Source organism: Clostridium sp. D53t1_180928_C8 (assembly GCF_015667795.1).
Taxonomy (GTDB): domain Bacteria; phylum Bacillota; class Clostridia; order Clostridiales; family Clostridiaceae; genus Clostridium.
On sequence record NZ_JADPEL010000015.1, the window covers coordinates 1 to 57,671 of the forward strand.

Consider the following 57,671-nt stretch of genomic DNA (forward strand, 5'->3'; position numbering starts at 1 on the left):
TTAATAGAATTTAATTGTAGTGATTTTATAACAATACATATTATAATTAATAAGAAGGTAAGTAACTAATATATTTAAATGTGAATAAATATATATAAGTGCTATATTTAAGTACTCAACTATAAATTAAAAGGATATTTTTGAATAATGAAGTATAGAATGATTTGTATAGATATGGACGGAACCTTATTAGGAAAAAATAAAAAAATTTCACAGTTTAATAAAGATATAATAAAGAAAGCTCATGATAAAGGTGTAGAAATTGTTGTGACTACAGGGAGGTTATACAATAATGCAGCTTATTTTTCAAATATTTTAGGGGTTAGCTCTCCTGTTATAGCAGCTAATGGAGCAGTTGTTATTAATAAAAGAACAAACGAAATCATTTATGAACGTGAAATTCCAAAAGTAGATTGTATAAATATTTATGATATATTGACAAAATATAAATTGCCATTTAATTTTCATACAACTAATAAAATATATTGTAGCAATTGGATAAGTAGAATAGGAACAGAAATTTTAATGACTAAGCAAAAGTGTTTTGAACATTTGAATATAGAATATATTACTGTTAGATCTAGACATGAATGGATAAAAGTTTTTGAAAAGGAAAGTGGATCCATGGCAAAGTGTATAGCATTCAGTGCTAATACAAAAAAAGTTATAGAAACTAGAGCTGAGATTGAAAAATTAAGTAATGTTGTAACATTTGCATCAGGTGGGCATAGTTTAGAAATTAATTGCAAGGGAGTATCTAAAGGCAATGCAGTTAAGGTATTAGCAAAAAGGTTTGGGATAAACAAAGAGGAAGTTATATGCATTGGAGACAATGAAAATGATATCTCAATGATAGAATTTGCAGGGCTAGGAATAGCTATGGGCAATGCAATTGAGAGAGTAAAAGCTGCTGCAGATTATATTACAGATACAAATAAAAATAATGGAGTTGGAAAGGCTATAGAAAAGTTTATATTGAATATAGATAATATTATTTAATAATTCAAATGTTTTAGGAAACTAACTAAGGTTAGTTTCTTTTTTATGAAAAATGTTGACATAATATGGGGGTTATAATAGAAAAAAATTGAAGTATATGATATTATATGTATAAATTATATATAACTATGGCTTGAGGGATGTGGAGACAATGTATAAAATCTTAATTGTTGATGATGAGTTTAATGAGAGAAGAGGGATACAGGGGCTCATATGCAAATATCAATATCCATTAGAGGTAAGACAAGCTCCAAATGGAAAAATTGCGTTAGAGATAATGGAAAAAGAAGAATTTGATATTCTACTTACAGATATAAAAATGCCTTTCATGACGGGGATAGAGCTTATTGAACAGGTGAATAAACGGGGATGGCATCCTATTTGTATTATATATAGTGCATACGGTGAATTTGAGTATGCTCAAAATGCAATTCAGTTGGGAGTTCTTCAGTATCTTTTGAAACCGATTAAATTAGAAAAATTCCAAGAGGTTTTTCAGAAGGTTATTGAGATATGCAAGGAAAAAAGAACACAGAAGGTTAAAAATGAAGAGCTAAAGAAAACGTTAAAATCTATTGAGTGTGAAAAGTATGCACAAAAGATTATAAGATATTTGGAGCTAGAAGAAGGTGAAGAAAGCTTTGATAAGTTTAATGAAACAATACAGAATGAAGCTTTTTATCCAATTATAATATCCTTATATTCATCATCAATTTTTAAATATTGGGAGAATTATGAACAAGATATTTTAAATGTGGTTGGAGAGGAGTCTTTAATTATAAATAAAAGTGATACACAGTTTTTAATTTTAATACGAAATAGAACTTTAAATTCAAAACAAATGGAAGAAATATGTAAAACTTTTATTGAAATTTCCCAAAATAAATATCAGTCAGAAATTTATGTTGTAGCAGGACAATTCTGCAAAGATATAAAAGAATTAAAAGAAGAATACACAAAAATGATAAATCAGTTGGATTATCAGTTTTTTGTGTCTAAAAGTATGTATTTTATTAATAATGAAAACGGTATAATAAGAAAAAAAAGTGAAATGCTCTATTTATATTATGAAAGAATTCTAACATTTGCAAAATTAAAAGATTATCAGGGGATGAATGATGAATTCAAAAAGGCTTTCAAATATGTAGAAGAATCAGAAGGTTTTACTTCACTTTATATAAAATATAATTTTTCTGAAGTAATAAAAAAGTGTTGTGAAATTTTGAATAGTGAAGAACGTATGATGGAGATAGTTGAAGACATATATGGTGCAAACTCAATTTGCCAAGTAAAGACAGCTATATTTAACTTAATTGAGACTTTATCTAAAACTGGAAAAGATAAAAATAAAGAAAATAGGCTTATTGTATTAGTAAAAAGTATTGTTAATGAACGGTTTAGTGATTATAATCTAAATGTTTCGCAAATTGCGGAGGATATGAACATGTCAGCAGCATATCTAAGTACACTTTTTAAAGTAGAGACGAAGCAGAATCTAGCAAAGTATATTTCTCAATATAGATTAGAAAAAGCTAAAGAACTATTAAAAACTACAAATATGAAGATATCTGATATTTCGAAAAAGGTGGGATATATGAATCCATCATATTTTATTTTATTATTCAAAAATAACGTGGGTTGTAGCCCAGCAAAATACAGGGAGAAGTTTTTCAAAAATGAATAAAAAAATAAAATCTTTTCGGGAACAATTAAAAAGAGCATTTATTGTAGTTATTGTAATACCGGTTTTGAGTCTTGGTAGTTTTATGTTCTACTCATCTTTTAGATTTATTGAAAATCAAATATTATCGGAAAGTATGAATTTAATTAAACAAAGTTCGATAGATATGGAAAATCGTATTAAAGTTTGTGATGATTCATTACGTTATTTGGTTGCAAATTATGATTTAAGAGATTTTCTTTTAATTAATAGGGAGGATTACCTAGATTTAAGTAAGGCATCTAAAAATATAAGGGAATTACTTTACAATGTTCTTATGGTAAATAGATATTATAAGTCATTAACTATATATACTGACAAAGAGTTTTTTGTACTTACAGATTTTCTTAAAGATTCAAAGCAAGTGGAAAATGAGGAGTGGTATAAAAACATAGTAAAATCAGAAGGTAGTTATTGGTGGTATGAAGATGATAAGGTTTTTTTAGGAAAAACAATCATGGCAGCATATCCTCCAAGCCCAATTGGAGTTATTAAAGTAGAGCTGAAAAATGATGTATTTTTAGATAGTTTTCTTATTTTTAAAGATATACCTATAAAAATAGAGATCAAGGACAGTGAAGAGGTATTTTATGAATATATGGATTCAGGGTGGAATGGAAATCCAAGATTAAAAAAAGATGATAAGTTTGAAACTAATGGATGGAGCATTACATATCAGATTGATAAAAATTATTATGATAACTATATGAATATTAGCTTAGTAACGCCAATATTGGTTATATTTATGGTATTGATATTGTCTTGGTTTCTAATATATTATTATTCAAATAGGCTAGCTAAGGGGTTGTCCGTATTAGTTGAACAAATAGAAGAAGTTCAAAAAGGAAATCTAGATATTTCTATTAAGTTATCAGAGACTACAGAAATTAATATTTTGGCAACAAGTATACAAAACTTGTTAAATAAAATTAAGCAGTTGATAAGAGAAGTATATTCAAAGGAAATTGAACGGCAGAATTTAGAGTTAAATTTATTACAATCAAAAATGAATCCGCATTTTTTATATAATAATTTATCGGCAATTAATTGGATTGCACTGGAAAATGGACAAGAAAAAATTTATATTATAGCAACAGAGCTAGCTAATTTTTACAGGACTGCTTTAAATAGAGGAAAAAATATTGATAAGCTTTCAATAGAATTGGAGAATATTAAAGCATATATTAGACTTCAACTTATTTCTCATGAAAATTCATTCAATGTAAAATATCATATTGATGAAAGTGCGCTAAATAAAGAGGTACCGTTATTCATTTTGCAACCTCTAGTTGAAAATGCTATTGAACATGGAATCGATCAACTATGGGATGAAGCTGGAAAGATTGAAATAATAATTGAAAGGGATGAGGAATGGCTTCTTATGAAAGTACATGATAATGGAACAGCATTATACGAAAAAATAGGAACTGCTGAATTGCCTGAAGAAAAATTTGGATATGCAACTAGTAATGTACAGAAGCGGATTAGACTATTATATGGAGATGAAGGTGGATTAAAAATACTAGCAGATAAATCTGGAACAACTGCTATTGTAAGAGTTAGGATTGAAGATTTAAAAAAATTAATGTGATTTAAAAAATATAAGCCTTTAAACTGATAAATATTCTTCAGTTTAAAGGTTTATTTTATTTATAGAAAAATTTAAATTTAGAATATAAAAAAATTGTTATATTTCTATAAAGATTTGGATAGAAGATAATGAAAAATAAAAATAAAATATAAATATAGACACGCGCTAATAAAAATTATAGAAAATGTATTGAAAACGTATAGAGGTGTTAAAAGTAATAAAATTATTTTAGCCTTGTTCATTATTCTTTTTATTTTGGAAGATAATAATTTCGTATATTTAAATTAATTATATTATCCAAATAGAGAAGAAAAATGTTCATATAACTTAACATAATGTATAGAGATGAAAGGGGAAGGTATTATGAAAAAGAGAGTAATAAGTAGTTTAGTGAGCATGGTATTAGCAACAACAATGCTTGTTGGATGTGGAAATGGTAGTAATGGAGGAAGCTCACAAAAAGATAATAGTAAGGGAGGGGTTACAGTTACAATGACAGGGTGGTATACAGAAGAGAATATGGAACCTGTAATTAGTAAAGTAAATGAGATGCTAGAAGGTAAATATAATGTAGAGTATACGTATATCAATCTTGATGAATATAACAATGTATTAAGTACTCAGTTAGCAGCAGGAGAAGGGCCTGATATCATAACAGACGGAACAAATTTCCCAGCGAGAATAAAGGCAGGAAATCTGAAGGAAATTACAGGAAGTGATTATTTAGATGGAATAAATGAAGCAGGAATGGCTTTATCTACTTCTGAAGATGGAAAGGTATATGGTATTCCTTCATATGGATGGTTCTCTGGACTTTGGTATAACAAGGATATATTTGAAAAAAACAATATTACCGAATTACCTCAGACATTTGATGAACTTGTAGCTGTATGTGATAAGTTAAGTGCTGCAGGAGTACAACCTCTTGGATTTGGATTATCAGATGGAGATCAAGGTATGCATTCTTTAATGGGCTATATTGAAAATACATTCTATGAAACAAGTGAAGAGGGAAAAAATTTTGATGAAGAATTTTCTTATGGAGAGAAGAAGATGAATGGCACTCTAAATAAGTATGTCAAAGAGTGGAGTGTATTAATTGAAAAAGGATACATTACACCTGAAATGGTCGGTACTTCAAATGAGCAGGCATTAAGTAATTTTATTTCAGGAAAAACTGCAATGTTTAATGCAGGGCCTTGGTATTACACAAATATAAAAGAAGCAAATATGAATGTAGGAATGATGCCTCACCTTGGAAAAATGGCAGATGTACAGTATATGCTTGGTGGGCCAGCAGCAAATTTCGGTATTAATGCAAATACTAAGAATGAAGAAGGAGCAGATGCAGTTATGAAAGCTCTTGCTTCTGTAGAAGTACAGCAGGCATTCGCAGATGCAAATGAAGGAAGCTTTAGCTATAAAGAAGGTGTAAAGGTAGATATGCCGGAAGAATATGATATAGTAAAACCTATTCTAGAGGCTGGAAATGTAGCATGTAGCTGGGAGCGTTGGGGTGTAAATATGCCAGCTCAAACTCTAATTGATGAACTGTTATCTCAGCTTCAAGGACTTGTAACTGGTGATTTAACTGTAGATGATTTTATAAAGTCACTAGATAGCAGAGCAGATGCTATAAGATATAAGGAGTAATAAGATAAAGGAGAAGTCTGACTAGTATGTTAGGCTTCTCAATAAAAAGGAGGAGCTATGAATAGGAGATTAAAACTAAAGGGTAATATGCCGTATATTATTATGGTACTTCCCGCAGTGGTATTATTTGTCACATTTTTTATAATCCCATTGATTTTTACCGGACGATACAGTTTTTATAATTGGACTAACTATTCACCTAATATTCCATTTGTTGGATTAGATAATTATAAAGCTATTTTTGGAGATAAGACAATCTTTGTAGGGATTAAAAATTCATTGATTTATGCATTTTCAACAGTAATTCTTCAGAGCTTTATTGCTTTGCCTGTGGCAGTTTTACTGAATAAAAAGTTTAAAGGAAGAAACTTCTTCCGTGCATTATTTTTCTGCCCTGCAGTATTAAGTACATTAGTCGTAGGATATTTGTGGAAGTACTTACTTTCAGCAAGTGATTATGGATTTGTAAATCAGGTACTTGTAAACCTTGGATTTGAAAAAGTTAACTTTATGGGAAATGGTAAAATTGCCCTGATAGTTATTATATTGACGCAGGTATGGCAGTGGTTTGGATGGTCTATGGTTATTTATTTAGGAAATCTTCAAAGCATAAGTGATGATTTGTATGAAGCGGCATCCATTGACGGAGCAGGAACTTTAAAACAATTTTGGCATATTACAATTCCAGGATTGGCACCAGCAATAAAAATTAATTTAATTAATGGTACAATTGCAGGATTGAAAGTATTTGATATTGTAGTATCTATGACTGGGGGAGGTCCTGCACATAAGACTGATACAATTCTTACCTTGATGTTCTCTAAGTTTTCAGAAGGTAATTATGGATATGCATCAGCATTTGGTATTGTATTTTTAATTGTAAGTATGATTGTTGCATGTATCATGCTTGGGTTATTTGGAAAATGGGAAAGGAGGTTAGAATAATGAAAATGAAAAGAAAAAAAATGATAGCAAGCACTGCAAAATATGTTTTATTAAGTATTCTTGCAATAATAGTGGTTATTCCTATTTATTATTTGGTTGTTACGACTTTTAAGACATCAACAGAAGCTGCTCTATCACCTATGGCATTACCATCACGTATTGATTTTAGTTCTTATGTGAATGCATTTGAAAAGATGCAGTATCCAAGAGCCTTTAAAAATACAGTAATTATAACAGGATGTTCGGTGATTGGATTGATTTTATCTGCTTCTATGTGTGGATATGTATTGAATAGAAAAGGTAAATATAAGACGGTTCAAGGAATATTTCTTCTTATCCTTTCTGGTATGATGTTCCCTTATCAGATGTCAATTTTAGGATTATATAAGGTAATTCAGCAAATGAATCTTATGAATTCACTTCTTGGTGTAATTTTAATTAATATTGCAATTAATATACCATTTGCTACGTTCTTAATTAAGAGTTTCGTAAATACGATTCCAATTGAATTAGAAGAAGCAGCAAGGATTGATGGATGTGGTACTTTCCGTACATTTTGGACAATTATATTTCCGCTGATGAAGCCAACTATTGCTACAGTTGCAATTTTAAATACGCTTACAATTTGGAATGATTTTATGGGACCATTGTATTTCTTACAGTCTCGTGAGAATAATGTTATTCTTCAGGAAGTATATAGAAATATCGGTCAGTTCTCTACAGATTGGACTAGCCTATTCCCAATGATGGTTCTTGGTGTACTTCCATTACTTATTTTCTATCTATTCATGCAAAGATATATTATAGGTGGAGTTATGAACGGATCAGTGAAAGGATAAAAAAATGAAAGAGTTAATAAATGAAAAATTTATAATTAGATCAGATAAAGAAAATAAACTTATCTTTTTAGGCCATAAAGGTGATAGTACTGGTATGAACTGGATAGAAGGGAATGAAAAATGGGGAACTGTTTTTTATCCAGAAGGAATTAGTGTTTTAATAGAAAGAAAATTTTCAGAGGATGGAAATTTAAGAGAAGTATATAGTTTCACAAATACTACTGAATTTCCAATTAGTTTCAAAAGAACAGATATAGGAATTTATACAACCTTTAATGATAACTATGAGGATACTGATATTTGTATTGAAAAGAAATGTCATACACATATTTTCTGTGGTGAAAATGCTGCCTATATTATGGCTTTACAAATGGGAGGAAGAGCTCCACATTTGGGAATGAAAGTTATAAGAGGAAGTATTGTATCTTATAGTGTAGAGCGTGACTTGACTGAAGAAAGCAATGATAGGGGAGATTTTATTCTGCATCCAGATTTTCCGATTTTACAGCCAAGGGAAACTATAGAGATAGAGTGGGAGCTTTTCTGGTTTTTAGATAAAATTGACTTTAAAAGGAACCTTATGAAAACTTATGGATTTCCTGTAGTAAATTCACAGCAATTTACTTATTTTATGGGAGAAACAATAAAGTTTGATGTGTTATCATCGGGAGTATTTAAAAAGGAACAGATTGAAATTAAATACCAAGGTAGAGAAATTCCATTTCAATTAGAATGTGATGGTAATATAACAGTAGTTAAATGTAGATATTTAGTAAAAGAACCTGGAGAACTTAAGTTTGATATCAATTTTGCAGAAAGAAGGACACATGTAAATTTCCTAGGATGTAAACATTTATATCAAATGATAGAGGAAAGATGCCGTTTTATTGTGGAAAAGCAACAGTATCATAAGGAAGGAAGTGTTCTAGATGGAGCATACCTAATTTATGATAATGAAGAAAAAAAGCAGTATTATAGCCATTTAGATGATCATAATGGAGGGCGTGAGAGAATTTGCATGGGAATTCTTATTGCAAGATATTTGCAGAAAAATAAGAATGAAGCTTTTTTTGAAAGTCTTAAGAAGTATATAGCCTATATTTATAGAGAATTGTATGATTCTAAGACTGGGGTTGTATTTAATGATGTAAAACGAAATAAGGATTGGCATAGGTTATATAATTATCCATGGATGTCTGTATTCTATTTAGAATTATATCGTTTGTTTAAAGATAGAAAGTATTTAGAGGATTCTTTCAGTACAATGGAACGTTATTATAAAGAGGGTGGAGGAACCTTTTATGGAATTGCAATTCCAGCAATAGAGTTATTAGAGTACCTTAAGCTAGAAAATATGAAAGATGAAGCAGAAATATTTGAGAATGATTTTATAAAACATGCGCTTCATATTTTAGAGAATGGATTACATTATCCACCATTTGAAGTGCGTTATGAACAGAGTATAGTAGCTCCTGCTGTGAGCTGTCTTCTTCAGGCTTATGATATTACTAGAGATAAACGCTTTTTAGAAGAGGCTGAAAAGCAAATGGAGGTTCTAGAATTATTTAATGGAGAGCAACCAGATTATCATCAATATGAAGTTGCTATAAGACATTGGGATGGTAGATGGTTTGGGAAATATAGGAATTATGGAGATACATACCCACATTATTGGAGCTCATTAACTGGAATAGATTTTATTCAGTACAGTAATATTACGGGTAATGAAAAATATAAAGAAAAAGCAAAAGCTTCTTTTAGAGGATGTTTAAATCTGTTTGGAACAGATGGAAGTGCTTCTTGTGCAATGGTTTATCCAGAGATGGTTAATGGAAAAAAAGGACATTATTATGATCCATGGGCAAATGATCAGGATTGGGCACTTTATTTTGCATTAAGATATGAAGAAGCAACTATAAAAAAATAGAAATAAGGGAAAGGAAAAATATATGAGTAAGTTGATATTAAATGTTATTCACAGACCTGAGATGGTTCCAGAATATGCAGAGAAAGTAACAGGGCATGGTAAGGAAGAGGATATATCTAGAGAATCTTTATTAACAGAAAGTCTAGATATTTTTAAAACACAACAAGAGATTGCACATAAAAATGGATTAAAGACAACAATACAAATGACATATGCGAGTCTATTTAATGATGAAGCAGTGAACTTAGCGAAGGAACATCATGAAAAATATGGTGATGAAATTTCACTAACTCTATTAGGATTACCATGTGAGGAGTTTAGAAAAAAATACAATACAAAAGACTTCTGTATATGGATGTTTTCAATGGAGGATAAAAAAGCAATTGTAAAGGATGTATTTGAAAAGTTCTATGAGATATTTGGATTTTATCCAGAATCTACAGGAAGCTATTATATAGATGCGGAGCTTATGAATTATATTAAAGAAGAATATCCATCAGTAAAAGCAGCAGTAGCAACATGTTGGGAAGAAGGGCCAAAGGCATACAGAACTTGTAACAATTCTTGGTATACGTTGTTTGATGGTGGTCCTTGGAATCCATGGATTCCATCAAAGCAGAATACTCATGCTCCAGCAGCAAATAAAGCTGAAGATTGCGGCATTGTAGCAATACCTCATCTTTCAAGAGATTTAATGGCATGTTTTGATGGAAATGGATCAAACTTTGGAACACATCCTCAAAATGTGTTAAGGGGGATGATCTATCAAGATGGGGAATATCCATATTTGTATAATTTAATAGATCAATATAGAAGTTTAGAGAAATACAACAGAGGATATGCATATAACATGATGTTTGTAGGACCTGGCTGGATGAATAAGATGGGGCGTTGGGAATCCCCATATGAATTACTTCTAAAGAGCTACGAAGATGGAATGGCATACTATGGAAAGCTTAAAAAGGAAGGGAAGCTTGAAGATCTTACTATGAGTGAGTTTGCTGATTACTATAGGTCAATCCATTCGTATGAGCAGCCAGAATGTGCAATGTGGAAAGATATTTTATATGGTTCAGATAAGCAATATTTTTGGTATGCTGATCCATATATGAGAACTTGCCTTGATATGAATCAAGGAGGAGCAATAATTGATTTGCGTCCTTATGTAGCAAAACTTGAATGGCCAGTTGGAATTGGAACAAAACATATTCAGGATGCAAGTTATCCATTCATAATTCAAGCAAATTATAGAGCGGGATATTTTACACATTATGCAGGAGAAGGGACTATAAAGAGTTTGAAGGTAAGCTATAAAGGAGAGGAAGTAGACCTTTGCTTATGTAGAACAAAAGCACAATATAGTGAAGATGGAAAGAAACATATTGTTAAGCTAGATCCTGTAACTATAGAATTTTCAGATTTAAGTATTGAGGTAACGTCTACATTTATATTTGAGGAAGGAAGTTCTAAGATTGAAATTATTAGAGAGATAAACAATAGTAGTGATTCAGATGCGTATGTAGAGTTTAATGAGTATATGACTGCATGCTATGGTACAACTGAATATCCTGAAGATATGAGTAATATTACTCTTATGGTAAAAAGTGAAGAAAAAATTGAAGAGATAAAATATTCATATAAATGTAGAGAGGCAGAGCTTCAGTCGGTAGATGAAGTTTGTGCAATTATTCCTGAAATTGAAACTAAAGTAACAGTTACTCCGTATGGAAAAGATATAAAAGGATATTATAGAGAGGGATATGCATTTAGTCCTATGTTTACATTAGGTTTGAAGAAAGAGTTAAAGAAAGGACAGGTGATGAGAACATGGCTCAATCTACAAAAGGAAAATTAAATTATAGATGTCCATCTTGCTTTATGAGAGATTTAGATATCGACATGTTTTATGATAAGGAAAAGAAGGAATACTATTGCCTGAGATGTTGTTATACAGGAAGTGAAGAAGATGTAAAAGCAAAAAATCAGATGGCAAGATTTAGATATAGAAGTATGATGAAACGTTATACTAAGTTTGAGTAAAAGTATATTAATTTAAGTTTGTCTTTATGTGTTATGTTTTATAAAAATAAGATAGACAGAGCGCATAGGACAGGCTGAATTAATAATAAATGTATAAAAGTAGAGGTAGAGGAAATATGAGAAGAAAAACAAGAAAAATAATATCTTTTTTCATGCTTGCATGTATGACAGTCTTTATGATGGAACCTCAGAAAGTAGAAGCTTCTGAACTACCGTATGAAAAGTTAGACAAGTATGTTGATAAAGATGGACTAAAAGAGGTTTATGACACAATATTTGATGAAAATCTTATAAAGCAGGATGTTAAAACAGTACCTGAAAGTGAAGCTGCAAATCATCCAGTTGCTATGGTAAAATTGGAAAATGGAAAGGTAGCTTATTATGTTAATGGTGAACCATATTATCCATTAGCTATAGAGACAGGATGGTGGGATACTCGTGTTGATGATAATGGACAGATGAGTTCTAATCCTGCTAATGTAGGAGATAATTTTAAAGAAATTACAGATGCTGAATGGAATGCATACTTTTCTGATATGCGTAATATTGGTTTTAATACAGTTCAATTAATGACATATTGGCGTGATTGGGAGCCTGTACAAGGAGAATATGATTTTACATTTTTAAATCATGTAACAGATCTTGCAGCTGCAAATGGTTTAAAAACAGAATTAATAATTTTCTTCCATAGTCAGACAGATAATATTCCACGAGAAATGGATGATTTCTGGGGATATCATTTTGATGAACATAATATTGATGGGCGTGATTATGCATTGACTATGCAATGGGGAAATAATCTTACATCAGCAGCAGATATTAGAGCTGATAGAGATGAGCATGGTGGAAGTCATGCCGGAATTGAAAATTTTCTAGAATATTGGCATCCGGATGTATTTGAAGGAATTACAAATGCATTAGAAGCACTAGGAAGAAATTTTGCAAATTCATCTAATATTATAGGATATCAGATTGGAAATGAAGAAGGGTTTAATTTTTACGTAGATGGAGGTAATGATAAAAATCCATACTATAAAGAATTGAAGAAAATGTATCATGCCGATCCAAAAAATATTGGTAAAGATGATAATAAATTCAGGGCAGAGACAATTAATAACTTATGGAAATGTTTTAGTAATGCCCTTCATAAAGGAGACCCTTATAAACCAACTACTACAAATATTCAAAGTGGACATACAGAAAAGAATGATATTAGAGATACACAATATTCCAATGATGGAACAACTATGGACTTCTATAAGAGTGTAGATATGATTGGAACTATGTTTTACGGACAAGCCTGGAAGATTTATAACAATCTTGATAAGGTATACAATACTTATAAAACAGAAGAGGTAAAAGATACTTATGCAACAGGATTCCCAATTTTATTCCCAACAGAAATTAGTGCAACTATGAATGATGGAAGTGTTGCAAAGCAAATTACAGCTCAGACAATAGCTAGAGGTGGTCAAGGAATAGGTTTATATTGTTATGGAGAGTTATATAATAATTTTGAAGTAAATGGAACAAAGTATCCAAAACCAGTTCTTAGCACTGTTGAAACAATGCTTCATGTGTTAAAGAATAATGAAGATATTATTCATTCAGGAATACCTGTAACATCTGAAATGACATCAAATATTTTCATGAAAATTAAAAATATTAATAATGGTATGTCAAAACAAGGTGAGCCAACATTAAGCGTACTTGAAGGTAAAGATGCAAGAGCACTTGGTGTACTTCATTTCTATGGAAATGCTAATAATGGAAATTCATCAGAAGGAAATAGAGAGAGAACAGTAACTGTAACTCTTTCTGCAAAGGAAGCGGGAAATTATAAAGTAATATTAGGTAAGACAGATGGTACAGTTGATGTTAAGATTGTCAATGTTGAAAATGCAAATGGAGAAGTAGATTTTACAGTTAATACAACAGGATTAGACGTAGTTTATATTACAGCTGAAAAGACAAATGAAATAGAAGTAGAAGAACCTACTTTAGAATCAATTGAAATTATAGGAAAGCCAACAAAAACAACTTATAAATTGGGTGAAAGTTTTGATTCTACAGGAGTTAAGATTAGGGCCAAATATAGCAATGGAACAGCAGAGATGATTACAGGTAATGAGGGAGTTAAATTTACAGGGTTTAATACAGAGATGGTAGGCGAACAAACTATTACTGTTGAATATGAAGGAAAGCAAACAACTTTTAAAGTTACAGTAGAAGAAAGTCCTTTCTTAACAAATTTTGATTTGTTTGAAGGTTACTCACTTGAACTTCTTTTTGATGAGCACATAAATAATGGAAGAAGTGCTGCATTTAAAGCTGATGATAAAAATTTAGCTAAAATGAAGGAAGAAAAAGGGTGGATTCAATACAATTTTGGTAAAAAAGTTGAATTGAGTGGTATTGATATGTGGACAAATTATGGAGCAAGTCAAGGTATCAAGAAATTTAAAGTAGCTATTCCTGATGAAAATGGAGAATGGATATTTATTAAGGATGATAGTGGACAAAAAGATAAAGAATTTAATTTAGATTGGACAACAGAAAAAGAAGACTGTGAAAAACAAGGGGGTACATTTGAACCGGTTAATACAGAAAAGGTAAGAATTTATGTTCTTGATGTTGGTCATAAATGGGATGAGGATGTAACTGGAATCAAAAAGTTTGCAATGCGTGAAATTCAATTTGTAGCAAAAAACATAGACCTTACAGGAATTGAAATTAAGAATATGCCAACAAAAACAATTTATGAAGTTGGAGAAAATCTTGATTTAACAGGAATGGAAATAGTAGCTAAATACAGCAATAATACTGAGAAGGTTCTAAAAGCAGAAGATATTCAAGTAAATGGATTTAATAATGAAGTAGCAGGAACTCAAGAAATTACAGTTATTTATACAGAAAATGAAATCACGAAGACAGCACAATTTGAAGTTACTGTAAATGAGCCAGTTATAACAAAAATTGAAATTACTACACCTCCAACAAAGTTAGAATATAAGGTAGGAGAACCTCTTAATACTGAAGGTATGGTAGTAACTGCATATTATAGCAATAATTCGAAAAAAATAATTAATGAAGGATATGAAGTTACTGGGTACAATATAAATACTATTGGAGAGCAAAATATTACTGTAACATTTAAAGATAAAAGTGCAATATTTACTGTATCTGTAAAAGAATCAAATTTAGTAGAAGAGGCAGTTTTAACAGGAATTGAAGTAGTAGCGCCTATAAAAATAGAATACAAAATAGGCGAAAAGCTTAATCTTGAAGGAATGAAGGTTAAAGCAAGATACAGTGATGGAACAATAAAGGAAATTGCTTTAGATAGCCTTTTAATAAGTGATTTAGATTCTACAACAGTAGGAGAGAAAATAATTACTGTAAAATACGAAGGAAAAGTAGCAGAGTTTAAAGTTATAGTAAAATCAGAAGAAGGAAGTCAAAACAAGCCATCTGATAATAATAAACCTTCAGATAATAATGTAAGTACTAATACTAATGGAAAAGGTAATAATAGTTTACCAGCAACAGGTGGAAGTTCACCAGTGCTTATGGGATTATTAGGAACAATAACTTCTTTAGTAGGTGTATTCACGCTAAAAAGAAAAAATTAATTTTTTAGAATAATAAAGTTAAACCTCAGGAATGTATAATTAATATTTCTGGGGTTTAATTAGTATAAAGGAAGAAGAGTCTTTAACTTAATTCACTTTAAGTATTGGAAGTTTGTATTAAACATATATTTTTAGTAGGATAATTATAGTGAGAAGTTTTAAGAGTTAGCCATATATTAGATAGATATATAGTAATAAAACAAAAACAAATTCAAAGTTTAAATATGTTAAAATATGGATAGTTTTTCCTCTTAATATATGATTTACCTTGTTTTAGTAATATATTTAAAACTGATATGGGGAAGAGAATATGTGTGAATATTTGTATTTAATAGAATTGATAATAATAGTTTAAAGATTTATAACTATATTATGGTATAAGGATATAAAGGAGAGGATAATTATGAAAAAGTTATATAAACACTCTTTAAGTATACAGAGTAATCAAACTATGGTAGATATTACAGGTGTAATTAAAGATGATATTAAAGAAAGTGGTGTTAAGGATGGAATTGTAGTAGTATATTGTCCTCATACCACAGCTGGAATAACTATAAATGAAAATGCTGATCCAGATGTTATAAAAGATTTGATTTATGGATTTGAAAAAGCATATCCAAGTGAAGACGTTAACTATAGGCACTTTGAAGGAAACTCTCATGCTCATATGAAGTCATCAACTATTGGGGCTTCACAAACTCTTATATTAGATGATGGGAAGCTTATATTAGGTACATGGCAGGATGTATATTTTTGTGAATTTGATGGTCCTAGAAATAGAAGCTTTTATGTTAAGGTAATGGAGGGATAAAATAGAGGTGAGCTAAAAAAATTACAAAGTTCACTTAATTAGTAATTATTAAGAGTATTCGCAAATTCAGGGGATTTGGTAATAGTTTTTCTTTATGATAAGTGTATTGCTAATGATAGACTTTAAAAGGCAATGTAATATTAAATTTCAGTTAACATATATTAATAAGTCTATGTTATAATATAGGAATTAATAATATGGAAGGTGATTTGAATGAAGGATTATAAAACTTTCATGTTTAAATTAATTTGCTCCTTTCAAGGACTACAATAAAGTAAGCTAAACTTTGTCTGGAGCTAAAATAGTTTTTTAGCTGAAATTAGTATTCCTTGATTATAAATTCATAGTTTTATTATTTGAAATTAAGGAGTAAAGATATGAAAGAATTTATAAAAAAACAACAATTTAATTATATAAAGAGATGTTTAAATGATCTAAATAATGCCTTTAGAAATTGTGTAGATGCCAATGTAGTAGAAACTACTAAGTTATGTTGCCAAGATAAGATATTGTCACAATTTTATAGCTTATCACCAGAGCGAAGAGATGTTCTTAATATAGGAAGAATTAATGAACCATTACAGATTGAACCATTTTTAAAAGAGTTAGATAAATATGTTTATGGTATGAATAAATTAACAAAAGCTGATATTAATAAAGTTTTTAAAAAAGAGAAAAAACTTAAGTTGCCTGATTTGGAATCAGATGAAAAGTTAGTATATACTGGTTGGATTGATGAAGGTACTAAGAAATTATTTATTGTTTATAATTTGGATGGGAAGCTTTTAGGTATGGCTTGTAGATTACCTAAAACAACAAAAAAAAGTAGTAACATCTGTGCTATCTGTAATAGGATAGGCAGTGAAAGTGAAGTAGAATTTGTGTCTCCAATATGTAAACCACTTAGTGAAGAAGATTATAAATCATTAGGTTTTTATATTTGTTTAGATAGTAGGGTATGTAATCAAAGAATTGAATCAGTAGAGAAGCTAGAGCATATTTTAAAAGTTGTTAACAGAATAAAATAATACTATTAAGCAATAATATTAATATGGTATGTAGTACAGATGTACTGCATACCATATTTTTGTTGAAGTACATTTAATTTATATTATATACAGTATTTATAAATATTCACTTTAGTATTAGAGTTACCTTAGAGTGTTAATGATTGCTAGAAAACTTGTAATTAAATGGGAAAGAGGAGTAAAATAATAGTGTTGGTTAAAAAAATATATAATATAAAAGAAATGGAGACGGGGTATATGAGTAAGATTCAAAAAGTAGAAAATATGTGTGGAGGAAAAGGTCATGTAATAATTGAACACATATTAGGTGAAAAAGAATTGAATGGGAAATGTGGACTATATGCAAAGGTAACAATAGAACCAGGATGTACCTTAGGATATCATGAGCATAATGGAGAAAGTGAAACTTATTATATTTTAAGTGGAGAAGGAAATTATAATGATAATGGAATTATACGTCCTGTTAAAGCTGGAGATGTAACATTCACACCAAGTGGAAGTGGTCATGGATTAGATAATACAAAAGGTGAAGATTTAGTATTTATGGCTTTAATAATATTTGATTAATTTAATATTTTTAATATCCCAACTGATTTAATAATTGGTTGGGATTATTTTGTAAAATTAAAGAGTTTAAATTGGTTAAACTTAGAGTATTAGTATAAAGTTATTTGATTGAGGATAATCTAATCCAAGTAGAAATTTTATTAGGAGGAAATAAAAATGTGCACAGCATTAACTTTAAAAACAAAAGATGGATATAATCTATTTGGAAGAAATATGGATTTAGCATATTCATTTAATCAAGCAGTTACCTTATTACCTAGAAATTATGAATATATAGATAGAGTTACTGGAAATATGAAAAAAAATAAATATGCAATAATAGGTATGGCTAGTATTATAGATGATTATCCAGCATTTGCAGATGCAATGAATGAAAAAGGATTAGGGTGTGCAGGGCTTAACTTTCCTGGATATTTTCATGTAGAAGAAAAGGCTATTCAAGGTAAGAATAATTTAGCTCCATACGATTTAATTATGTGGATATTATCGAACTTTGAAACTGTAGATGAGGTTTTAGATGAAATTAGAAATGTAGAATTGGTTGCAGTTCCAATTAATGAGAAAACACCACTTCCAACACTGCATTGGATAGTAGCTGATACAAATGGAAAATCTATAGTCATAGAAAAAACAAAAGAAAGTTTAAAAGTTTATGAAAATCCAATTGGGGTTATGACTAATTCTCCGACATTTGATTGGCATTTAACTAATTTAAATGAATATATAAAAACTACGTCTATTCAGCCAGAGCCTGTAAAATGGGGAGATAAGGAGTTAAAACCATTAGGAGTAGGGCTAGGAACTAATGGATTACCAGGGGGATGTTCAGGAGTAGATAGGTTTGTAAGAATAGCATATTTAAAATCAAGGCTTTCAGAAACAGAAGATTTAATGACTGGAGTAAGTCAATTTTTCCATATGTTAAATAATGTAGCTATGCCAAGGGGAGCTGTTATATCTGATGGTTTAGATGATATAACATTGTATACTTCATGTATGTGTCAACAAAAAGGAATATATTATTATTCAACATATAATAATAATGGAATAAGTGCTATAGATATGAGTAAAGAAGATTTAGATGCTAAGGAAGTTAAGCAATTTGAATATTTAGATGAATTACATATTACATATCAAAATTAATGTCTACTTAATATATATTTTATATTTAACTTAAACATAGAAAAATAACCTTTATAAATAATATTATTTTAAAGGTTATTTTTTGTATAATATATATAGGTAATGGAGGGGAGATTAAATGTTTAATACTTTAAGTTGTATAGGTAAAAAGTTAAATGATGCAGATATAACATGGGGAGTTGGTGCGTCCATGCTGTTGAATAGGTTTGGGCTTATAGATAAACCTAATGATATAGATATTTTTGTAGGTATTAATGATATTGAAAAGGCTGATGAAATCCTTAAAAGTATTGGTGAAAAGAAAAAATGGGAAAAGACTACAACATACTCAACAAAATACTTTTATGAGTATGTAATAAATAAAGTTGATGTTGATGTCATGGCTGGTTTTGTAGTTAATCATAATAATGGAGCTTTTAGATATATATTTGACAAGAGCTCTATTTCAGAATATAAAGTTATCAATGGAGTTAAGATACCATTTACTTCTTTAGAAGATTGGTATGTTATTTATCAGTTAATTCCTAATAGAAAAGCAAAAGTAGAAATGATAGAGAAATACATTATATCAAACGGGATTAAAAAACCAATTTTATTAGAAAGAGCATTACAAGGATGTTTACCCATAGAGGTAAGGAGAAAAGTTGAGGATATATTAAAAATTTGATAAGTCCATTTTTAATAAAAGCATAGTTTCAATTATCAGGTTTTAATCTCAATAAGTTTAGAAGGGAAAATAATATGATAAATGGAATAAGATTTGAAATTTTAAATAAACCTGAAAAATATTTATTTGAAATTTTAAAAAGTATAAATTTAATTAAATATGAATGGCATATTGAAGATGATGAAGTATACTATAATGATACTTATGAAAATTTATTCAATAGTAATAAAATTAGTGGAAAAGAGCTTTATAAAAAAATTTCTAAAGAGAAATATTATATAATCAATATACATTTACTAGGATATAAGATTTATAATATTAGGAATAAAAAAATAGAATCATATGAGGATTTTTTAAAAAGTAAATATGAGATAATGTTGGTTATATATGATTCTGTTAATTGTGAAATTTATTTAAAAGATGAGCTTTTATTTACTAAAGTATATAAAAGTTTAGAAGAAAAAAAGTTTAATCCATTATATATAACAGAAAAAAATGTTAGAAACAAAATAAATATATTTTAAGGTATTATAAAAAGGTGTTAGTTCACTTTATAGTTACATCAATAATTGCAGGATGTGGGTTAATTTATATAGCATTTTAGAAATTAATTCAATAATATATAAACATCAACAATTTTAATATTATGCGAGATAAAAAGTTGGTAGTCTGAAGAAGTTTACTTTATTATAAATTACTCTGTTAAAGTACTTTTGATTTTTTAGTGAAAAAATTTACAAGTAAAAATGAATCGGTTGTTTAGATATATGTATATTTTTATATGGTATGTGGTATAGAGGTACTACATACCATATTTTTGTTGGAGTAATTAATTTATTGATTTTTCATTAGAATTAAGTTAAGAAGAATTTTCTGTGTAAAGTAATTCGTTAGTTGGGAAAAGATGTATAATAGATATGGAGTATATAAATATAGATAAAATAAATTAGAAAATTATTTTAAGAGTTTATCATTAAGGGGTAGTTTAATAAGCAGTAAGGAGATAAAATATGAGTTTAACTAGGTTTTTAAATAATAAAGAGGATAAGAGGTGTATAAGATTTCAAGAGGCTATAAAGAAAGTAACACCAAGCAGGAATGATTTTAAAGCATTTAACAATGAAACTAATCCATTTGATACCAAAATAGACTTAAAAGTAGAATATAAATTAAATAATAATATAGAAGCAGCACTAGTTGGAACGACATTTGACTATTTAGCTAGATTTAGAATTGCTCAAGTAGTAAGAAAAAATAATATAAAGGTAATGGAAGGTATAGTAGCTGAGAATTTTTTCGATATATTTAAAAATAAATTATCTAGAAGAAATTATGATAAGTTAATAGATAAATATAATGATGCAATAGAAAATATAAAAAGATATATAGAACTTAATATAGAGTTTGATGATCAAATTATTGAAAAGGTTTGTGTATTAGGAAAATTAGAGGGATGTTTTAGAGGGGGAAAATTACCTAAGAATATAAAATACCTATTTGATAAACCAACTGAAGAGGTGATAAATGAATTAATAGGGTTAATTCATTTGTTTGAATTAGAGTTTATTAGTAAAGTAGTGAAACCAAATAGTATAGTTATATATAATCCAAGCTTTGGTTTAACATCAGGTGTTATAGGAGGAGCTGATGCCGATATTTATATAGATGGAACAATATATGACTTTAAAACTACTAAGAGTATTGGATATAAGGAAAAGGATGCACAGCAAGTAGTAAGTTATTATATTTTAAATGAATTGGAAAAAAAGATGCATGGGGAACTGTTTGATAATTCTATTAGAAATAAAGTAGTAGATAAGATAGCCATATATTTAGCTAGAGTTGGAGAAATATACTATTTTGATATGAATAATATAGATTCAGAAGTTATTAATACTGTAGTTTCAGAAGTAGATAAAATATTATTTAATAATAGTAATAAGAATAATGTATTAGGTTATGGACGTAAAAGTAAATTAAGGCAAGGAATATTTGTCATCTGTGTAGTATTAGCATTATTTATTATATGTGGATTAGGTTATAAAATAGGAGAAGAGATAAAAGTAAATAATAATTTTGTTGAAAATAGTGAGAGTGGTAATAATGAAGAAAGTATTAAATCTGATTATGATATAGAGAAAGATTATTTAGAGAGGAAGAGTGCGGCTGAAGAAGTATTACCAAAAGGACAAGGATTTTTTAAATATTATAGTAGTTTAATAGAAACATTAAGATCGTATGATGCAACGAATATTGATAATGCAAAGATTATATATAAATTAAGTGATGAATTGTTAAATAATATGTATCAATCTTTTAAAGAAAATTGGACTACAGAAGCTTTTGATGAATTAAAATCAAGTCAGTTAATATGGGTAGATAGAAAAATGAAGATAGAGGAAGAACTTAAGAATGATGAGTTATTAAGATATCGAACTTTAATAAAGATGACATTAGATAAGTGTGAAGAGTGGACAGAATATTATAAGTAGAGAGTAGTTATTATTAAATAAGATTAATAAGTGGAGTTGTGAATATATTAGTTCTTTGGGTGAAAGATTTAAAAATATAAGATTAAATATGGGGTTAACACAGGAAGAATTAACAGAATAAAATAATACTATATTAAGAAATAAAGCCAGTAGAATTTTTAAAAGTTTTACTGGCTTTTTTGTGGTAAACTTCAATATACATACCAAGCTATAGGTTATATTTTTTTATAAGTTTTCTTTTTTATATTATAGATGTACTTAAAATTGTAATAAAAATCCTTTTAATAACTTTAACTGGAAATTAAATGCTAAAAATGGAAAATATAACTTGTTAAGCAAAAGGGTCAAAAGTTAAGATAAACACTTAAAAAATAAGTTAAATTTAAATAATTGAGAATATAGATTTTTACTTATATTGATATTAGTAGTAATATTTATAGAAAGACTGGTCTGGTAATAATTGTGCATAAATTTTTTAATTAATAAAAAAAATTAAGGAGTGTAACTAGTGGAAACTATTAGTATAAAGCTAAGTCGAGAGGTATATAAATGTGATGCAGAAAAAATGGCTAATTGGCTTAGCGATAAAGAAATATCAAGTAATTTAAATGAAGGCGTAAATGCCGGGGAAAATATAATTAATATTATAAATAGAATAGATATGCCTATATTAACTCATTTATTTAATAATAATTGTAGTTTTTTTACTATTAAAAACGCATATGAAACAATAGGTTTTTTAAGGTTAATACCGAAAAATGATGGAGTTGAGATAGTAATTGCAGTTGGAAAAAAAGATTTGTGGGGAAAAGGTATAGGGCATAAAGCTGTAGTGGAAGCCTTAAAAAAAGCTTTTTTTGATATGAGAACAGATAAAGTAGTTGCAAAAATAAAAAAGACAAATAAAAGATCAAGAAATTTATTTAAAGGGATTGGATTTATGGAAGTTAAAGAGTTAGAAAGAGAAATTGAATATAGAATAACTAAAGAAATTTTTTTTGAAATGGCTTCATAATGATATAAGTATTAAATTAATAAAATTAGTATTAATAAAAACAATAAGTTTAATAAAAAATTCTTTGGTGTGGAAAGATATAAAAAATAATGCTATTAGATAAGAGTGGCGAAAGCCACTTTTTTATTATATAAAAAATGAAATTTTATTAGGTATAGATTTTTAAATTTATATCTGAAAACTAATATAAATTGTATATATCATTAAAATGTGTAGAGAAAATCTACAGTTTTAATGTTATTAAGGAGGATGATTTTTCATGTTTAAGGTTGATGATTATATAATGTATGGTATTACAGGTGTATGTAAAGTTATAGATATAACTAATGAGAAAGTTGTAAATGGTGATAAAAGAGAATATTATGTGTTAAGCCCTATTCACCATGATAATACAATAATAAAAATTCCTTTAGATAATAATAAAATTCCAATGAGAAAGATAATTTCTAAGGGAGATGTAACTTCATTAATAAGTGATATGACTAATATGGAGACATTATGGATAGATGATGAAAAGAAAAGAAACAATCAATTTAAGATAATGCTTAAAAGTGGTAAATGTGAGGAGCTAATTAAATTAATATCTAATAAAAGGTATGCAAAATCAACTAGTAAAAAATTAAGTAAAGCAGACAAGGAGATTATAAAAGAAGCAGAAAGATTATTAAATGAAGAGTTTGCAATTATTTTAAATATTTCGCCTAATGAAGTGAATTCATATATATTAAGAGAAATATCTTAATAAAGTATTTTTATACTATGTTTTGTTTAAAGATTTAATGTGGATGTGATTTTTGAGAATTGCCCTACCAAATAAGAATAAATGATAAGATATTATTGTAAAACGTTTAAATATAAAGATTAGGTTATTCTATCATATTTAATAGTGATGAATTTTAAAGTTTATGTATCACCTCCACCAAAGAAATAAAAGGCTACAGTTTTATGTAGCTTTTTATTATACACAAATATGATAAAATTAAATAATAAACTAATTTTAATAATATTTGGAGGGAGAGATATTGAAAGAAGGACTATACGAACAAATAATAAACAAAGAAATACTAGAACAATTAAATAACTTAGAACAAGAAAAATTTATTATAGATAAAGATAAAATAGATAAAGCAGAAGCAAAAGCAATCCTTTCACAATACATATCACAAGTAATAAGAAAATCACTTAATTACATCAGAGATAAAGAAAAAGAAGATAGTGAAAAGCTAATAAAGCAAATAGAAGCTTGTAATGACATAATTATCATACTAAGTAAAGTGTCAAATGAAGAAGATATCAGAAAATATGAAATAGACAAAAATGGAGAAATGCTAACTGCTTTATATTCAAAAGTAAATAATAAAAGAGCAATAAATAACAAGAAAGCAACAAGACCAGTAACTCCATTATCACAAAGTTCACTATTCACAGGATCAGGACAAGAACCTAATATGTTAGGAGAATTAAATAAAGAAATAATATCTTGTGATTCTATAGATTTATTAGTTTCCTTTGTAAAGTGGAGTGGAATTCGATGTATCATTGAAAGCTTAAAGGAAGCTACAATAAATAATAATAAAAAACTAAGAATAATTACTACTTCATACATGGGTGCAACAGATGTTAAGGCTATTGATGAGTTAAGTAAATTACCTAATACAGAAATAAAAATTTCTTATGATACAGATAGAACAAGACTTCATGCAAAGGCTTATATGTTCAAAAGAGAAACAGGCTTTACAACTGCATATATAGGCTCTTCTAATATATCTAATGCAGCACTAACTTCAGGTTTAGAATGGAACCTAAAAATTACAGAACAGGATTCCTTTGATATTATAAAGAAATTTGAAGCTACTTTTGAAAGCTATTGGAATGACTCAGAATTTGTTTCTTACAATGGAACAGAAGAAGATAAAAGAAGATTACAAATATCATTAAGAAAAGAAAATAAAGATAGTAGTAATGACAATGATTTAAACTTTAGTTTTGATATAAGACCATATTCTTATCAAAAAGAAATATTAGAAAAGTTGCAAGTTGAAAGAAAAATATTTAATAAAAATAAAAATCTAGTTATTGCAGCAACTGGTGTAGGTAAAACGGTAATTTCTGCATTTGATTATAAAGATTTTTGCAAGGGAAATAGGGGGAAGGCAAATAGGTTATTATTTGTAGTTCACCGTGAAGAAATATTAAAGCAAGCAAGGGATACTTTTAGGGCAATATTAAAAAATAATAACTTTGGAGAATTAATGGTAGGGGGAAGAACTCCTGAAAGCTTAGATCATTTATTTGTTTCCATACAAAGTTTAAATAGTAAAGATTTATGTGAAATAACATCAGAGGATTACTATGATTTTATTATAGTTGATGAATTCCATCATGCAGCTGCACAATCATATCAAAGATTATTAAGCTACTATAAACCAAAAGTATTATTAGGATTAACTGCTACACCAGAAAGAGCAGATGATAAAGAGGTATTTAGTTATTTTGAAGATAGAATATCTGGAGAAATAAGATTGCCAGAAGCTATAGATAGAAAATTATTAAGTCCATTTCAATACTTTGCAGTATCAGATTCTGTAGACTTATCAAAGCTTAAATGGCAAAGGAAAGGCTATAATGTAAGTGAATTAGATAAGGTTTATACAGGAAATGATATAAGAGTTAATAATATAATAAGTAGTTTAAATAAATATATTACTGATATAAATGAAGTTGTAGGACTAGGCTTCTGTGTAAGTAAGGAGCATGCTAAATTTATGGCTTTAAGATTTAATGAAGCAGGAATTCCAGCAATAGCATTAACAGATGAAAGTAAAAAGGAAGATAGAAATACAGCCAAAGAAAGATTAGTTAATGGAGAAATAAAGTTTATCTTTGTTGTTGATATATATAATGAAGGTGTTGATATTCCAGAAATTAATACTATTTTGTTTTTAAGACCTACTGAAAGTTTAACAGTATTCCTTCAACAGTTAGGAAGAGGCTTAAGACTTAGTGAAGGAAAAGAATGTTTAACTGTACTTGATTATGTTGGGCAAGCACATGCAAACTATAATTTTGAAGAAAAGTTTAGAGCTTTAATTGGTAGAACTAATAAGTCTGTAAAAGAGTATATTGAAAATGGATTTTTAAGCTTACCTAAAGGGTGTTATGTTCAACTAGAAAAGGAATCAAAAGAATATATTTTAAGAAATATAAAGTCAGCAGCTAATACTAAGAATAATCTAATAAGTAAAATTAGAACATTTAAAGGTGATACAGACTTAGAATTAACCTTAGATAACTTTTTAACTTATCATAATTTATCTTTAACAGATTTCTATGGTAAGAGTAAAGATAGAAGCTTTGCAAGAATGTGTGTAATGGCAGAACAAAGAGAAGATTTTTATGATGAAAATGAAGATATAATAACAAAGAAGTTATGTAATTTATTATTTATAAATTCAAGAAGATTTATAGAATTTATGGTAAATACAATTAATAGTTATGATAATATTTCAGAGGTTGATTTTAATAACGAAGAACAATTAATGTTAAATATGATGTATTATATTTTCTATAATGATTCACCTAATAAAGTTGGATTAACATCTATAAATGAAGGTATTAATAAGTTACTTAAAAATAAAACTATGATGAAAGAAGTTTGTGGGATATTAAGCTACAATTATAAGCATATTGATTTTATAGATAAAAAAGTAGAGCTAGGATATAAGTGTCCTTTAGATTTACATTGTGATTATACAACAGATGTAATTATGGCTGCATTTGGATACTTTAATGAAGAAAAGAAACCAGCTTTTAGAGAAGGCGTAAAGTTCTTTGAAGATAAGAAAACTGATATATTCTTTATAACATTAAATAAAAGTGATAAAGATTTTTCACCTTCAACATTATATGAGGATTATGCTATAAACGAAAGGCTATTCCATTGGCAAACTCAAAGTAAGACATCAATAGAAAGTGCAGCAGGAAAAAGATACATTAATCATTTGAAAAATGGAAATAAGATAGTGCTTTTTGTTAGGGAGCATAAAACTAGAGGTGGACTTACATCACCATTTACTTACTTAGGAACTTGTGAATATAGAAGTCATACTGGAAATAAACCTATTAGTTTTGTATGGGAGCTTAATGAAGAAATTCCACCAAGTATGATTAATAAAGCAAATAAAACTATTATTATATAAGTTAATAGTTTTTTTTATAGCTTATAGAAGTTAAATAAAAGAGAATTTTAGGGGGAGAATATTGTCTTATTTTAGATATTTTATGATATTTGTTATAATTATTGAATTAATGATGAGTTATACTATAATAGGGTCAGCTTATATAGGATACAAACAAAAAAGGGTTAAATTTAGTGCTATTCCGTTATTAGCTATTTTTATGAGTGGAATACTTTTACTTGCCTTAGGTGTAGCAGTTTTTTTGTAGATAAATTAATTAAAATGCAAATAATAAAAGTAGTCAAAGGCTAGTAGAGGTTACAAAGTAATCTTTACTAGCTTTTTTACTTCAATTTCTTTTTTCATAATAGCCTCCATAAATATATAATTTAAGTTTATTTCCTACAGATATAATTGTATAATAAAAAATAAATAAGATGTTACTCACAAGATGTTAAGTACTTAATTAAAGGAATTAGATTGGGATGGATTAGTAAATAGGAAATGATATCCATAGGTTCCGACTAAAGTAGAGTATAGTTCATCTGAGAGAGGATAAAGTTTTATGCCTGTTCTTAGTGAAATCTCTGCATGGGGTCATGAACAGATAAATGATGATATTTAGCTTTTAATATTATTATATAAAATTATGATTAAGTTAAGAAGGTAAGAATAAATGAAAACAATAGAAGTAGTTGCAGCGATAATAAAAAAAGAAGAAAAAATATTCATAACTAGAAGAAGCTATGGTGAATTTAAAGACATGTGGGAGTTTCCAGGTGGAAAGATAGAAGCAGGAGAAACTAATGAAGAAGCATTAATACGTGAAATAAAAGAAGAGCTTGAGTTAGATATTAATAACTTAGAATTTCTAACAACAATAGAATATGATTATCCTACATTTCATTTGATAATGCATTGTTATACTTGTGAAATATATGGAGGAACATTAAACTTAAATGTTCATAATGATGCAAAGTGGGTTTCTATACAAGAATTAAGAGAAGAAAAGTGGATTCCAGCAGATATAGATGTAGTTAAAATGTTGATAGAAGCCACTATATAACAACTAATAAGCTTTAAAATTTTTTTATTGCATTTTGATTTTTAAATTATATTAGGTGAATATATAAATATGAAAGTAAATTTAAAAAACTTTGGTTATTTTTATAACCAGAGTTTTTTTTAGTCTATTATTAAATATTAAATATTAAATATTAAATATTAAATAATTTTTTTTGCACAAAAATAATATATAAATCATTTATAATACATAATTTGGTTTATAAAGGTAAAATTGTAATATATAATAAGTGTATAGAATTATATAAATAAATTTTAGATATGGAGTAATATTAACAATTGATATTATTATAGGTGATTTATATGGATAATTATGAAAAATTAGTTTGTTTTGATAGACAAAGAAATGAATTTACTCGTGAAATATTGGAGGAATATTTTAAAGAACTTTGTGAACATGAAAGTGAAATTAAAAAGGTAAAAGCCAATGTGTTTGATGAGTTAAATCATAAATATAATAAATATGAGTACAATGGAGTAGAGGAGAGATATGTCCAATTATCACTAGATGAAATTTATATTAAATGTGAAGGGGAAGGATATCTTGGAGCATTCATAGCTATACTTGGGAAAGAGTTTATAAATTTGTATTATAAAGAAAATGGAACAAATGATTTAAGTAATTTAATTACAATATTACAAATAATGGTTTCAGATGATTATATAATAGAAAGTAAGAATAAGAAAAGTGATTATGAAAAGCAAAAGTTAATATTAAAAAATATTACCCTTGGTAAGGTAAATGAGTTTACTTCTAACAATATAAAAAATTTATATATGTTAAAAAATAAAGGTATTGGGTTTAATTTTACTCTTTATAGTAGGAATAAAAAGAGATTATTAAAAGATTATATAATAGAGCTTATGAAAATTACTGAAGATACAAATATTAAAATAAAATTGAAAATTATAGTTGATATAATTAAGGGGTAGTATATGAAATATAGAGTCTTTAATAAATGTAATCAGTTTAATCATCAATTTGAAAAGGCAATGTTAAAAAATTAATAAAATGGGTTCAAGCATATATAAACGTAGTTAAAAAGCTAGTCTAAGTTGAAATATAATAATTGCTAACTTTTAATTAAAAATAAAATATTTAATTATGCTTCCCATATATGATAAAATACTAAAAATGAATAAAAAATATGGGGGACATAATGATAAATATAAGAGAGAACTGGAATCAAAAACAAACACAAGAAAAAGTGTTGTATATTATGGAAATTATATGTTCAATAAGTATAATAATACTAGTCAGTATGCAGATTTTCAATATCTGGGAAAATGCAATATATGTTTTTGAACCATTATTAGGGATATTAATGCTAATTCAAGCTATTCAGAATTGGAAGAAAAACAAAGTACTTTCTTTAGTTGCTTTAGGGGCTGCTATGTTTATTTTCTTAGTCGCAGTTTTTGTTTTTCCAATTAAATAAAATGTAGTTTATATAGTAGGTTTAATTAATAATATAGTAAGTAAGAGTTTAGTAGAAATCTCTATTAAGCTCTTATTTAGTTTAGTATAATATTGGTAAGTGGGGTGAGATTATGAAAAGAAATAGAGTTATATACTTAATATTAATAGTAATAACAATAATCTTAGGATTATTATCACGAAAAGTTTCAGGGTTACCAGAGATAGCATCAGCATATTCAGGTGATGTATTATGGGCGATGATGGTATTTTTTATTATTGCATTTATATTCAATAATAAATCGACAATATTCATTATTTCTTGGGCAATAATTTTCTCCTATAGTATAGAAATAAGTCAGTTATACCATGCACCATGGATAGAGACTATAAGAAATACAACCTTAGGAGCATTAGTATTAGGGTTTGGATTTTTATGGAGTGATTTAGTTTGTTATACAGTTGGAGTTATAACTGGAGCAATTATAGATAGATTAATAAATTATAAGAAAATATAACTTTAAATATAGGATAAGTATATATACTTATCCTATATTTTTTTATTATTTATCTAATAATAAGCTTCTAAGTTTTATATAATCACAAATTTCATAAGTAGGATTTAAATCAGTTTTATTTTCTAATTTATTTGGGTTATGACAACAAGTATCTATATTATAATTAATGTCGCCTTTTATATAAGAATTTAAATTATCTCAAATAATAAGAAATTTGTCTAATTATATTAAATTAAATATTGACTATAATAAATTACAGTGATAGTATAGTTTTGGAAATAAATGCTAGTAGTTGTTGATTAATAACTATTAATAAGTATATTATTCATCATATATTTAACCGGACATTTTATATATGCTGGATAATTGTGTAACTGATAGTGAGTTGATGTCAGTTGCTATTTTTTTGATTAAAATTATAAGGGGATGGTCAAGATTAAAACAAAAAATCAAAATTATTTAAAGGTAATTAGTAGAATAGTATGTTTATTTCTTATTATGTCGTTAATTAAATTCAACTCTGTAGCGACTATGGCAAATGCAGAAACTTTAAACCCTATAAATAGGATTGTTGAGGAAGTAAAAAAGACAGCAGTTTATGAAGAAAAAAAGATAACATTAAAGCTTCAGAAAGAGGTTCTAGATTCCAAGATAAGAGAAAAAATTGACTTTGAAATATTAATAGATGCTTCGGGTTCAATGCGGGATAGTGGAAGTATTTATAAAACACAAGAAGTCATAAAAGATTTTATAAATAGCTTAAATCCGAACTATGACAGAATTAGTATAACTACCTTCAGAGGGCCTGGATACTATAATTATAATAATCCTGAAAATTATCCAAAATATATAAAGACAATTTATGAAATGAATAATAATTTTACTGAAGCCAAAGAAGCTATAGATAATATGGAGTTTGGTGGATTTACACCACTGTTAGATGGCTTATCTAAAGCTAAATCAAACTTAGATAGCTCTGGCTTAGATGCTGATAGAAAGGTTCTAATAATTCTAGGAGATGGACATCCTAATATAGGTCCTGAAAGAGATTATTATTATAGTAATATACCTGGGGATTATTATGGCAGATATTCTGATTATTATCCAGGAGATGTTATAAAAAAACAAAGAAATAAATTAGAAGAAAAATGGAATAATGGTGAAATAGATAATGATTCATATTTTTCTGAAGATGATGTTTTATCAAAACAGGAAAATTTATATCCTGGAGCTAGTAAAAGAAACTTTGATAATAATCAGGCACTTAAGGAGCTTAAAGGAACTATCTATGATAATTCAAAGGCAGAATTTTATGATTTAAGATATCTTATAATGGATAAAGTAGATGAGATAAAGAATGCTGGTTATGAAATATTTTCAGTGTTTTTAAATAATGAAGAGCCAGGAATAAGTGGATATCAGAAGTTTTTAGCAGCTACAAATGAAGCAGAAAAGTTGTTTAGAGAGATTGCTATTGATGATGATCACTATTTTTACTCTGAAAATGTAGGGGATCTTTCAAAAATTTTTAAAGATGTAAAAACAACTATAAATACTTTTGACTATTTTGTAACTGATAATATAGAAGATGGTTTTGAACTTATGCCAGAGACATTTGAAGCTTCACAAAATGATGTTATCCCAAAGGTGAATGGAAGCAATATAACTTGGGATATTAGTGGAGTACCGTATAAAGAATTAGAAGTTTCTTATCATATAAAGAGAGAGATTCCAGTTTGTAATTTAAAAGTAAGATATGTTGATGAAGGTAATGGAGATGATATTATCGAACCTGTTATAAGTGCTGAACCTTTAGGTAAAGAATATACAACTGAAAAAAGGGTATTAACAGGATATGAATATGTAAATGTATCTGGTAATGAAAAAGGCACTTATTCTTTAGAACCTACTGAGATAATTTATTATTATCGTAAACTATCGGATTCAGGTAATACTGATGAGGTAAAAGTTCTTTCTTCAATTGGAGGACGTATATGGAATGACTTAAATAAAGATGGGAAACAAGATGATAATGAGAAGGGATTGAAAGACGTAAAAGTAAACCTAACAGACAGTGAAGGAAATATAGTTAGTATTAATACTGATGATAGTGGTAACTATATATTTAATAAGTTAACTTTAGGGGAATATACAATTTCTATAGATAAAAATACTTTACCAAGTAATATGGAAGAAACATTTGAAAAAGATAATTCTAAAGATAATAAGGTTAATGTAGAGTTAGAAGGTGAAAAAGCCTACAATGATATTGATTTTGGATATTATAGTCCAAGCGTTATAGGAGAAACTATATCAATTGACAAAAATAAAAACAATATTAGTGTAGCTAATAATTCACTAGAATCAGTAAAAAAAGTTGAAAAAACTACAAAAGCTAAATTACCTAAGACAGGCTCTAATAGACCTTATGGACAAGGGGTCTTAGGATTATTATCTTTAGTTTTAGGAGTATATATTTATAAAAGAAAATAAGTATGATATTTTTATACGAAGTTTTAAGAAATATAATAAAGAGCTACAGCAATGTAGCTTTTTATTATATTCAAATAGAAGCATTGTCTATGTATAAATTTGCACAATAAATATATATATTGAAATTCAAAATAAAAGTTAGTATAATTTGCTAGTATAAAATATTATCTGGGGGGATAAATAGTGAGAAAAGGTTTAATTTTATTATTATCAACAGTATTAACTTTAGGGATTACAGGATGTAGTAGCAATAGTACAAAAACTATTGATAACAAAATTCCTTATCCAAAAAACTATGATATTTTAGAGTCGGGGGCATCTTCTTATAATAATATTGGAGATAATGAAAAAAGTACATACTTTACAAGCGTTGATTATTATAACTTAAAGTCAAACGATACTTTGACAATTTTAGAAAAATTTAAAACATACCAACAAACTAAAGAATATAGCTGTGGTCCATCAGCAGCTCTAATGGTATTAAATCATTTTGGTGAAACAAGTTATGAAGAGTTACAAATTGCAGATATGATGGATTGCCATAAGGATCTAAATGGAAATAATACTGAAGATAAAGGTGTTGCAAATGAAAGAGGAGAATATGGTACATCAACAGATAGAATGGTACAGTTCTTTGAAGCAATTAATTGGGATGTAACATCAAGCTTAACAGAAGGTACTTTAGATGGCGGATATACTTTTCAGGATCCAATAGAATTTAGAGATTGGGTTATAGATAACTTAAAGAATAACACACCTATTATGGTTGAATGGATAGATTGGTCAGGACATTGGCAAGATATTATAGGATATGACACTATGGGAACTGACAACTTTGGAGATGATGTTATAATCTTCGCAGATTCATATGATACATCAGACCATAATCAAGATGGATATTATATTTATCCAGCAGAAAGATTCTTCTACATGTGGGTAGATAATAGTGTTTTACCAGAAGACCAAAGCGTTCAACAATGGCTTATAGCAAAACCTAAACAATAGGAGAATAAATAATAAAGAGTTAAACCACCTTAGTGATTTAACTCTTTTTATAATTAAATCAAAGTTTAAGTTAAGTTTTTTTGGGGATTTTAAACTACAAGTTTAATGATTAAATTTTTTCTATCCGTTAGAATAAATATATAAAGTTTAATAATTAACTTGATTTGATTGGAGGATGGAATTATGGAACAAATGCTAGTGACAAAAGGTCTAAATGAATTAAAACTATTAGATAGTCGTATAAATAGAAAAATCGAAGAGGGTGAATTTATAGCGGCTACAAAGGTATCAGTTCTAAATGTAAATGGAAAGATAACTAAGGAAGCATATAAAGCAAATGCAAAAGCAGATTATCAATCTATAGTAGATTTAATTAAAAGAAGAAATAACATAAAATCAGCTATAATCCAATCAAATGCAGTTACAAAAGTAGATATTGCAGGTAAGATAATGACAGTAGCGGAAGCTATAGATAAGAAAAGCTCTATAGAGTATGAAATTGCATTACTTGAAAAATTAACAATGCAGTATAAAACATCTTCAGATATAATAATAAAAGAAAATGAGAAGGTTGATTATAGTATAGAACAATTACTAAATACAGCTTATGGTAAAGAAGGGAAAGAAAAAATAACTCAAGCAAGCTATGATGCAATTGCTGAGCCTTATCGTAAGGCTAATGAATATGGATTAGTAGATGCTTTGGATGGAGAAAAGCTTATAAAAGAAATGAAGGATAAAATAGAAAGCTTTTTATCAGAAGTTGACACAGCTCTTCAAATTTCTAATAGTACAACCATTATAAATATAGAGTAAAGCAATATTGCAATTGTACGTAAATTCTAAATTAAGCCCCCTCCATAAAGGGTTATTATGGAACAATTGAAAACCAGATTTATTATGATGATATTTTAATATAGGATATAGATAATAAATGTTTAATTTTCAATGGTTAATTATCAATTATAAAGAATCAACTCTCTTTTGGATAAATTCTTAAGGTTTAGGATATAATTTTCGATAAAATCCATGAAATAGGTTTTGACAGGATGGCTTATTACTGCTGAATTTTACCCATGGCTGTACAGTTGCAATTTTTATTAATAAAAAGTGTTGAGAAATTTTTACATATAAGTTAGTATAGATATACTGAATATTAAAATAGTTGGAGGTAGATAATATGGAATTACCGGTTATTGATATGAAAGCTACAGGTGCCAATATTGCTAGGATCAGGAAATTAAGAGGTTTATCAGTGAAAGATTTACAGGGATATTTCGGATTTGATGGACCGCAAGCTATATATAAATGGCAATGGGGTCAGTGCCTTCCATCTATTGATAATTTATTTGCATTAAGTAGAGTATTTAATATATCTATAGAAGAAATCTTAGTTGAAAAAGATACAACTAAGATTTCTTTTTTTGTTATAAAAAATATAAATTTATTTTAACTTATAAGCAAGGAATTCACCAGCTTGCCCTATTTTCTCAAATGTTAATAACTTACATACCTTTTCAGAAAGTCTTCCAAATTTTCTATACAATAAGTTAAATGCCAAATAAGGCATAACTTGTTTCTTACTTTTAGGTATTCTTTTAATTATATTTTTAAAGCTATAAATTTTATTATAAATATCAATATATCCATTATACAATTCATCAGCAGTCATATTTTTAGGCTCAAAAACTACATTAGCTGTATTATAATTTGATAAATTAAAGTCAGTAATTCTACCAGCTTTAAGCATATCATCATAAAGCTTAGTACCAGGATAAGGTGTTAAAATATGAGATGTAACAGTTTCAATTTTATTATCAACTATCCACTTTAAGGTAGCATCAAAAGTTTCCTTAGTATCACCATCTAATCCAAAAACAAAACTAGCATTGATCATAATACCTCTTTTATGAATTTCTGATACTAACTTTTCAAATTGAGTAACATTATTTTGTTTTTTATGAACATTGCTTAAAGACTGATTATTTATACTTTCAAATCCAATAAATAAGCTTTCACATCCAGCTCTAGCCATAAGATCTAAAAGCTCTGGCATATTAGCAATATTAGCAGTTACAGCAGCATTCCATTTAATTTTTAATGGTTCAATAGCTAATAAAAATTCTTTAGTCCATTTAGGGTTTCCAATAAAATTATCATCTATAAACATAATATGTTTTTTACCAATAGTTTTAATATCTTTAACAACATCTTCTATAGGTCTATTAACATAAAAATTACTATAAGAATTACAGCTATTATAGCAGAAATCACATTTAAAAGGACAACCTCTACTTGTACTAACTATATTACTATATAAATAATCCTTTTTATTTATTAAATGATAAGCAGGAGATACTATTTTACTTCCAGTAATTTTAGTATTACAGTAATATATCTTTTTTAGGTTTTTATTTTCTAAATCGCTTATAATATCAGGCCAAGTTGTTTCTGCCATTCCTACGCTAATTACATCAAAATAATCTAAATAACCTTCAGGAACAGCAGTTATATGTATTCCACCTACAACTACAGTAATATTTTTTGCACGGAATATTTTAGCAACTTCTATAGCTCTTGGAAGCACATCAACAGTAACAGTTATTCCTACAATATCAACATCTTCATTAAAATTTATATCTCTTATATTTTCATTTTCAATAATTATAGTATGATCCTTATTTAGTATATTAGCTATTGTAAGCAATCCTAAAGAAGGGGACATTCTAATTTTTAGGTCAGTATCCATAGGGCGTTTATTCATTTTTAGTTGAATCAGCTTAACAATCATAATATTTAAATCCTTTCATGTGGATATATATACTTAATAAGTAGATTTTATTATTTAATTTATTGAAAGTCAATAAATTATTATTTAAATACAGCAATTATTTATTGTTTATACCGTTAAAAACTAAAACTTATTTATATAAAAGTTTTAAGAAAAATATAACGTGAAAATTGTAAGATATATAAAAGGATACTTTTTTAATATATAAATTGTAAAAATATTACAATTTATAGAGAAATGTATTATAATATAATTAATATATACATAGTTAATTCATTAAAAAATTGTAGATTAAGAAACTATGATAAGAAAAATAAAGAATATACAAAATGGTATGAGGATTAGGGGAGAAAAAAGATGAAGGTTATTAGTGTATGTAATCACAAAGGAGGATGTGCTAAAACTACAACGGTAGTAAATATAGCAGCAGAATTAATTAATTCAGGTTATAAGGTCTTGATGATAGATAATGATTATCAAGCAAATTTAACAACAAGTGTAGGATTTAAGACAGATAAAGAGTCACTAGTTAATTGTCTTAGAGGAAAGAAATCTTTAAGAAAAACAATAAAAAATTGTGCGATATTAGAGGGGTTAGATATTATTCCGAATAATTCAGAAATAGGTAATGCTGATTTAGCTTTAATAAAAATAAAAAATAGCAAAAGAATACTAAGCAAAATGATAGAAGATGAAAATTTAAAGGACGATTATGATTTTATATTAATAGATTGTCCACCAAGTCAGTCTATTACAACAATTAATGCTTTAGTTGCTAGTGATAGCGTAATAATACCTATGGAACCATCTTTATTTAATATGCAAGGACTTAAAAACTTATCAAAGACAATAAAGATGATTCAAAAAACCTTTAATAAGAAATTAAAGGTTGAAGGAATATTATTAACAAGAGTAGATTCAAGAACAAAGCTAAGCGAATCATTTAGAAAAGAGATAAAAGAATTTTATTCATATAAGGTTTTTGATACAGAAATTCATCAAAGTAGCATAATAGTGAAAAGTCAAACAAATGGATTACCAGTATCTTTATATGATCCAAGATGTAAAAGTACAAAGGAATATAGAAGCGTGACAGATGAAATCTTAAATACATCAATTACTAAGAAAATTACTAGTATAGCAACTATAAAAAGCAAGAAAAATATTAATAGCGAAATACCTAAAGTAGGTTAAATGTTAACACTATACTAGGGCAACAGAAATGTTGCTCTTTTTTTATTTATATATATTAGTTGATAAGATTATTTATGTAAATATTAATATTTTTTTATTTTAAAGAATAAAGTTTATAGAGAAATAATCTTTTTATAGATAATTAATGTGAGGATATATGAATTATGATGTTATTGTAATAGGTTCAGGAATATCAGGTCTTACGGCAGCTTCTTTGTTAGCAAAACGAAACTTAAAAGTATGTGTAGTAGAAGCTCAATATAAGCCAGGAGGTTCTTGTGGAATATTCAAAAGAAAAGATGTGGTATTTGAGCAAGGAGCAGCAATGATATATGGATTTAATGAAAGGGGATTTAGTCCACATAGATTTGTTTTTAATGCATTAGAAGAGCCGATAGATATAATAAAACATGATGAACTTTATGCTATTAACTTTGGAGAGCATAGAATAGTCTTTTATCAAGATATATATATGTTTGTAGAAGAGTTAGCAAAAGTATTTCCAAAGGAAAAAGAAAATTTTAAAAAATTTTATGCAGATTTATCAAAACAATATATGAAAATAATTGCAGAACATCCAAACTTCATATCACCAGATGCAATGAAAAAGGAACAAGGATTGCAATCTTTTTTAAGACATCCAATTGAGTATATAAGATTCTTAGGGTATATGAATAAAAATACTGAAAGTATATTAAGAAAGTACTTTAAAAATGAAGATGTATTTGATTTATTTGATAAATTAACATCTACATATTGCTATACAAATGTTAAGGAAACGCCTGCAATACTTTCTTCAGTAATGTTTGTAGACAATCATTTTGGAGGAAGCTACTACCCTGCTGGTTCAACATTAAACTTAGTTGGAAAGCTAGAAAAAGTAATAGAAGAAAATAATGGCGATATGCTTTATAACACTGAAGTAGAAAGAATAATAGTAGAAGATAATAAAGCAACTAAGGTTAAATTAGATAATGGCACTACATTAAGTGCTAAATATATAGTTAATTCAGGGACTGTGTGGAATTTATATAATAAGTTATTAAAAAATAGTATAAGGGAAGAAAGTAAGGAGTGGGCAAATTCACTAGAACCATCATATCCATCTGTAGTTTTATTTGCACTTGTAAAAGAGGAAGCAATTCCTAAAGGCACATTACCAATTGAAATGTTAATTGGTGATAAAACTAAGTTAGATGAGGATGAAATAACTGTTTACATTTTAAGTATAGATGATAAAACTCTTTGTAAAGATGGCTATCATACTATTATGGCAATAGGTCCTACTTTCAAGGAATGGCCAAAGGGATTTAAGAATGACTATAATACTGAAAAATATAGAGAGATGAAAGCTGTAGAGGAAAATAGAGTATTAGAGGTTTTAGAAAAAAGATTTCCAGGATTTAAAGAAAACATATGTCATGTAGAAATTAGTACTCCTACTACTTTAAATAGATATGTATTAAAAGAAGGAGGAAGTGTGGCGGGGCCTAAACAAAAGCTTGGTCAACATATGTTAAAAAGATTAAAGACTAAGAGTGAGATAAATAATCTTTTTAATTGTGGAGAATCAACGGTTATGGGAACTGGAACACCTGCAGTTACTATATCAGGAATAAGTGCTGCTAATCTTATACTTAGAGAATTAGGACTAGAAGAGTTTGAGTATAAGGATGATATGAAAAATTACGTAAATATAGTTAATAAGCCATTTAAATATGAAGAAATAAAAATAGGTAAAAATGAAGAGGAAGATACATTGGCTAAATTAGCATTAAAGTGTCAATTTTGTGATAAGCCATCATGTGAAAGAGTATGTAAATATAATATTCCTATAAGAGATATAAATAGGAGAGTTGCAGCAGGTAATTTTTATGGAGCTAAGAAGCTTATAAAGGATAATAATCCTTGCTTAAATTGTGAAAGTATTGAATGTGAAAATAATTGTATTAGAAAAGCCTTTGCTAAGTCAGTAAGTATAAAGGAAATAAATACAAGGCTTTAGGAGATATATTATGTATATACTTCAAATTGAAAATTTATATAAAAAATATAATGATTTTGAAGCAATAAAGGGTATAAATTTATCAATAGATACAGGCGAAATATATGGACTATTAGGACCTAATGGTGCAGGTAAAAGTACCTTAATAAAGATTATATCTGGCCTTGAAAAAATGACATCAGGAAAAATACTATTTGAAGAAAAAGAAACAAATATAAATAAATATAAAAGAAATATTGGGCTATTGCCACAAGATATTGCTATATATCATGATTTTACAGCAAGAGAAAATGTATCATTTTTTTGCTCCTTATATGGATATAAGGGGAAGGAGCTAAGGGAAAGAGTTAATAAAGCACTAGAATTTGTTGGACTTTTAGATGTTGAAAATAAAAAATCTAGTGAATTTTCAGGAGGAATGAAAAGAAGATTAAATATGGCTTGTGCAATAGCACATAGTCCCAAATTAATAATAATGGATGAGCCAACTGTTGGAATAGATCCTCAATCAAGAAATCATATTTTAGAATCAGTAAAAAAGTTAAATGAAGAGGGAGCTACTATAATCTATACATCTCACTACATGGAAGAAATAGAAGAGTTGTGCAATAACATTTCTATTATGGATGGTGGAAAAATAATAGCAAGAGGCACTAAAGAATATTTAAAATCAAGTATAGTTAGTCAAAATATATGTACTATACATCTGAAAAAAGAGGTTCATGATATAAAAAAGCAAATAATTAAAATTGATGGAATTCAAAAGGTAGAAACACATGATAAAGAAATTAAATGTTGCTATTCTCAAGAAGTATATATACTTCAAAACATTATAAATACAATATCTAATAATAGTGGAATTATAGAAAGTATAGAAAGTGAAATGCCTACATTAGAAAAGGTGTTTTTAACATTAACAGGAAAGCAATTAAGGGATTGATGTAACTGAGGTTAAATATGATATTAATTAGTTTAATTAAAAAAGAAGTCTTACATTTTTTTAGAAATAAATCTAATGTAGCTACAATGTTTATATTCCCAATAGTTCTTATAGTTGTGATGGGATTTTCATTAAATGGTCTTATGAATGTTGATCATAATATATTTGAAAATGAAAAAGTATATTTTAAAGTTAATAATATAAATAAAGATAATAGATACTTACAAGTGTTTAATAGTTTTAAAGAAAACTGTGAAAGTAATATGAAAATAGAATTTGAAGAAGTATTAGATGATAATGAAGCTGAAAGTAATGTAAATAGCTTTCAAGGTCTTGCTTTTATAAATATATATGAAGATAAATATGACTTTTATAGAAATAAAGATAAGGAAAGTACAGCTCAAAAAATATTTAAAAGTGTTTTTAATCAATATCTAGATAGATATGCTTTGATAGATAGTGTGGTAAGTGAAAATCCTAATATTTTAAATGATATAGTAAAAGAAGTAAGTAACACAATAGTAAAGGAAGAGGGGATAAGTAGTAATGGAATAAATTCATTTACTTATTATACATTTGCAGAGCTTGTATTAATTATATTGTATATATCTCAAATAACTAGTGTATCAGCTTATAATGAAAGAGTTGAAAATACACTATCTAGACTAAAAATATCTAAAGTAAATAATTTTAGTATCATATTATCAAAGATAACTTTAGGGATAACAGTAGGTATAATTCAAATAATTATAGTTTATTTTGTTAGCAACGTTTTTCTAAATATTAATTGGGGAGAAAATCTAGTAATAATGTTAATGGTTTTAATATCTTTAATAATTTTTAGTTCTATTTTAGGAGTTACTATTAGTTTTATTTTTAAAGATAATAAAGCAGCATCAAGTGTAATCAATACCTTATTAATAGTTTTAGGTTTTTTAGGTGGAGCATATGTTCCAATATCTCTAATAAGGGCAAATGAAGTGACTAATATGCTATGTCAGATTACTCCAACTTATTGGGCAAATATATCATTATTAAGTTTAAGCTCTGGAATTACAACTAATTACTCAACAGTATCAATAGTTTTATCCTTAGAATTATCTTTAATATTATTAGTTATATGTATTGTTAGCAGTAACATGAGAGTTGGTGATAATATTGTTTAGAGTGATGATGAATACTACAAAATTATTACTTAAGAAAAGGAGTTTCATTGTTATGGGAATAATAGCTCCTGCAATTGTAATTGTATTTTTTAGCTTTGCTTTTGGCAAGGATATGAATTATAAGGTTGGAATAATTGATAAAGATAATAGCTATATTTCAAAAGAGATAATAGATGTTATAAATGCTATAGAAGATGTAGACATAACAGATATAAGTAAAGATAATTATGAAATTTTACTTGCATCTCATCAGATACAGATAGCAATTATAATTGAAGATAATTTCAGTGATAATTTATTAAATTTAGAAGAGAGTAAAATTACTATAAAATCAATTTCTAATAGTGATGTTAAGGAAACCTTAGTATCTATTATAAAATCAAAAGTAAATAATTTAAGTTTAATAGCTAAAGTAAGTAATAAAAATATAGATACCTTTAAAGAAAAAAATGAAGCTTATAAAAATAATTTACTTGAATATAACCTAAGTGAAGTTGAAGAAAGTAAGCCTGTTATAGAAAACTCTATAGGAATAGTTATAATGATGATATTAATAAGTGGGGCTGCTATAGCTAATTTTTTAATTGAAGATGAAGAACATAATACTAAATCAAGGGTTTTAGTTAGTGGTATAAAGCAACATAAGTATTATATGGCTTTGCTTATAGTATTTTATTTAGTATCTTCTATAAGTAGCCTTATATATTATGTTCTTTGCAAGTTATTAAATTTGGATTTTGGTATGAATAATACTAATAACTTTTTATTAGTTATGCTATTACTTAATTTAGTAGCTATATCTTTGAATTTATGTATTGTTAGTTTTAGTAGGAATAGATATATTGCTAGCACTATTAATATATTAATAGTTATACCAACTTGTATGATATCAGGAGTATTTTGGGATTTTGAAATTATGCCCGGTTACTTGCAAAAAATAGGAAGCTTAATGCCTCAGAGATGGATATATAAATGTATAGAAAATTTACAGGTATATGGTAGTTTAAGCTCAATATATCAATATGTTTTTTATATGATAGCTATATCTGTATTATTATTTAGTTTTAGTTTATCTATGTTTAGAATAAGAAAAGTATAAAAAGTGAGAATAAAAATATTAAAAATAGTTGAAATTAAATCTATGGAATAATTAAATAGTGAAAAGGAAAGTTTAGTTATGGCTAGATTTACATGGAAACAAATATTAAATAAAAATCGTATTAGAGATTATAAAGGTACTAAAAGGAATTTAGATTGCAGAGATGAATTTGAAAATGATTATGATAGAATTTTATTTAGTGCATCATTTAGAAGACTTCAAGATAAAGCACAGGTATTTCCTTTAGAAAAGTTAGACTTTGTTAGAACAAGATTAACTCATTCATTAGAAGTATCTTCAATTGCAAAATCTCTTGCTATAAGCATTGGATATAAATTAATTGACATTACAGCAAAATCTGATGATAAAGTAACTGCTGTAATGGTAGAAGAAATGAGCAATGTTTTAGCATGTGCAGGACTTATACATGATTTGGGGAATCCTCCGTTTGGTCATTTTGGAGAAGTTGCTATTAGAGAGTGGTTTGAAGAAAAATTATCTAAAAATGATGATAATACTTATACTTTTAGTTATGATAAATACACATTTAACTTAGATAAACAAGAAGCTTTAGATTTATTAAATTTTGAAGGTAATGCACAAGGTTTAAGAATTTTGACAAAGCTTCATTTTGTTATTGATAGATTTGGGATGAATTTAACAACTGGAGTATTGAGTTCAGTTATAAAATATCCTATTTCATCAATTGAATTAGAAAAAAGTAAATTAAATAAAATGGGATATTATAAATCAGAAAGTGCAGTTTTTAAAGAAATTGCAGATGAAACTAACATATGGGGTAGTAGAAATCCATTGGTATATATTTTAGAAGCAGCTGATGATATAGCATATCTATTAGGAGATTTAGAAGATTCTTTTAATAAAAATATAATATCTCATGATGTTTTTAAAGCAAAGTATGAAGATTTCATTAAAGAAGAAGGTTATGAAGAGAAAACTTTAGAGGAAAGCTTATCGTTTTATTTATCAAAAAATTATGATATAGCAAAAGAGGAGTATGGGTATGAGGATCCAGGAGAATATGCTTTAAAATCATTTGTAATAAAGCTAAATAGATATTTAAAAGATTCAGTTATAGAGGAGTTTCTTGATTCTTATGATGAAATAATGGATGGAGTTTATCAAGGTGATTTAATAGGAAATTCAAAGGCTAAAAATATATCTATGTTTTTGAGAAATATATCTAAAGAGTATGTTTATACTAATGAAAGAATAGTTGCTAATGAAATTGTAGGGTATAATATAATTCATAGCTTACTAGATATATTTATACCTGCTACTTTAAATAAAGATGTTAAACCTTATAAGGGGTATGATGGCAAGTTGTATTCTTTAATTTCTAAGAATTATAGATTTGTTTGTGAAAATAATATAGATCAAAGAGAATGTAGTGAAGAATATTCAAGATTATTATTAGTAACAGATTTTATCTGTGGTATGACAGATTCTTATGCAGCTTATCTTTATCAAGAAATTAGGGGGATGAAAGTATAAAAAGTAATACTCAATTATCATATAATAAAAGATATTAATTTATAAAAAACTTACAGAAAGTTATATTGTGTACTTTTTGTAAGTTTTTGTTTTAAAATAAAAAAATAAACTTATATTCTATAAATTTGAATAAAATAAAATTTAACTTAATTAATACAATAAAATTAAATTTTACAATAGATATCTATATAAGTAATTGATTTATATGTACATGCATGATATAGTATTGTTAGCTAATTTTAGACAAAATATATTATAAAATTCAAAAAATAACAGTAAATCTGAAATAATATTTTAAAAATATTAAAATAATGCTGAAATTTTATGAAAGTTTTATAAGTATAATAATTTAGGAGCAAATAAGAGTAAGATTAAAGTGTAATTAAAAATATAAATTTAGGTATTATTAAGTTTATAACAGTTGTTAAATATATTAAAGGTACTCTTATCAATAGGATAGGAGTATTTTTTTAGTAAAAAATAATATTTACATAATTAAAAATAAATACATTATTAATTATGTAAATGTTTAAATAGATTTATTATTAATTTCTTATATTCCAAGGGGGTGAAAGTAATGATTGTAAATAGGAGGGAATTAAAGTACCCAATAGGAGAAATAGACTATTATAGAGTAAATAAATTATTCAATGAAATATTAACTCCTGACAAAAACAATGGGAAATATGGATATAAAATTAGAAGTCTATATTTTGACAGTATAAATAATGATGACTATTATGCAAAAGTTGGTGGGGAAGAAGTAAGAAAAAAAATTAGATTGAGAATATATGATACTAAATCAACTAAAGTAAAGCTTGAAATAAAAAGAAAGCTAAATATAAGTCAAATAAAAGAAACTACAACTATAAGCAAAGAAGATGCTATAAGCTTGATAAATAAGGACTATAGTGTTCTTTTAAAATATGATGAAATAGCACATTCTGCTTATAATATTATGACCATGGGTCAGTATCAGCCTGTAGTTTTAATTGATTATAATAGAAGAGCTTATATACATACAGAAAACAATATAAGAGTTACATTAGATAGTGATATAAGATCTAATGAATTTGATTTTAATATGTTTAGTGATGATGTAACAATGGTACCAGCTTTTGATTATTATAATGCATTGTTGGAAGTTAAATTTGATGGTGAATTATTTTGCTGGATTTCTCAAGCTTTGGTTGGTTTAGATACAACTAATTATTCAATTAGTAAATATTGTAGTGGAAGAAGATTTTATGAAAATTATATATTATAAGGTGGTTTATTAAAATGAAAGAAATATTATATGAATATTTATTATCACAGAATGGAAGTACAACTGTATTTGATGCATTAGAAATGATGGGGATAGCCCTATTACTATCAATGGTAATATTTTGGACTTACAAAATTACTTTTAGTGGAGTTATGTATAACAGAAAATTTAATGTATCTTTAATTATGTTAACACTTGTTACAACTATGGTTATGATTGTAATTGGTAGTGATATAGCATTATCACTAGGTATGGTTGGAGCATTATCTATAGTTCGTTTTAGAACAGCAATTAAGGATCCAAGAGATACAGGATATATATTCTGGTGTATAGCCATTGGTATTAGTGTTGGTAGTGGAAATTATATGATATCAATTATTGGATCATTATTTTTATTTGTTGTATTATCTATTTTTAGTTTTAGTGGTTTTGGAAAAGAAGAAAGATATATTCTTATAGTTAGGGGACTTAGAGAAAAGGAAGAAGATATTATGAGATGTGTATTTAATTCTTTTAAGGGAAGTCAATTAAGAGCTAAGAATTCAATTGGAAACAATATAGAAATAATTTATCAAATAAAAATTAAAAATAGTGATGATAAAAACATAGTTGATGATTTATATAAAATAGAAGGTGTAAATACAGTTAATATTGTTGCTCAAAATGGAGAAACAATAGGTTAGGTGATTTTATGAAAAAAGATATCTTAAGGGGATTCATGGCCTTAGTATTTATTTTTCTAACGTTAATATCTTGTGCTCTTTTAAAAGAATTTAAAGGAGACGTTAAAGAGTTAGATGGGGATAATGGAAACAATGAATCTAATAAATTTTATGGATATAATTTAGAAAATACTACATTTAACTTACCTGTAGTTATAATAAATACAAATGGGAACTCAGTAAAAAGACAAGAAGATATAACTGCTGATATGCAAGTATATGATAGTAATAACAATACTTTAAATGAAGAGCCTAGCTTAGAAAGTAGGATTAACATAAGCATAAGAGGTAATAGTACATCTAAATATCCTAAAAAACAATATAGCTTAGAGTTTATAAATAGTAAAGGTGAAGAAAAGAGTAAAAAGATATTAGATATGGAAAAGGGATCTGATTGGATATTAAATGGACCTTTTTCTGATAAATCCTTAATGAGAAATTATATAGCTTATAAAACAGCTAGAAATATAATGGAATATGCTCCTGATGTAAGATTCTGTGAAGTTTTTGTAATTGATGATGGCAGCAAGACTATTAAAGAGGAACATTATAAGGGTGTATATCTAATGATAGAAAAAATAAAGAGAGATGAAAATAGAGTAGAAATTACTAAATCTCAAGATAATATGAACGAGACAAGCTTTATTGTCTCTAAGGATAGAGTAAAAGAAAGTGATATAGGATTAAATAGTTATGGGGTTCAAACTTATATTGATTTTTATGGATTAAATATAGAATATCCTAAAAAACAACTTACTGAAGGAAAGTATGAATATATAAATAAATATATTAGTGAATTTGAAAGAATATTATATTCAGATAAATTTAATGATCCAATAGATGGATATAGGAAGTATATAGATGTAGATTCTTTTGTAGATTACTACATTATAAATGAATTTTTCAAAAATACAGATGCAGGTTTATTAAGTACATATTTCTATAAAGATTATGCAGGAAAATTAAAAGCAGGTCCAATATGGGATTTTAATAAATCATTAGGTAATCATAATGAGGAGATAGGGATACCATACGACTATACATCATTTTTCATGATTAATCGACCATGGTTTGATAGATTAATGGAAGATAAAAGTTTTAGTGAGCAGGTTGTAAATAGGTTTAAGTATCTACGAACAACATATTTAAGTGATAATTACTTAATGGAAATGATTGATGAAGCATTGACTCTTTTAGGAGATGCACCAAAGCGTAATTTTTATAAATGGTCAATAGAAATGTGTAATCAGGCTGAAGTATTTGAAGATAATGGAGATATAACACAATCTTATTCATTGAATATAGAACCTTATAGAGAATTTTTAGAAAAAAATCAAAAATTATTAAAAAGTACTGAATATAGATCAAAATCATATGAAGAAGAGATATTAATGATGAAAGAATTTATAATTAATAGAGGAAAATGGATGGATGATAATATAGACAGTCTTAGCAAATGGGCGAGCTAATAGGAGATAAAAATGAAAAAGTTTTTAATAATTTCTACAATAATATTTATATTTCTTACTAGTCATATAAGTGAATTTATATCAGATAAATTACGAAGCACTGACTCTTATTTTACTAAAGTTATAGATAAAGATATATATATAACTAAAAATGATAAATGGGAGAAGTTATATATAAAAGGTATTAATCTTACATCAACAAGACCTGGTGCTTACGAAAGTGAGAATAAAGTAACATATGAAGAATATTTGAGTTGGATATCATTAATAAGTGATATGGGAGTAAATTGTATAAGAGTACCTAATTTGATGGGACATGATTTCTATAAAGCATTAGAAGAATTTAATAGAGATAAGGAAGAGCCAATTTACTTAATGCAAGGTATATATTTTGATGAAACTTATTTACAAGATGGCTATGACCCTCAAAGTAGTAATTTAAAATCAATATTTAAGGATAATATAAAGTTAATAGTTGATTCGATACATGGGAATCCATATAACTATGATAAACCTGATATATTACAAAACTATACTACAAGTGTTTCAGAATATGTACTTGGGTATACAGTTGGAATAGAGTTTGCAGAAGATGATTTAATATATACAGAAATTATGAATGAAAATAAAAGTTATAATGGTGAGTATATTTATACAGACAATGATTCTTCATCATTTGAATCATATTTAGCACAAATGGGAGATTATCTAGCTAATTATGAAATGAAAACTTATGAAAATCAAAGATTAATAAGCTTTATAGGATCATCATCATATCATATAGTTAGTAGTAGAGAAAATCCTAATGAAGATAATGTTATATCAAACTTATCAACAGATAAGTATTCAGCTAAAAAGTATATTGATATAGAAAATATAAAATATAAAAATAATTTAAAAACAGGAATAGTAGTTTCTTATAATATATTTCCATCATATTCTGAGATAAAAGAATATCAAGGAGATTTAAAATATTATTTTGAGAAAATAAATGATTATCATACTATTCCAGTTTTAATAAGTGAATTAGGAATACCTTCATCTAGAGTAGCTAATAGTTTTAATGAAGGAAATGAATATGTAAATGAAGAAGAGCAAGGAAAATTATTAGTACAAGCTTATAAAGATATTAAAGCTTCTAGTTGTGCAGGTGGGTTTATCTTTGAATTCCAAGATAGTTGGAATAGATCTTCTTGGAATACTAGAGATAGTAAAATATTAGATAGGTCAGCTTATTGGAGTGATGCACAAACATATGCACAAAGTTTTGGTGTTATGGCTTTTGATCCAGGAGAAGCTAAAAGTATTTCTTATCCGGATGAAAGTATTGATGAGTGGAGCAGTAATGATGTTATAAGTGAAGATGAAAATATAACTTTATCTATGAAAAGTGATGAGAAATATTTATACTTTATGATTAAATCATTAAATGACTTTGATTTTGAAAAAAATGAAGTATATATAGATTTAGATGTAACACCAAAGTCAGGTGTTGAAAAAAGCTCACAATTTAATTTAACATTTGAAAAACCTATAGATTTTATTATAGAGATTAATGAAAAGGAAAACTCTAGGGTGTATGTTCATGAGTATTATAATGAATTTACATTTAACAAGAATAAAAAGCTAAATAAAATAAGGCCAGATTTAATAAATCATAAGTATGATATGGATGAATTTTCTAAAATATTTATGGAGGTAAGCCCTAAAACTTATGTGGAGAGCCTAAATAGCTTTATAGATGAAATCAACTATGAAACAGGAAAATTAGTATATGGAAATGCAAATCCGAGCAGTGAAGATTTTAACTCAGTTTCAGATTTTTATATAGGAGATAATTATATTGAAATTAGAATACCATGGGCTTTATTAAATTTTATGGATCCTTCTACAAAGCAAATAAAAGACGATTTCTATAAAGAGTTTAATATTAAGCCATTACAGATAAAAGATCTAAATGTGGGATGTACTATAAAAGAGAATGGATTAATAATAAAAAGATTAAAAAGTGAAGAATATGATTTAGAGAGTTGGATTATACCAAAGTACCATGAGAGATTAAAAGAGTCATATTATATTTTGAAGGAAGAGTTAAATAAAGAATAGGAAAGGTAATATATAATGCAAAATGTAGCGAAGATATATATAATTTTAAGCTTCTTCATATATATAATTTTATCAGCTATAGTGTATATGATAATAATAGATAAAATAGATATTATTTATAATAAAAAGGTTAAAAAACTAGATACTACTTTTAAGAAAGTAGTTTTGCAACAGTTAAATTGTATTAAGGAAGATAAGGGAATTTCTAAAATTGATATTCAATATGTATTGAATAAGTTAAAAAAGAAGCATTATATAAACTCATTTATTAATGCAATAACTGAGTTTAATAAGGATAGAGAAAATCATAATTTTACTAGGATATATAGTAGCAACTTTGAAGATTTTATAGAGGCATTTTTAAAAAAGAATAAGAAAAAAGATGAAACAATAAAAGCTTTTTGCGCAGTTGTATTAGGTGAATTTAAACTAAGTAATTATGAAGTTAATACTTTCTTAATAGAATGCTTAAATACTAACTCAATATATTTAAGAGTAGCTTCTCTTGAAGCTATTTCTAAAATAGGTAATGAAAAAAACTTTATTCAAGCAATTAAATATATTTCAGATAAGAACTATTACATACATAATAAAGTATTCATTGATATATTAAATCAATTTGAGGGAAATACATACCTATTAAATAAAGAATTACTTAATAATTTTAATGTTTTTAATAACAATTTAAAAAAGAATATAATAGAACATTATAAAAATAATAAAGTTGAATTTGTTAAAGAAAATTTAATAGATATATTAAAGGGGAAAAATGCTGAAAAGGAAATTAGAATAAGCATTATTAAGTATTTTTCATCCGTAATCCATAAATATGCTCAGGATGTAATTATTGAGATTCTAAGGAGAGGTGACTGGGAATATAGGGCTGTATGTGCAACGGCATTAGCTAGTTATAAAAATGAAGATAGTGTGAATGCATTATTAGTAAGTGTCACTGATAAAAACTGGTATGTAAGATATAATTCAGCAATTTCTTTATTACAGTTTGGTGATGATGTAATAGATTTGGTTTTTTTAAAAGAAGACAAGTACTCTAGAGATATTATTTTTTATGCTATGTTTATGAAAAATAAAATAAGTTATGAAGAGTATCTAGAAAAATCTAGAGATTTAGAGGGAATTTATAATGTTTAAGTTAGTTATTGAATATTTAAATATATTTTTTATGTACTATATATTTATATACTCAGTTATATTTTTTATATCTACTATTTCGTCAGTTTTGGAGCTTTACGATAGTAGGAGAAAGAAAAAGTTTTTAAATGAGATATCAATAAAGAGTCGTGAAAATTATATACCGATTTCCATTTTAGTTCCAGCCTATAATGAAGAGGAAACTATAGTTGATTGTATAAAATCATTATCATATTTAGATTATTCTGAATATGAAATAATTGTAATAGATGATGGATCAAAAGATAGTACTTCAAAGGTTGTTATTGAGAAATTTAATCTAAAAAAAATAGCAAGGCCAATTCGAAGAGTTGTTCAATGTGAAAAAGAGGAAAGTGTTTATGAGGGATATACATTTAACAATAAAAAAATAACACTTGTTAAAAAGAAAAATGGCGGAAAAGCAGATGCTCTTAATATGGGAATAAATATATCTAAATATCCATTATTTGTTTCACTTGATGCAGATTCAATACTTCAGAGAGATTCTTTAAGCAATATAGTAAGACCATTTATGGAAGATTATACAACTGTTGCTGTTGGGGGAAATATAAAAGTCGCTAATCAAGTTATATTAGATAAAGGAGAGGTTGTAAAAACATTTTCACCTAAAAAATTACTAGTAATATTCCAGCTTATAGAATATTATAGAGTCTTTTTAACAACAAGAGTTTGGTTTAATAGATTTAATGGGAATTTAATTATTTCTGGAGCATTTGGATTATTTAAAAAAAGTTCCGTACTTAATATTGGAGGATATGATACTAATACTGTAGGAGAAGATATGGATCTTGTAGTAAAGCTTCATTCGTTCTATAGAAAAAATAAGCTTCCATATAAAATTAAATATGCATATGATGCAATTTGTTGGTCTCAAGTACCAGAGAAATTTAAGGATTTTAAGAATCAAAGAAGACGTTGGCATATAGGTCTCATGACTAGTTTGATAAATCACAAATATATATTATTAAATCCTAAATATGGACTTGTAGGGGTATTTTCTTTCTTATATTTCTTAATATATGAATTATTATCATGCATATTAGATATAGTAGGAATAGTTATAGTGATTTTATCATATTTTACGGGAATATTAAGTATAGATTTTCTATTTGTATTTTTTATGTTTTATATTGCCTATGGGGTAGTAATATCATTTACGTCTATAATGTTAGAAAACTATGTGTTTAATCATATACCAAGTAGATGGACTATTTTAAAGTTAATACTTTTATCTTTAATAGAGTGTTTTGGATATAGACAAATTTGTTCTTGGTGTAGATTAACTGGAATTATAGGTTATAGAAAGAGAAAGCATGAATGGAATAAAATAAGCAGAAGAAAGCAAAATAAAGTTTACAATTAAAATAGGGCTTTAATAGGCGGAATTAGTCTATTAAAGCCTTAAATTATTTAGAAGTAAGGTAGCTAATATTATGCATAGTGGATTTATTATATAGGAGTAGCAAATTTGGCTGGGATATTAATAATAATTTAGGTAAAATAGAACTAGAAATAATTGATTTATAAATAAAGGTTAAAATAAAAGTAGGAAGTAATAATTAAAAAAAGAAGATAAAAAATAAAAGGTGAAAATAGTTATATTTTTAGAAAACAAATTACTATAAAAACCCCAAAAGAAAACGTTATAATAATATTATAATATAAAGTTTAAGGGGGATATGAGGATGGCAAATAAGATAGTATTAAATGAAACATCTTATCATGGAGCAGGTGCAATAAAGGAAATAATTACAGAGGTTAAAGGGAGAAATTTGAAAAAGGCCTTTTTATGTTCTGATCCAGATCTAATAAAATTTGGAGTAACAGAAAAAGTAATTAATGTATTAGAAGAAGCTAGTCTTTCATATGAAGTATATTCTGATATAAAGCCAAATCCAACAATAGAAAATGTACAAAGTGGAGTAGAGGCATTTAAAGCATCAGGCGCAGATTACATAATTGCAGTTGGTGGAGGTTCATCTATAGATACAGCAAAAGCTGTAGGTATAATAATAAAAAATCCGGAATTTGAAGATGTTAGAAGCTTAGAGGGATTATCAGAAACTAAAAATAAATGTGTACCAATAATTGCAGTACCAACAACTGCAGGTACTGCAGCAGAGGTTACTATAAACTATGTTATAACAGATATTGAGAAAAATAGGAAGTTTGTATGTGTAGATGCAAATGATATACCAGTAGTTGCAATAGTGGACCCAGAAATGACAGCAAGTATGCCAAGAGGACTTACAGCTGCAACTGGAATGGATGCATTAACTCATGCAATAGAAGGATTCATAACTGGTGGGGCATGGGAAATGTCTGATATGTTCCATTTAAAAGCTATAGAATTAATTTCTAATAATTTAAGAGGTGCAGTAGAAAACACTAAAGAAGGAAGAGAAGGAATGGCTCTTGGACAATATATAGCTGGTATGGGATTCTCTAACGTAGGACTAGGAATAGTTCACTCAATGGCTCATACTTTAGGAGCTCTATATGATACACCACATGGAATAGCAAATGCAATAATTTTACCAACTGTAATGGAATATAATGCAGATGTAACAGGAGATAAGTATAAGTATATAGCGATAGCTATGGGCGTTAAAGGTGTAGAAGATATGAATGAAAGTGAATATAGAAAAGCTGCAATAGATGCAGTTAAGAAGCTTTCATCAGATATAGGAATTCCAAAGGATTTAACAGAAATAGTTAAAGAAGAAGATATTCCTTTCTTATCTCAATCAGCATATGAAGATGCTTGTAGACCAGGAAATCCAAAAGAAACATCAGTTGAGGATATTGCTGAATTATTCAAATCATTAGTGTGCGTAAAAGTTAATAATTAATTTTAAAAAATAAATTCCTTTTCATTTTTAGAATGAGTAAATTAAAAAGTAGCTTCAAATCCACAATAATTAAAGTTAAACTTTTTAAACCACCACTTATAAAGAAGCAATCTCGAAAATATTTTTAGGAGATTGCTTCTTTAATTATATTACTTAAGTTTTAAATGCTTTTTGATAAAAATGTCTTTATGTATTGTTTAGGAGTTATTCCTTTATATTTTTTGAAAGTTTTAATGAAGTAGCTTACATCATTAAATCCACAATCAAGAGCAACGTCAGTAATACATATATCTTTAGTTAACATAAGCTCACAGGCAACGTCAATTCTATAATAATTTAAATATTCAATAGGGGTTTTATTAGTCATTTGATGAAAAAATCTACAGAAATACTTTGGAGTCATTCCAACAGATTTTGATAAATCTTCAAGGGTAAGAGGTTCAGAAAACTTTTCTTCTAATAAAGTTAATACTGTTTTTAATTGCTGTAAAGAGGTGTTAGTTCTCTTTGTAGATGAGCTTTTAGTTTTATATAATCCACTTCTTAAAATCATGCCTAATAAAGCATATAATGAGCCTTGTACAATAAGTTCAAAGCCAGGTTCTTTTGAATTTATTGCTTCAAATAAGTAATTGCACCAAATATCAATATGTTCGTTATGTCCAGAAATAATAGCATCAATTATTTTATTATGATTAATAATATCACTTAATAGTTTTGTACAGGTAATATTCTTCTTTAATAATAAATTCATATCAAATACTATACATTCATAAACGCAATTAACAGGAGTTCCGCCATGAACTACACCATCATGAATAAATAAAATATCTCCAGCCTTAGATAATATTTTTTCATCATCTAATATTAATGAAAATTCACCTTCTAAAACTCTTATAATTTCACATTGAGTATGCCAGTGCAAGTCCATATTATATCTAGGATGATCTTGAGTAACATGATAAAACTCGATTGGAAAATCAAAGGTTCCATGTTCCTTTTCTTCTTTAAAATCAAAGTATTTCATAAAATTACCTCCAATTGTAATAAAAGTGAATATTGTTATATTTTTAATCTATTATAGCACAAGAAAAAGGTTTACAAAAGAAATATAATAAACTCATAGAAGTTAACAAAAAAAGAAATAAAAATTTAAGAAGATAATATTGATAAGATAGATGGGAGAGGATTTATATGGCAAAGAGTAGATTAATAGGTGGTTATCCAGTTATAGGTATAAGACCAACAATTGATGCAAGAAAAGGAGTTTTAGATGTTAGAGGTTCATTAGAAGAACAAACAATGAATATGGCTAAATCAGCAGCAAAGCTATTTGAAGAAAATTTAAAATATTCTAATGGCGAGAGTGTAAAGGTTGTCATTGCTGATTCGACAATTGGAAGAGTTCCAGAGTCAGCTGCTTGTGAAGAAAAGTTTAAAAGAGAAGGCGTTGATATAACTCTTACAGTAACTCCATGTTGGTGTTATGGATCAGAAACTATGGATATGAATCCAATGACTATTAAAGGAGTATGGGGATTCAATGGAACTGAAAGACCAGGAGCTGTTTATTTAGCTTCAGTTTTAGCAACTCATGCACAAAAAGGTTTACCTGCATTCGGTATTTATGGACATGATGTTCAAGATGCAGATGCAACTGAAATACCAGAAGATGTTAAAGAAAAATTATTAAGATTTGGTAGAGCAGCAGTAGCAGCAGCTTCTATGAGAGGAAAATCTTACTTACAAATTGGTTCTATATGTATGGGTATTGGAGGATCTATAATTGATTCATCATTTATAGAAGAATACTTAGGAATGAGAGTAGAATCAGTTGATGAAACAGAAATAATAAGAAGAATGTCTGAAGGCATATATGATCCAGAAGAATATGAAAGAGCTCTTAAATGGACTAAGGAAAAATGTACAGAAGGATTTGATACTAATCCAGATCATGTTCAAAAATCTAGAGAGCAAAAAGATGAAGATTGGGAATTCGTTGTTAAGATGATGTGCATCATTAAGGATTTAATGAATGGTAATAAAAACTTACCAGCTGGATGCGAAGAAGAAAAATTAGGTCATAATGCAATTGCAGCAGGTTTCCAAGGTCAAAGACAATGGACAGACTTTTATCCAAACTGTGATTTCCCAGAAGCATTACTTAATACATCTTTTGACTGGGATGGAGCTAGAGAACCTTATGTTTTAGCTACTGAAAATGATGTATTAAATGGTATAAGTATGTTATTTGGTAAATTATTAACTAATACAGCTCAAATATTCTCAGATGTTCGTACTTACTGGAGTCCAGAAGCAGTTAAGAAGGCTACAGGATATGAATTAGAAGGTATAGCTAAAGAATCTGATGGATTTATACATTTAATAAATTCAGGAGCATCTTGCTTAGATGGTTCAGGACAAGCTAAAGATGAAAATGGAAATGGAGTAATTAAACCTTGGTATGATGTAACAGAGGAAGACAGAGAAGCAATCTTAAAAGCAACTACTTGGAATCCAGCTAATAATGGATACTTCAAAGGTGGCGGATATTCTTCAAGATTCTTAACAGAAGCAGAAATGCCAGTTACAATGTGTAGAATTAACCTTGTTAAAGGGGTAGGACCTGTACTTCAATTAGTTGAAGGATATACTGTAAATCTTCCTCATGAAGTATCAGATAAGCTATGGAAGAGAACTGACTATACTTGGCCTTGTACTTGGTTTGCTCCAAGATTAACAGGAGAAGGTGCTTTCAAATCAGCTTATGATGTAATGAATAACTGGGGAGCTAACCACGGAGCTATTAGTTATGGACATATAGGTGCAGATATAATTACTTTATGTTCTATGTTAAGAATTCCTGTAAGTATGCACAATGTACCAGAAGAAAAGATATTTAGACCAGCTGCATGGAATGCTTTTGGAATGGATAAGGAAGGTCAAGATTATAGAGCTTGCCAAGTTTATGGACCACTATATAAATAATAAATTAATTAGGTGATATTATGGAAAACAAAAATATAAAAAAGCAAGTGCTAGCATTTGACTTTGGTGGTTCAAGTGGAAGAGCAATGCTTGGAGCATTCGATGGTAATAAAATAGATATAAAAGAAGTATATAGATTTTCAAATGACCCTGTTATAGTGAGAGGAACTATGTATTGGGATGTTCTTAGATTATTCTTTGAAATTAAGCAAGGATTAATAAAGGCAAAGCAATATGGGAAAATAGATAGTATAGGCATAGACACATGGGGAGTAGACTTTGCTTTATTAGATGAAAATGGTGATATATTAGAAAATCCAGTTCACTATAGAGATGGAAGAACTGCCGGAATGATAGAAAAGAGTTTTGAAAAATTACCAAAGGATAGGTTTTATAATATTACAGGCAATCAATTTATGGAGTTAAATACAGTTTTCCAATTACTATCATTGAAAGAAAAAAGATCACATCTGCTAGAAAGAGCAGATGTGATGCTCCTAATGCCTGATTTATTTAATTACTTATTAACTGGTAAAAAGGTTTCAGAAAACTCAATAGCATCAACAACTCAAATCTTTGATGCTAGAAATAGAGTTTGGT

Annotated in this window: 46 protein-coding genes (1 of these 46 running past the window's edge); 44 read left to right on the forward strand and 2 right to left on the reverse strand. The window is 27.4% G+C overall.

Annotation, left to right across the window (positions count from 1 at the left end; all coding sequences use genetic code 11):
• The first annotated feature begins 147 nt into the window (after window positions 1-147).
• The 29 genes from I4V51_RS11090 to I4V51_RS11230 all read left to right on the forward strand — a co-directional run bounded on the left by I4V51_RS11090 (window position 148) and on the right by I4V51_RS11230 (window position 35,216).
• Entirely contained in the window at window positions 148-999 is an 852-nt protein-coding gene (locus tag I4V51_RS11090) for a Cof-type HAD-IIB family hydrolase (protein ID WP_195988497.1), read from the forward strand.
• Window positions 1,000-1,150: 151 nt separating this feature from the next.
• The gene (locus tag I4V51_RS11095) at window positions 1,151-2,683 is read left to right on the forward strand and encodes a response regulator (RefSeq protein WP_195988498.1); all 1,533 of its coding nucleotides are present in this window, start codon (window positions 1,151-1,153) and stop codon (window positions 2,681-2,683) included.
• Window positions 2,676-4,310, forward strand: a complete 1,635-nt coding sequence (locus I4V51_RS11100; RefSeq protein WP_195988499.1) for a histidine kinase — start codon at window positions 2,676-2,678, stop codon at window positions 4,308-4,310. Before I4V51_RS11095 ends, I4V51_RS11100 begins: the two co-directional genes overlap by 8 nt.
• Window positions 4,311-4,673: 363 nt before the next feature.
• Window positions 4,674-5,963: an extracellular solute-binding protein gene (locus I4V51_RS11105; RefSeq protein ID WP_195988500.1), complete on the forward strand. Its 1,290-nt coding sequence runs from the start codon at window positions 4,674-4,676 to the stop codon at window positions 5,961-5,963.
• Between the two features lie 57 nt (window positions 5,964-6,020).
• Window positions 6,021-6,908, forward strand: coding sequence for a sugar ABC transporter permease (locus tag I4V51_RS11110; RefSeq protein ID WP_195988501.1), 888 nt, complete (start codon window positions 6,021-6,023; stop codon window positions 6,906-6,908).
• Entirely contained in the window at window positions 6,908-7,747 is an 840-nt protein-coding gene (locus tag I4V51_RS11115) for a carbohydrate ABC transporter permease (protein ID WP_243281484.1), read from the forward strand. Before I4V51_RS11110 ends, I4V51_RS11115 begins: the two co-directional genes overlap by 1 nt.
• A 4-nt stretch (window positions 7,748-7,751) precedes the next feature.
• Complete coding sequence (locus tag I4V51_RS11120) at window positions 7,752-9,674, forward strand: hypothetical protein (RefSeq protein ID WP_195988503.1); 1,923 nt, start codon at window positions 7,752-7,754, stop codon at window positions 9,672-9,674.
• Between the two features lie 22 nt (window positions 9,675-9,696).
• Complete coding sequence (locus I4V51_RS11125) at window positions 9,697-11,529, forward strand: hypothetical protein (RefSeq protein ID WP_195988504.1); 1,833 nt, start codon at window positions 9,697-9,699, stop codon at window positions 11,527-11,529.
• Window positions 11,502-11,714, forward strand: a complete 213-nt coding sequence (locus tag I4V51_RS11130) for a hypothetical protein (RefSeq protein WP_195988505.1) — start codon at window positions 11,502-11,504, stop codon at window positions 11,712-11,714. The genes I4V51_RS11125 and I4V51_RS11130 overlap by 28 nt, the downstream gene beginning before the upstream one ends.
• Before the next feature lie 116 nt (window positions 11,715-11,830).
• Entirely contained in the window at window positions 11,831-15,346 is a 3,516-nt protein-coding gene (locus I4V51_RS11135) for a bacterial Ig-like domain-containing protein (protein WP_195988506.1), read from the forward strand.
• Between the two features lie 403 nt (window positions 15,347-15,749).
• A complete protein-coding gene (locus tag I4V51_RS11140; protein WP_195988507.1) occupies window positions 15,750-16,157 on the forward strand; it encodes a secondary thiamine-phosphate synthase enzyme YjbQ in 408 nt (135 codons plus the stop codon).
• Window positions 16,158-16,534: 377 nt separating this feature from the next.
• Complete coding sequence (locus I4V51_RS11145) at window positions 16,535-17,185, forward strand: FusB/FusC family EF-G-binding protein (RefSeq protein ID WP_195988508.1); 651 nt, start codon at window positions 16,535-16,537, stop codon at window positions 17,183-17,185.
• A 237-nt stretch (window positions 17,186-17,422) separates the two neighbouring features.
• Window positions 17,423-17,752, forward strand: coding sequence for a cupin domain-containing protein (locus I4V51_RS11150; RefSeq protein WP_195988509.1), 330 nt, complete (start codon window positions 17,423-17,425; stop codon window positions 17,750-17,752).
• A gap of 156 nt (window positions 17,753-17,908) precedes the next feature.
• Window positions 17,909-18,895 carry a choloylglycine hydrolase gene (gene bsh / locus I4V51_RS11155; RefSeq protein ID WP_195988510.1) on the forward strand — a complete coding sequence of 329 codons (987 nt, stop codon included), beginning with the start codon at window positions 17,909-17,911 and terminating at the stop codon, window positions 18,893-18,895.
• A gap of 118 nt (window positions 18,896-19,013) precedes the next feature.
• On the forward strand, window positions 19,014-19,562 hold the full coding sequence (locus I4V51_RS11160) for a nucleotidyltransferase (RefSeq protein ID WP_195988511.1): 549 nt from the start codon (window positions 19,014-19,016) through the stop codon (window positions 19,560-19,562).
• Between the two features lie 74 nt (window positions 19,563-19,636).
• On the forward strand, window positions 19,637-20,086 hold the full coding sequence (locus I4V51_RS11165) for a DUF2691 family protein (RefSeq protein WP_195988512.1): 450 nt from the start codon (window positions 19,637-19,639) through the stop codon (window positions 20,084-20,086).
• 486 nt (window positions 20,087-20,572) lie between these two features.
• The gene (locus tag I4V51_RS11170) at window positions 20,573-22,054 is read left to right on the forward strand and encodes a hypothetical protein (RefSeq protein ID WP_195988513.1); all 1,482 of its coding nucleotides are present in this window, start codon (window positions 20,573-20,575) and stop codon (window positions 22,052-22,054) included.
• A gap of 508 nt (window positions 22,055-22,562) precedes the next feature.
• Window positions 22,563-23,069 (forward strand): GNAT family N-acetyltransferase, encoded by a 507-nt coding sequence (locus tag I4V51_RS11175; protein WP_195988514.1) that lies wholly within the window; start codon window positions 22,563-22,565, stop codon window positions 23,067-23,069.
• A gap of 259 nt (window positions 23,070-23,328) precedes the next feature.
• Window positions 23,329-23,811 (forward strand): CarD family transcriptional regulator, encoded by a 483-nt coding sequence (locus I4V51_RS11180; RefSeq protein WP_195988515.1) that lies wholly within the window; start codon window positions 23,329-23,331, stop codon window positions 23,809-23,811.
• A gap of 280 nt (window positions 23,812-24,091) precedes the next feature.
• A complete protein-coding gene (locus I4V51_RS11185) occupies window positions 24,092-27,268 on the forward strand; it encodes a DEAD/DEAH box helicase (protein WP_195988516.1) in 3,177 nt (1,058 codons plus the stop codon).
• A gap of 61 nt (window positions 27,269-27,329) precedes the next feature.
• Window positions 27,330-27,515 carry a hypothetical protein gene (locus tag I4V51_RS11190; protein ID WP_195988517.1) on the forward strand — a complete coding sequence of 62 codons (186 nt, stop codon included), beginning with the start codon at window positions 27,330-27,332 and terminating at the stop codon, window positions 27,513-27,515.
• Between the two features lie 408 nt (window positions 27,516-27,923).
• Window positions 27,924-28,313: an 8-oxo-dGTP diphosphatase MutT gene (gene mutT, locus I4V51_RS11195; RefSeq protein WP_195988518.1), complete on the forward strand. Its 390-nt coding sequence runs from the start codon at window positions 27,924-27,926 to the stop codon at window positions 28,311-28,313.
• A 320-nt stretch (window positions 28,314-28,633) separates the two neighbouring features.
• Window positions 28,634-29,263: a hypothetical protein gene (locus I4V51_RS11200; protein ID WP_195988519.1), complete on the forward strand. Its 630-nt coding sequence runs from the start codon at window positions 28,634-28,636 to the stop codon at window positions 29,261-29,263.
• A 227-nt stretch (window positions 29,264-29,490) separates the two neighbouring features.
• Window positions 29,491-29,769, forward strand: a complete 279-nt coding sequence (locus I4V51_RS11205; RefSeq protein WP_207745951.1) for a DUF3953 domain-containing protein — start codon at window positions 29,491-29,493, stop codon at window positions 29,767-29,769.
• Between the two features lie 112 nt (window positions 29,770-29,881).
• A complete protein-coding gene (locus tag I4V51_RS11210; RefSeq protein ID WP_195988520.1) occupies window positions 29,882-30,265 on the forward strand; it encodes a DUF2809 domain-containing protein in 384 nt (127 codons plus the stop codon).
• Between the two features lie 426 nt (window positions 30,266-30,691).
• Entirely contained in the window at window positions 30,692-32,758 is a 2,067-nt protein-coding gene (locus I4V51_RS11215; RefSeq protein WP_195988521.1) for an SdrD B-like domain-containing protein, read from the forward strand.
• Between the two features lie 183 nt (window positions 32,759-32,941).
• A complete protein-coding gene (locus tag I4V51_RS21210; RefSeq protein WP_207745952.1) occupies window positions 32,942-33,763 on the forward strand; it encodes a C39 family peptidase in 822 nt (273 codons plus the stop codon).
• Window positions 33,764-33,946: 183 nt separating this feature from the next.
• Window positions 33,947-34,579, forward strand: a complete 633-nt coding sequence (locus I4V51_RS11225) for a hypothetical protein (protein WP_195988522.1) — start codon at window positions 33,947-33,949, stop codon at window positions 34,577-34,579.
• Between the two features lie 364 nt (window positions 34,580-34,943).
• On the forward strand, window positions 34,944-35,216 hold the full coding sequence (locus I4V51_RS11230) for a helix-turn-helix transcriptional regulator (RefSeq protein WP_195988523.1): 273 nt from the start codon (window positions 34,944-34,946) through the stop codon (window positions 35,214-35,216).
• Here I4V51_RS11230 and I4V51_RS11235 read toward each other — a convergent pair.
• Window positions 35,208-36,554, reverse strand: coding sequence for a radical SAM protein (locus I4V51_RS11235; RefSeq protein ID WP_195988524.1), 1,347 nt, complete (start codon window positions 36,552-36,554; stop codon window positions 35,208-35,210). The genes I4V51_RS11230 and I4V51_RS11235 overlap by 9 nt on opposite strands.
• Window positions 36,555-36,911: 357 nt before the next feature.
• On the opposite strand from I4V51_RS11235, the gene I4V51_RS11240 reads away from it, so the two are divergent.
• The 13 genes from I4V51_RS11240 (at window position 36,912) to fucO (ending at window position 54,083) form a co-directional block, all read left to right on the forward strand.
• Window positions 36,912-37,748, forward strand: a complete 837-nt coding sequence (locus I4V51_RS11240) for a ParA family protein (protein WP_195988525.1) — start codon at window positions 36,912-36,914, stop codon at window positions 37,746-37,748.
• Between the two features lie 157 nt (window positions 37,749-37,905).
• Window positions 37,906-39,753 carry an NAD(P)/FAD-dependent oxidoreductase gene (locus I4V51_RS11245; RefSeq protein WP_195988526.1) on the forward strand — a complete coding sequence of 616 codons (1,848 nt, stop codon included), beginning with the start codon at window positions 37,906-37,908 and terminating at the stop codon, window positions 39,751-39,753.
• Window positions 39,754-39,763: 10 nt separating this feature from the next.
• Window positions 39,764-40,693 carry an ABC transporter ATP-binding protein gene (locus tag I4V51_RS11250; RefSeq protein WP_195988527.1) on the forward strand — a complete coding sequence of 310 codons (930 nt, stop codon included), beginning with the start codon at window positions 39,764-39,766 and terminating at the stop codon, window positions 40,691-40,693.
• A gap of 17 nt (window positions 40,694-40,710) precedes the next feature.
• Window positions 40,711-41,859 carry an ABC transporter permease gene (locus I4V51_RS11255; protein WP_195988528.1) on the forward strand — a complete coding sequence of 383 codons (1,149 nt, stop codon included), beginning with the start codon at window positions 40,711-40,713 and terminating at the stop codon, window positions 41,857-41,859.
• A gap of 7 nt (window positions 41,860-41,866) precedes the next feature.
• On the forward strand, window positions 41,867-42,958 hold the full coding sequence (locus I4V51_RS11260; protein ID WP_279325452.1) for an ABC transporter permease: 1,092 nt from the start codon (window positions 41,867-41,869) through the stop codon (window positions 42,956-42,958).
• 78 nt (window positions 42,959-43,036) lie between these two features.
• Entirely contained in the window at window positions 43,037-44,473 is a 1,437-nt protein-coding gene (locus I4V51_RS11265) for a deoxyguanosinetriphosphate triphosphohydrolase (protein ID WP_195988530.1), read from the forward strand.
• A gap of 577 nt (window positions 44,474-45,050) precedes the next feature.
• Window positions 45,051-45,740, forward strand: a complete 690-nt coding sequence (locus I4V51_RS11270; RefSeq protein WP_195988531.1) for a polyphosphate polymerase domain-containing protein — start codon at window positions 45,051-45,053, stop codon at window positions 45,738-45,740.
• A gap of 14 nt (window positions 45,741-45,754) precedes the next feature.
• Window positions 45,755-46,423, forward strand: coding sequence for a DUF4956 domain-containing protein (locus I4V51_RS11275; protein ID WP_195988532.1), 669 nt, complete (start codon window positions 45,755-45,757; stop codon window positions 46,421-46,423).
• Window positions 46,424-46,431: 8 nt separating this feature from the next.
• Window positions 46,432-47,931 (forward strand): CotH kinase family protein, encoded by a 1,500-nt coding sequence (locus I4V51_RS11280; protein ID WP_195988533.1) that lies wholly within the window; start codon window positions 46,432-46,434, stop codon window positions 47,929-47,931.
• A gap of 12 nt (window positions 47,932-47,943) precedes the next feature.
• On the forward strand, window positions 47,944-50,037 hold the full coding sequence (locus I4V51_RS11285) for a hypothetical protein (protein WP_195988534.1): 2,094 nt from the start codon (window positions 47,944-47,946) through the stop codon (window positions 50,035-50,037).
• A gap of 15 nt (window positions 50,038-50,052) precedes the next feature.
• Window positions 50,053-51,189: a HEAT repeat domain-containing protein gene (locus I4V51_RS11290; RefSeq protein ID WP_195988535.1), complete on the forward strand. Its 1,137-nt coding sequence runs from the start codon at window positions 50,053-50,055 to the stop codon at window positions 51,187-51,189.
• Window positions 51,182-52,594, forward strand: a complete 1,413-nt coding sequence (locus I4V51_RS11295; protein ID WP_195988536.1) for a glycosyltransferase — start codon at window positions 51,182-51,184, stop codon at window positions 52,592-52,594. The genes I4V51_RS11290 and I4V51_RS11295 overlap by 8 nt, the downstream gene beginning before the upstream one ends.
• A gap of 322 nt (window positions 52,595-52,916) precedes the next feature.
• Window positions 52,917-54,083 (forward strand): lactaldehyde reductase, encoded by a 1,167-nt coding sequence (gene fucO, locus I4V51_RS11300; protein ID WP_195988537.1) that lies wholly within the window; start codon window positions 52,917-52,919, stop codon window positions 54,081-54,083.
• Between the two features lie 160 nt (window positions 54,084-54,243).
• Here the strand turns inward: fucO and I4V51_RS11305 are convergent, their stop codons facing one another.
• Window positions 54,244-55,110 carry an AraC family transcriptional regulator gene (locus I4V51_RS11305; RefSeq protein WP_195988538.1) on the reverse strand — a complete coding sequence of 289 codons (867 nt, stop codon included), beginning with the start codon at window positions 55,108-55,110 and terminating at the stop codon, window positions 54,244-54,246.
• A 167-nt stretch (window positions 55,111-55,277) separates the two neighbouring features.
• Between I4V51_RS11305 and I4V51_RS11310 the strand changes: the two genes are divergently transcribed.
• Complete coding sequence (locus I4V51_RS11310; protein ID WP_195988539.1) at window positions 55,278-57,071, forward strand: L-fucose isomerase; 1,794 nt, start codon at window positions 55,278-55,280, stop codon at window positions 57,069-57,071.
• A gap of 20 nt (window positions 57,072-57,091) precedes the next feature.
• Window positions 57,092-57,671, forward strand: the beginning of a protein-coding gene (locus tag I4V51_RS11315) for a rhamnulokinase family protein (RefSeq protein WP_195988540.1). The gene runs 923 nt beyond the window's last position; the window shows 580 of its 1,503 coding nt (coding positions 1-580); the start codon lies at window positions 57,092-57,094; its stop codon lies off the right edge, out of view.

Bases quoted from the DNA above. Each gene is read 5' to 3' on its own strand.
- I4V51_RS11120 (WP_195988503.1), top strand. From the start codon at position 7,752: ATGAAAGAGTTAATAAATGAAAAATTTATAATTAGATCAGATAAAGAA.
- I4V51_RS11100 (WP_195988499.1), top strand. From the start codon at position 2,676: ATGAATAAAAAAATAAAATCTTTTCGGGAACAATTAAAAAGAGCATTT.
- I4V51_RS11125 (WP_195988504.1), top strand. From the start codon at position 9,697: ATGAGTAAGTTGATATTAAATGTTATTCACAGACCTGAGATGGTTCCA.
- I4V51_RS11225 (WP_195988522.1), top strand. From the start codon at position 33,947: ATGGAACAAATGCTAGTGACAAAAGGTCTAAATGAATTAAAACTATTA.
- I4V51_RS11310 (WP_195988539.1), top strand. From the start codon at position 55,278: ATGGCAAAGAGTAGATTAATAGGTGGTTATCCAGTTATAGGTATAAGA.
- I4V51_RS11170 (WP_195988513.1), top strand. From the start codon at position 20,573: ATGAGTTTAACTAGGTTTTTAAATAATAAAGAGGATAAGAGGTGTATA.
- I4V51_RS11290 (WP_195988535.1), top strand. From the start codon at position 50,053: ATGCAAAATGTAGCGAAGATATATATAATTTTAAGCTTCTTCATATAT.
- I4V51_RS11255 (WP_195988528.1), top strand. From the start codon at position 40,711: ATGATATTAATTAGTTTAATTAAAAAAGAAGTCTTACATTTTTTTAGA.
- I4V51_RS11145 (WP_195988508.1), top strand. From the start codon at position 16,535: ATGAAAGAATTTATAAAAAAACAACAATTTAATTATATAAAGAGATGT.
- I4V51_RS11260 (WP_279325452.1), top strand. From the start codon at position 41,867: ATGAATACTACAAAATTATTACTTAAGAAAAGGAGTTTCATTGTTATG.
- I4V51_RS11265 (WP_195988530.1), top strand. From the start codon at position 43,037: ATGGCTAGATTTACATGGAAACAAATATTAAATAAAAATCGTATTAGA.
- I4V51_RS11110 (WP_195988501.1), top strand. From the start codon at position 6,021: ATGAATAGGAGATTAAAACTAAAGGGTAATATGCCGTATATTATTATG.
- I4V51_RS11090 (WP_195988497.1), top strand. From the start codon at position 148: ATGAAGTATAGAATGATTTGTATAGATATGGACGGAACCTTATTAGGA.
- I4V51_RS11250 (WP_195988527.1), top strand. From the start codon at position 39,764: ATGTATATACTTCAAATTGAAAATTTATATAAAAAATATAATGATTTT.
- I4V51_RS11285 (WP_195988534.1), top strand. From the start codon at position 47,944: ATGAAAAAGTTTTTAATAATTTCTACAATAATATTTATATTTCTTACT.
- I4V51_RS11135 (WP_195988506.1), top strand. From the start codon at position 11,831: ATGAGAAGAAAAACAAGAAAAATAATATCTTTTTTCATGCTTGCATGT.
- I4V51_RS11160 (WP_195988511.1), top strand. From the start codon at position 19,014: ATGTTTAATACTTTAAGTTGTATAGGTAAAAAGTTAAATGATGCAGAT.
- I4V51_RS11205 (WP_207745951.1), top strand. From the start codon at position 29,491: ATGATAAATATAAGAGAGAACTGGAATCAAAAACAAACACAAGAAAAA.
- I4V51_RS11200 (WP_195988519.1), top strand. From the start codon at position 28,634: ATGGATAATTATGAAAAATTAGTTTGTTTTGATAGACAAAGAAATGAA.
- I4V51_RS11270 (WP_195988531.1), top strand. From the start codon at position 45,051: ATGATTGTAAATAGGAGGGAATTAAAGTACCCAATAGGAGAAATAGAC.
- I4V51_RS11240 (WP_195988525.1), top strand. From the start codon at position 36,912: ATGAAGGTTATTAGTGTATGTAATCACAAAGGAGGATGTGCTAAAACT.
- I4V51_RS11230 (WP_195988523.1), top strand. From the start codon at position 34,944: ATGGAATTACCGGTTATTGATATGAAAGCTACAGGTGCCAATATTGCT.
- bsh (WP_195988510.1), top strand. From the start codon at position 17,909: ATGTGCACAGCATTAACTTTAAAAACAAAAGATGGATATAATCTATTT.
- I4V51_RS11245 (WP_195988526.1), top strand. From the start codon at position 37,906: ATGAATTATGATGTTATTGTAATAGGTTCAGGAATATCAGGTCTTACG.
- I4V51_RS11215 (WP_195988521.1), top strand. From the start codon at position 30,692: ATGGTCAAGATTAAAACAAAAAATCAAAATTATTTAAAGGTAATTAGT.
- I4V51_RS11130 (WP_195988505.1), top strand. From the start codon at position 11,502: ATGGCTCAATCTACAAAAGGAAAATTAAATTATAGATGTCCATCTTGC.
- I4V51_RS11210 (WP_195988520.1), top strand. From the start codon at position 29,882: ATGAAAAGAAATAGAGTTATATACTTAATATTAATAGTAATAACAATA.
- I4V51_RS11275 (WP_195988532.1), top strand. From the start codon at position 45,755: ATGAAAGAAATATTATATGAATATTTATTATCACAGAATGGAAGTACA.
- mutT (WP_195988518.1), top strand. From the start codon at position 27,924: ATGAAAACAATAGAAGTAGTTGCAGCGATAATAAAAAAAGAAGAAAAA.
- I4V51_RS11305 (WP_195988538.1), bottom strand. From the start codon at position 55,110: ATGAAATACTTTGATTTTAAAGAAGAAAAGGAACATGGAACCTTTGAT.
- I4V51_RS11165 (WP_195988512.1), top strand. From the start codon at position 19,637: ATGATAAATGGAATAAGATTTGAAATTTTAAATAAACCTGAAAAATAT.
- I4V51_RS11235 (WP_195988524.1), bottom strand. From the start codon at position 36,554: ATGATTGTTAAGCTGATTCAACTAAAAATGAATAAACGCCCTATGGAT.
- I4V51_RS11295 (WP_195988536.1), top strand. From the start codon at position 51,182: ATGTTTAAGTTAGTTATTGAATATTTAAATATATTTTTTATGTACTAT.
- I4V51_RS11280 (WP_195988533.1), top strand. From the start codon at position 46,432: ATGAAAAAAGATATCTTAAGGGGATTCATGGCCTTAGTATTTATTTTT.
- I4V51_RS11105 (WP_195988500.1), top strand. From the start codon at position 4,674: ATGAAAAAGAGAGTAATAAGTAGTTTAGTGAGCATGGTATTAGCAACA.
- I4V51_RS11140 (WP_195988507.1), top strand. From the start codon at position 15,750: ATGAAAAAGTTATATAAACACTCTTTAAGTATACAGAGTAATCAAACT.
- I4V51_RS11095 (WP_195988498.1), top strand. From the start codon at position 1,151: ATGTATAAAATCTTAATTGTTGATGATGAGTTTAATGAGAGAAGAGGG.
- I4V51_RS11150 (WP_195988509.1), top strand. From the start codon at position 17,423: ATGAGTAAGATTCAAAAAGTAGAAAATATGTGTGGAGGAAAAGGTCAT.
- fucO (WP_195988537.1), top strand. From the start codon at position 52,917: ATGGCAAATAAGATAGTATTAAATGAAACATCTTATCATGGAGCAGGT.
- I4V51_RS11115 (WP_243281484.1), top strand. From the start codon at position 6,908: ATGAAAATGAAAAGAAAAAAAATGATAGCAAGCACTGCAAAATATGTT.
- I4V51_RS11180 (WP_195988515.1), top strand. From the start codon at position 23,329: ATGTTTAAGGTTGATGATTATATAATGTATGGTATTACAGGTGTATGT.